The following is a 41,702-nucleotide window of genomic DNA, read 5'->3' as shown; positions in this document are numbered from 1 at the left end:
CGCCACTGAGCAGCGCCTCGATCACGCGCCGAGCATCGTCTTCAGACGGCGGCAAACCGTTCCGGCGGACGATTCGTCCGAAGATCGGTGTCTGTTTCAACCATGCGATGACATCGGCCAGGCGACGCTGCCGATGTTCAAGCATGTGAAACATCAACAGAGCCCGTTCCGCGTACGAAGCGTGCCGCCCCGGAAGCCGTCGGAACGCTTCGAGCCTCTGCCGGCTGTGTGCTACCGCGCCGGCGACGTTGGTGAATGCACGGCCATGGCCCGGAATGACGATGCGCGGGGCCAGTCGTTCGATCGACTCGAGCGCCGCCAACGCGTCGAGATAACCCGTGTCGTCCCCGTCGAGTGACGGAAACACGATCGCGACGCGCTCCTCCCACAGCGCGTCACCGCTGATCAGAACCGCGCTGTCGGGTTGAAACAGCATGAGCGTGTCGGGATCGTGCCCGCCAGCCGGGACCAGCGTCCAGCGGTAGGCTCCCAGCATGATCGAGTCGCCGGCTCGAAGGCCGATATCAGGCCGAAATCGCGGGCATGACTGCCCCGTGTCGAGGTAACTCAAGCGCCGTTCGTCCCAGCAAGCCGCGGCGTCGAAACTCGCCTCGTGGATGCAGACCTCGCTGCCCCAGCGTCGCTGCAGCAGCGCGTTGCCGCCGACATGGTCGGAATGCAGGTGGGTATTGACGATGCGTTCGACGGGGGCGCTCGCTAGAACTCGCTCGAGCAGTTCCAGCGTCTGCGCGGCGTGACTGACATACCCGCTGTCGATCAAGGTCGGTGGGGTGTGCCGGGTGGCACCGAAAAGCAGATTGTTCGAGGACAGCCAGCCGCGTTCGATGAGGCTGAGGCCAAGCTGCGCGAAGACCGGGGCGATGACCGATGCCGACTCCATCCGCGGGCATTGTCCCGGGCCGGCGCGATCCTGCCCTCGGTGGGGACGAGCAGTCGTGCGCTCAGGGCAGGGCCGACAGCTCGCGCGCCGCACGAGGCGAAGCGAGGTCGACGGCAAAGAGCAGCGCGGCGAGGTCGCGTTCACGTTCGGCGATGGTCTGCAGAAACGCGTCGGCGCCCTTCATCGCTCGAAACGTGTCGAAGCCGGCTTCCAGGAAACGCTGCAGCGCCGGAAGTCCCGCCGCCCTTGCTGGCGCCCGCATCAGCCGCAGGCTGTGACGCAGGATCGGATTGCGGGTGTAGCGGTCCAGCGCGCTGCCGACCTGCAGCATCAGCTCGATCTGCCGCGCCCTGACCTGCGGCCGTCCGACCGTCTGCCAGGCGCTGGCGTACTGCCGTGCGTCCAGCGAGTTGGAGCCGGTGGCCGCACCCATGGCCGAGTCCATCTCCTCGGACAACGCATGCAACTCGGACAAGGCCTTCACGGTTCCGACGAGCTCCTGGGGGAAGAGCCTCACGAGACCGGGCACGACGCGCGCGAACTGCGTGTCGCGGTCGCTGAAGTCCTGGGGCCCGTACAACTCGTCGAGGAAAAAACGCGCCGATTCGGCGTAGCGCGGCTGGCTCAGAAGGTCCGCGTAGGTTCGTGCAAACCGGGAGTGCTGATAGGCCTTGACCGCCAGCGTGCTGGCCTCGAGGCCGGCATCGGCTTCTCGGCGCTGACGCTCGGCGGCGACCTTCTCCAGGTTCTCCAGGATCGCAAGACCGTCGGGTGACACGGGGATCTTGTTTGCACTGCGCAAACCCGCAGCGCCCCGATGATGCAACATGGCGGGAGATGGACCTTCCTCGATACCTCAACACCTGTTGCGGCGCGGGTGCCGGCCGATAGAACCCGCCGCCAGATGCGTCTCGCGAGAATCCAACAAGCCACGACGATAGGTGGCGTTCTGCTGGCGTTCGGCTGGGCGGTGCATGCCCTGGCCGAGGGCCGCCCGTTCGCTGCGGCCGGGGGCGCGCTGCTGATCTCCCTGGCGTATGCCGCAGTGCTGGCGCTGGAGTTCGCCTGCCTGCGCCTGGCCCACGGCGACGATCCGGCGCCCAGGCCGAGCCATCGCCAACTGCTGCGAGCGTGGTGGGGCGAGGTTCGCTCCGCTCCGCGCGTGTTCTGCTGGCAGCAGCCGTTTTGCAGCCGCCGCTGGCCCGATCACCTGCCGGCCGACGCCACCGGCCGGCGCGGCGTGGTGTTCGTGCACGGCTTCGTGTGCAACCGGGGGGTCTGGAATGGCTGGTTGGCGCGTTTGCGTGCCGCGGGCGTGCCCTATGCCGCCGTCGACCTCGAGCCTGTCTTCGGCTCGATCGACGCCTACGTCGAGACGATCGAGCTCGCCGTCCAGGCCGTCGAACGAACGACGGGACGACCTCCTGTCATCGTCGCTCACAGCATGGGCGGCCTGGCGCTGCGCCGATGGTGGGCCGAGCGCGGCGATCTGCAGCGCGTGCACCGCGCGATCACCCTGGGCACGCCGCACCGCGGCACCTGGCTGGCGCGTTTCGCTTTCTCGCTCAACGGCCGCCAGATGCGCATCGGCTCGGGCTGGCTGCAAAGCCTGCAGCAACGCGAGCCGCCGGGTCTCGCCGGTGCGCTGACCTGCTTCTACAGCCATTGCGACAACATCGTGTTCCCGCCGTCGACGGCGACTTACCCAGGGGCCGACAACCGGCACCTCGAGGGCGTCGCCCACGTCGACATGGTCGACCGTGCCGAACCCTGGAACGAGTTGCAGCGCTGGCTCGCCGATCAGGCCTGAAGCGCCGGCCGGTCGCCGGTGGCGGCCTGTCCGGCCTCGATTTCGCCGCTTGCCTGGATCGACTGCTTCACGCGCTCGTAAAGCGGCGTGAAGTCCGGCTCGCAGGCCCGGAACAGGTCCTCGAAGCTGTCGATGACGAAGTAGGTCGGCTGGAAGCAGTCGATGCGGTAGCGGCTGCGCATCATGCGATGCACGTCGAACGCCAACCGCCTCGGGCCGGTCGCGCGCACCGCGTGAACGAGTTCGCTCCCCGAACTGAGCAGGCCCGCGCCATACGCGCGCCAGCCATCGGGCGACGCGATGAGGCCGAACTCCACCGTGTACCAGTACAGCCGAGCGAGCAGTTCGCAGGCCCCGAGGCCCGAGGCCTTGATGGCGCCGGCGCCGTAAGCCTGCATGAAGTCGGCGAAGACCGGCTCGAACAGCAGCGGAACGTGGCCGAAGAGGTCGTGGAACAGGTCCGGCTCGACGATGTAGTCGAACTCCTCCGGACGCCGCAGCCAGTCGGTCACCGGAAAGCGACGCCGCGCCAGCAGGCTGAAGAACGCCTCCTCCGGAATCAGGCCGGGAACGGCGACGAGCCGCCAGCCGGTGGCCGCTTCCAGCCGGTCGGAAACCCGCTCGAACCGCGGAATGCGCTCCGCCGGGCCGAGGTGAGCAAGCGCCCGCACGAAGGCGTCGCAGGCGTGGCCGTCGAGCAGCGCGCACTGGCGGGCGTGAAGACGCTGATAAAGCGCATGCTCGGCTTCGCTGTAGGACGCCCAGTCCTGCTCGCAGCAGTAGTCGGCGCCGGCGCGGGTGTAGTCGCCCCGCGGCGGACGCTCACCCTCGCCGTAGGTCGCCGGGGCGCATCCGGCCGGGTTTCGGGCGGCGTCGACTGGCCTCATGCGATGACCCCAGGGCTGCGGCGGGATGCCGCACCGTCACTCTAGACGGCCGCCGACGCAGGATGTCGCCGTTCTCGGGTCTTGATGGCTGTCAAGGCGCACGAAAACTGCAAGAATGCCCCGATGGATCCTTCCGACCCGCTCGACGCCGTGGACCGACGCATCCTGCAGGTGCTGCAGTCGCAGGGCAGGATCACCTACGACGAACTCGCCGCGCGTGTCTCGCTGTCACCCAGTGCGGCGCTGCGCCGTGTGAAGCGGCTCGAGGACGGCGGCGTGATCTCGGGCTACGTCGCGCTGCTGGCGCCGGAGCGTGTCGGGCTGGCACTCACCGCCTACCTGACGGTGCGGCTGGAGAAACACAGCGATCCGCTGGCACGCAGCCCGCTGGACCAGTTCGCGGCCGCGGTCGAGGTCTGGCCCGAAGTCGTGGAGTGTGTGGCGCTCAGCGGCGACATCGACTACCTGCTGCGAGTCGTCGTTCAGGACATGGCGCACTACTCGCGCTTCGTGATGGACACGCTGCTCAAGCACCCGTCGGTGCGGGACTGCAAGACCAGCTTCGTGCTGCAGCGTCTGAAGACGACGACCGCGCTGCCGCTGTAGCGGCTATTCGTCGATGTCGCGCAGCAGGGCCCAGGTGGGCTCGATGCGCATGTTCAGCAGCGAGGCGATCTCGACGATATCGTCCGGGATCGCCGGATTGTCCCAGCCGGACGAGGTGTGACGCGCCAGGCGGATCGCCAGCAGCACGTTGCGCACCTGCACCGACTCGGACTGGCGCGCATTGGTGATCTTCACCAGCAGCGGCGGCAGCCGCCATTGCGTCATCAAGGCCTGCTGCAGGTCGGGCAGGTGAATGTTGAGCACGCGCTCCTGGGCCACCACGCTGCGCAGGGCCGGGTCCTCGGCCTGCAGGCGGGCGATCTCCAGCGCCAGCGTCGGGGCGTGCAGCCACAGCAGCAGTTCGGTGAAGTCGTGCAGCAGCGCCGCCTCGCGGATCACGGCGACGTCGTGGTCCATGCGGTGCACGGCGAAGGCGGTGGCGAAGTTGGCGGCGCGGTGAGCCCGGATGAGCACCTTCCTGAAGCCTTCGAGCGCCTCGGGCTGATCGCCCAGCCAGTCCTCGACGACGGAGGAGTCGGCGAACAGGCGGAAGAAGGGTGCGATGCCGACCATCACCAGCGCGGCGGTCACCGTCTCGATGTCGCCGCGGGTGTCGAAATGGCTTCGCCGCTGCAGGCTGGCCACGTGCGACAGCAGCTTCAGCGTCAGCAGCGGGTCGGCCGCGACCGTCTCGGTCAGCAGGTGCGCGTCGACCTCGTCCTCGTTCTCGCGCAGGCTCTGCAGCGTGGCGGCCGTGTCGGCGAGGATCGGCATGGCCATCGGGTCGAACCGCCGCGCCCAGCCCGCCACGTCGTGCGCGGGTGTCGCGTACGTCAGGGGGCGGGCAGCGGGCGGGGTGGTCATGAGGACACTCTACGCGTTCTTATCGGTCGCGTCGTGCCGACACTTGAGCCCCGCCGGCACGATCACAGGCGCGTGACGCCCGGGATTCGGGCGACGAGCTCGCCGTCGAGGTAGAGCGCACCTTCGAGCGCGTCGGCCTCGGCATGGAACTCGAGCACGGCGTCGCCGTCCGGGCGGGCGGCCTCGGTCTGCAGCCAGCGTGCCAGCAGGGCGAGCCCGCGGCTGGCGGCCTCGAGCGTGCGTGCGCTGGCGCGTCGGATGGGCCCGGGGCCGGCGGGCAGCAGCAGCGGGGCGGTGGTTCTCATCGTCGTCTCCATCGGGCCGCCGTGCCAGAGGCGTGCGACCCGTTCTGTTCAGGGGCTGTGGCTGCAGGCCGCGGCCTGCAGTTCGCGGCGCAGTGCGTGGCGCTCGCGCTGGCGCCGGGCGCCGGCTTCGGCGCGGTGTGCGCCGGCGCGGCGCCGGCAGGCGGCCAGGGCGAACGGATGGCGCGGCTTCAAGGTCGGCAGGGACTTCATCTCGGATCTCCTCGTCAACGGGACGCAGGCCTCGGCATCGAGCGGCCGAGGTGGCGGGCAGGGCCCTGGACGGGCTCGGCAAAAGGCTGGGTTTGGCGAGCGCGAAGGGCGGGCTTCGACGCCCAGGACTCGCGGGGCACCGCAGCACGGGGAACGTGATGCAGTGGACTTGCGCCGATGATAAAGACAACGTTATCAAACGGGCAAGCGCCGGTCGTGCTTCAACGTGGGGGGAGCGTTTGCCCCAGGGCGGGTTCTCCGACGATCGGGACTTCGGGGCGACGAGCGTCGACCGGAACGCCGGCGCCATGCCGCCGCCGTGCGCATGGCGGCGGCGGGCGCGAGCAGCGCGGTCCGCGCTGGTGTGCGCCGGGCGCTTCCTGGCCTGTCGGCCGGGGCTACTTGCGGGGCTTCAGCGGCGCGACACCGGCCTGCGCGCGGCGCCAGAGTTCGCCGGGATCGTCCGCCGGGGTGGGTTGCGTGCTGCGCGCCGGCGGCCGCACGACGCCGGGGGCCAGCGGGCGTTCAGGCGCCTCGGGTGCGGGGGGGGCCGGCGGCGTCAGCACCTCGCCGAGCAGGTCGAGCAGTCGCGTGCGTGCACGCTGCGGATGCCGTCGGTAATAGGTCAGCACCAGGCCGACGATGAATCGCTCGTCGTCGTCGCGCGGCAGATTGTCGGCCGGCGGCGGCAGCACGCCGGCGGCGGGCATCGCGGCGTCGGCGCCGCGTTCGGCGCCGCTCTCGTGCGGCACGTCCATCCAGCCGCGCGGCTTCTGGCACAGCTGCTCGAACTGGCGCGCCAGGCGTTCGCCGATCTGCCGCGAGCGGCTCTTGATCTGGCTCCAGTAGCTCGGCTGGATCTGCACGCGCTCGGCGAAACGGCGTTCGAGCCCACGCAGCGTGGCGGCGTCGGCGTGGCGCGCGGTCTGGCGCACGAACTCCTCGAACAGTCGGAGCGCGTTGTCCAGGCGCACCTGCGCGAGATCGGGAGCGGCCGTTTGCATCACCCGAGATGATAAAGCCCGGTTCAGCAGGCGCCCGTGCCGTTCAGCCTTGCAGCTCGTAGACGATGGGCGCGTCGGATTCGCACTCGACGGGCCGGCCGTTGTCGGTGCACGGGACGAAACGTGCCTGGCGCATCGCGCCCAGGGCCTGCTCGTCCAGGCGCGGGAACCCGGAAGAGCGCCGCAGCGTCACGCTGCGTGGATGGCCGTGCACATCGACGACGACCCTCAGCACGACGGTGCCCGATTCACGCAGACGCCTCGAGGCCAGCGGCACCGCCACGGGTGGCTCGGCCAGATACCGCAGCGCGCTGGCCGGCACCTGGCGGATGCTCGGCGTGACCGGGGCCGGCGCCGCTGCGGGCGGCGGTGCCACCGGCTCGGCGGGCGCGGCGGCGACCCGGATCGTCTCGGCCGGCGCTTCGCGCTGGATCGCCACCTCGGGCACCGGCACGGTCGCCAGCGGGGGCGGCGTGTTCGCCGGCCGCGGTATCAGCGGCTCGGGTTGTGGTTCACGAGGCGCCACCGGGGCCACGATCTGCACCACCAGCGGTGCGGCGCTGGCCACGGCGCGCTCGAGCACGCCGAACTCCAGGGCCAGCCAGAACAGCCCGAGGTGGGCTGCGATGACGACAAGGCTGAACGCCGGCCGCCTGCGGCTCGGCGGCAGCTGCGGTGCCAGGGTCATCGTGTTCATGCGATGACTCTAACATGAATGCGAATGATTCGTATCCGGCGGCGATCCGCTCGGGACCGACCGGCCCCGCGCCGTGCGGGGCCGAGTTCAGCGCGGCATCACGCCGCGGGACGGTCGCGGTTGATCCTGGGAGCCGTCTTCAGGCTCCAGATCATCGTCACCGCGAGGATCGCCGCGACGACGCCCAGAGACACCAGCACCGGGATCTTGAAGACGTCGATCAGCACCATCTTCGTGCCGATGAAGGTCAGGATCACCGCCAGGCCGTAGCCGAGCAGGTGGAACTTCTCGGCCGCCGCGGCGAGCAGGAAGTACATCGCGCGCAGGCCCAGGATCGCGAAGATGTTCGACGTGAGCACGATGAACGGGTCGGTCGTGATCGCGAAGATCGCCGGGATCGAGTCGACCGCGAAGATCACGTCGGTGATGCCGACCAGCGCGACGACCAGCAGCAGCGGCGTCGCGATGCGCTTGCCGTTCTCGACGGTGAAGAAGTTCTCGCCGTCGAGCTTCGGGCTCACCGGCATCACGCGGCGCAGCAGCTTCAGCGCCGGGTTGGCTTCCATGTCCGGGGCCTCGCCGGCGTGGCGCCACATCTTGATGCCGGTGACGATCAGGAACGCGCCGAAGACGTACAGCAGCCAGTGGAACTCGGCGATCAGCCAGGCGCCGAGCAGGATCATCACCGTGCGCAGCACGATGGCGCCGACGATGCCGATCATCAGCACGCGCTTCTGGAACTCCGGCGGGATCGCGAAGTACGAGAAGATCATCAGGAAGACGAAGATGTTGTCGACCGCCAGGCTCTTCTCGATCAGGTAGCCGGTCAGGAACTCCAGCGCGCGCGTGTTCGCGACCTCGGTGCCGTGGGTGCCCTGCAGCGCCCACCAGAACAACGCGTTGAAGGCCAGGCTCAGTGCCACCCAGACGACCGACCAGCGCAGCGCCTCACGCACACCGACCGCATGCGCGCCCTGATGGCGCATGACGACGAAGTCGACGACCAGCGCGACGACGACCGAGACGAAGAAGACGACCCACAACCACAGCGGCGCAATGCTCTCCACGAGACCTCCAGGAATGGCAACGAACGGACGATTCGTGCCGAAAGGTCTTGCGCGGGAGATCCCGTGCGGGCCCGGGAGCAGGGCGGCGGTGAGCCGGTGCTCCGTATTGACGGGGATCCGCGGCGCCCGGTGGGCGCCGGCTACTCCCCTTTCGACGGGGCGGATTCTAGGAACTGCCGTGCAAACCCCGCAGCCGGCGGGGTGAAGCGGACGGGGCGCCTCCCGGCGGCCCGCCCGTGGAGGCTTAGTCGTCTTCCTTGACCTGGTGCTGGCTCTGCAACTGCTGCTGCACCGTCGGCGGCACCGGGTCGTAGTGCGACAGCTCGATCGTGTAGCGGCCCTGGCCGGCGGTCATCGCGTTCAGACGCGACTGGGAGCCCGAGAGCTCGGACATCGGCACCTGGCCGCGGATCACCACCGTGCCCGCGGCGGCATTGGCGGTGCCGGTCACCAGGCCGCGTTTGGCCGACAGGTCGCCGGTGATGTCGCCCATCGCCGAGTCGGGCGCGACGATCTCGATCGTCACGATCGGCTCCAGCACGATCGGCCGGGCCTCGCGGATCGCCGCCATGAAGGCCTTGCGGCCGGCCGTGGCGAAGGCGATCTCCTTGCTGTCGACGCTGTGGCTCTTGCCGTCGTAGACGATGACACGCACGTCGACCACCGGGTAGCCGGCGATCGCGCCGCCGGCCAGCACCTCGCGCACGCCCTTCTCGACGGCGGGGATGAACTGGTTCGGGATCACGCCGCCCTTGACCTGGTCGAGGAACTCGAAGCCGGCGCCGCGCGGCAGCGGCTCGACCTTCAGGAACACCTCGCCGAACTGGCCGGCGCCGCCGGTCTGCTTCTTGTGGCGGTGGTGGCCCTCGGCGTTGGCGGTGATCGTCTCGCGGTAGGCGATGCGCGGCGGCCGCGTCGTGACCTCGAACTTGTAGACCTCGCGCAGGCGCTCCAGCAGCGTGCGCAGGTGCAGCTCGCCCAGGCCGTAGATCACGGTCTCGTTGGTCGTGGCGATGTGCTCGACCTTCAGGCACGGGTCCTCGTCGATCAGCTTGCCCAGGATCTCCCACATGCGCTGCTCGTCGCCGTGGCGCTTGGGGCCGATCGCCAGGCCGTGCACCGGCACCGGGAAGTCCAGCGGCTTGAGGTGGATGTGGTCGTCCTCGGCGGCGTCGTGCAGCACGGCGTCGAAGTGCAACTCGTCGACCTTGGGCACGGCGACGATGTCGCCGGGCAGCGCGCGCGCCACCTCGACGTGCTCCTTGCCCTGCAGCAGGTACAGGTGCGTCACCTTGAACGGCTTGCGGCCGTCGCCGACGTAGAGCATCTGGTTCTGCTGCACCGTGCCCTGGTGGACGCGGAAGATGCCCATCTTGCCGACGTACGGGTCGACGGTGACCTTGAAGACGTGCGCCAGCACGTGCTTGCTCGGGTCCGGCTCGGCCTGCATCGGCACCGCGGCCGCACCTTCGCCGTTCAGGAACTCCGGCGGGTTGCTCTCGGTCGGGTTGGGCAGCAGCTTGACGATGACGTCCAGCAGCTCGGCGACACCGGCGCCGGTGCGCGCCGAGACGAAGCACACCGGGATCAGGTGGCCTTCGCGCAGCGCCTGCTCCAGCGGCTTGTGCAGTTCGGAGGCGTCGACGTCGCCGTCGTTCAGGTAGCGGTCGACGAAGTCGCCGTCGACCTCGACGACCTGCTCGACCAGCGCGCGGTGCGCGGCGTCGACCGAGCCGAAATCGCTGTGGCCTTCGCGGTTGTAGAAGCAGTCGACGACCTTCGTGCCGCCCGCGTCGGGCAGGTTCAGCGGCAGGCACTCCTTGCCGAAGGTGGCCTGGATCTGCGCCAGCAGGCCCGGCAGGTCGACGCCGGCGGCGTCGATCTTGTTGACGACGACGATCCGGTCGAGATGGCGCGACGCGGCGTAGTCCATCATGCGCTGGGCCATCGGCTCGATGCCGGTGCTGGCATTGATGACGATCGCGGCGGTCTCCACCGCCTCCAGCGCCGGCAGGCTCTGGCCGAGGAAGTCCGGGCCCCCGGGGGTGTCGATGAAGTGGATGCGCGTGTCGGCGTGCGTCAGGTGCATCACGCTGGCGTTCAGCGAGTGCTGCATGCGCTTCTCGAGCGGGTCGTGGTCGCTGACGGTGCTGCCGCGCTCGATGCTGCCGGCGGCGCCGATCGCGCCGCTGCGTTGCAGCAGGGCCTCGGCCAGGGTGGTCTTGCCTGCGGCCGAGGGGCCGACGAAAGCCAGCGTGCGGATCGACTCGATGCCTACGCTTGCGCCAGACAGGGTGCTGGGCATGCTCTTCTCCTTCGCGTTCGGCCGCTTGGCGGCCTGAGTTTTGTCAACGGATAGGCCGAGTTCAGGTTAAGGGATCGCCACAGGCGACACAAGCCGGTCACCTGCCGGCCGCTTGAGCCGGCGCAAGCCGTCAACCCCGGGTTCGCCCGCGCTGTGGCCGCCGCGCGGCAGGCACTAGCCTCCCTGCGACGATGACGCACGAGCCCGCCCGCGCCGCCGTGCACGCGCCGCGCCGCGTGCTGCCGGTCATCGTGCTGGCGCAGCTGGCCGGCACCTCGACCTGGTTCGCCGCCAACGCCGTGATGCCCGAGCTGCAATCGGCCTACGGCTGGCCGTCGACGGCCGTCGGCACGCTCACGTCAGCGGTGCAACTGGGCTTCATCGCCGGGGCGCTGCTGTTCGCGCTGCTGGCGGTCGCCGACCGTTTCCCGGCGCGGCTGGTGTTCCTGGTCTGCGCGCTGGCCGGCGCCGGCTGCGCGGCGATGGCGCAGCGGCATGCGGCCGACTTCGACACGCTGCTCGTCTGGCGCACGCTGGGCGGCTTCTGCCTGGCGGGCATCTACCCGGTGGGCATGAAGCTCGCGGCGCTGTGGTTCCCGCGCGGGCTGGGGCCGGCGCTGGGCCTCTTGATCGGCGCGCTGATCCTCGGCAGCGCCAGCCCGCACGCGCTGCGCGCGCTGTCCGCCGGCTGGCCTTGGAGCGTGGTCTTCGACGGAGTCGCGCTGGCGTCGGCCGCCGCCGGCCTGCTGGTCTTCCTGCTGGTGCCCGAACCGCCGCATCCACGCGCCTCGGGTTCTGGCCTGCCGCTGCGTGCGCTGTGGGCCGCGGCGACCGACCGGCGCGTGCGTGCGTCGATCCTCGGCTACTTCGGCCACATGTGGGAGCTCTACACGATGTGGGTGCTGGTGCCGGCGGTGCTGGCGACGCGGCTGGCCGGCGCTTCGCTGTCCTGGGCGGCCTTCGTCGTGCTCGGTGCCGGGGCGATCGGCTGCGCCGGCGGCGGCTGGGCGGCGTCGCGCTGGGGCAGCGCGCGTGTCGCCGGCACGCAGCTCGCGACCAGCGGCCTGTGCTGCCTGATTGCACCCTGGCTGCTGCACGCGCCGGCGCCGCTGTTCGGCGCCTGGCTCGTGCTCTGGGGCATCACGGTGGCCGGCGACTCGCCGCAGTTCTCGGCGCTGACGGCGACGAACGCGCCGCCGGCGCTGGTCGGCAGCGTGCTGACGCTGGCCAACAGCATCGGCTTCGCGATCTCGATCGCCAGCATCCAGCTCTTCGTCGCCGCGGCGGCGCGCTGGCCGTTGGACGCGGTGCTGCCGGCGCTGGCGATCGGCCCGGCGCTGGGGCTGATCGCGCTGCGCCCGCTGCTCACTCGTGGCGCAGGGCCTCGATAGGGTCCAGCCGTGCGGCACGCCGCGCCGGCACGAAGCCGAAGACGACGCCGATCGCCGCCGAGAAGCCGAAGGCCAGCAGGTTGATGCCGAGCTGGAACTCGTAAGGCACCGACAGCAGCGCCGAGATGCCGATCGACGCCCCGGTCGCCAGCACCAGACCGACCAGCCCGCCCAGCGCCGCCAGCACCACGGCTTCGATCAGGAACTGCGCCAGCACCTCGCGCTCCATCGCGCCGATCGCCAGCCGCAGGCCGATCTCGCGCGTGCGCTCGGTGACGCTGACCAGCATGATGTTCATGATGCCGATGCCGCCGACGAGCAGGCTGACCGCGGCCACCGCGCCGAGCAGCGAGGTCAGCAGCTTGGTCGTGCCCGACAGCGTGTCGGCCACCTGCTGGGTGTCGAGCACGTTGAAGTTGTCGTCGTCATTGGGGCCCAGCTTGCGGCGCTCGCGCAGCAGCTCGGTGATGCCGGCCTTCACGCGTTCGGCGTCGCTGCCGTCGCGGCGCGACACCAGCAGGGTCTGCACGCGTGTGCTGCCGGTCAGCCGGCGCTGCGCGGTGTAGGCCGGCACGATGATGATGTCGTCCTGGTCCATGCCCATCGCGCCCTGGCCCTTGGACGCCAGCAGGCCGATGACGCTGCAGCTGAACTGCTTGACGCGGATGCTGCGCCCCAGCGGGTCCGCGTTGGCGCCGAACAGCTCGCGCCGCACCGTCTGGCCGATGATGCAGACCGCTGCGCCGGCGTCCAGCTCCGCCTGCTCGAACATGCGGCCGGCGGCGATCTTCCAGTTGCCGGCCGGGAAGTAGTCGTTGTTGCTGCCGGTGACGGTGGTGGCCCAGTTGCGGTTGTCGGCAACGACGGTGACGCTGGAGCGCACCTCGGGCGCGACTGCGGCGACGCCGCCGATCTGGGTGGCGATCGCGGTCGCGTCGGCGAGCTTGAACGACGGCCCGCCGGAGAAGCCGCCCGGCCCCAGGCGCTGGCCCGGGCGCACCATCAGCAGGTTGCTGCCCAGGCTCTGGATCTGCGTCTGCACGGCCTTGGTCGCGCCGTTGCCGACGGTGACCATGGTGACGACGGCGGCCACGCCGATGACGATGCCCAGCGTCGTCAGCACCGAGCGCATCAGGTTGCGCCGGATCGCGCGCAGCGCCAGCAGCAGCGTGTTCAGCAGCATCGTTCGGCCTCCGCGACCCGCTCGTCGCCGGCGATCAGGCCGTCGCGGAAACGCACGATGCGCTGCGCGTAGGCGGCCATGTCGGGCTCGTGCGTGACCATCACGACGGTGATGCCGTGATCGCGGTTCAGCGCGACCAGCAGCGACATCACCTCGCGCCCGCGTTCGCTGTCGAGGTTGCCGGTCGGCTCGTCGGCGAGCAGCAGCGTCGGCTCGGTGACGATGGCGCGTGCGATCGCCACCCGCTGCTGCTGGCCGCCCGAGAGCTCGGCCGGCGTGTGGTGCTCCCAGCCCGCGAGGCCGACCTGTGCGAGCGCACGCCGCGCCGCGGCGTGGCGCTGCTTGGCGCCTTCGCCGCGGTACAGCAGCGGCAGCTCGACGTTCTCCTGCGCGCTGGTGCGCGCCAGCAGATGGAAGCCCTGGAAGACGAAGCCGATGTGGCGGCGGCGCAGCAGCGCGCGCTGGTCGCGGCTGAGGCCCGTGACCTCGACGCCGCGGAAGCGGTAGCTGCCGCCGGTGGGCGTGTCCAGGCAGCCGATCAGGTTCATCACCGTCGACTTGCCCGAGCCGCTGGGGCCCATCACCGCCGTGAACTCGCCGGCCGGGATCGACAGGTCGACGCCGCGCAGCGCGCGGAACGCGGCGCTGCCTTCGCCGTAGGTCTTGGTGATGCCCGCGAGTTCGAGCAATGCCGTCATTGCGCCGCGCTCGCCTGATCGGTGATGACCGCCAGCCCCTCGGCGACGCCGTCGCCCGAGACCTCGGTCATGCGGCCGTCGGACAGGCCCTTGCGGACTTCCAGCGCCAACGGCTGGCCGTCCTTGAGCACCCAGATCGTGCCCTTGCCGCTGTCGGAGCTGCGGCCGGGGCCGCCCAGCGAACGCCGCGGCCCGCTCATGCCCGGCGGGCGCGGCATCAGCTTGGACATGATGCCGTCGTTGCCGCCGCCGGCGCCCGGCGCGGCGGCCAGGTTGGGCTTGAAGCGCAGCGCGCTGTTGGGCACCAGCAGCACGTTCTCGCGTTCGGTCGCGGCGATCGTCGCCGTCGCCGTCATGCCCGGGCGCAGCGACAGGTCGGCGTTGTCGACCTCGAGGTCGGTGGTGTAGGTGACGACGTTGTCGGTCTTGGTCGAGCCGAAGGCCACGCGCGTGATGCGCGCCGGGTACTGGCGCCCGGGTTGCGCGGCGACGGTGAAGCGCGCCTTCTGGCCCTGGCGCACCTGGCCGACGTCGGCTTCGTCGACGTCGACCGAGAGCTTCATCTTCGTCAGGTCCTCGGCCAGCGTGAACAGCGTCACCGCCTGCAGCGACGCGGCGACCGCGTTGCCCGGCTCGACGCTGCGCGCCAGCACCGTGCCGTCGATCGGCGAGCGGATCGAGGCCTTGGCGAGGTTGGTCTCGTTGGTCGACAGCGCCGTCTGCACCTGGGCCACGCTGGCCTGCGCGGCGGCCAGGTCGGCTTCGGCGCGCAGCGCCGTGGCGCGCGCGCTGTCGAGCTCGGCCGCCGACGGCACCTTGCCGCCGGACAGGCGCGACACCTCCTCGTAGCGCGCGAGGTTGGCACGCGCCTCGGCCAGCGTCGCTTCGGCCTGGCGGCGCTGGGCCATCGCGGCCTGCAGGTTGGCGCGCGAGCCGTTGACCGAGTCGCGCAGCTTGGCGGTGTCCAGCTCGACCAGCACCTGGCCTTTCTTGACGCGGTCGTTGACGTCGACGAGCACGCGCGCCACGGTGCCCGACAGCTCGCTGCCGACGGCCACCGAACGTGTCGGCTGCAGCGTGCCGGTGGCGGTGACGGTGATGGCCAGCGTGCCGCGTGCCAGCGGAGTGGTGACGAAACGCGGCGCGGCGTTGCTCGCGGCGCGCTTCTGCGCCACGACGATGCCGGCGGCCACCAGCACCGCGGCGCCGGCGAGCAGCCAGACGGTGCGGCGGCGCCACCAGGGGCGGTGGGCCTCGGCGCCCAGCAGGGCCTGGACGTCGTTCGGATCGGTCTTCGGTTCGGTCATGGTCTCGTCGCCTCGGCGGTCCAGCCGCCGCCCAGGCCCTTGTACAGACGCACTCCGGCGAGTGCGAGATCGGTGCGGGCGCCGGCCAGCGAGCTGCGTGCCGACAGCAGGCTGCGCTCGGCGTCGAGCAGCGTGCCGAAGTCGATCAGCCCGCTGCGGTAGCGCGCGCGTGCCAGTTCGGCGGCGTTGGCGGCGGCTTCGGCGGCACGCTCCAGCGCGGCGACCCGTTCGCCGCCGCGGTCCAGCGCGACGAGGTTGTCCTCGACGTCGCCGAGCGCCGCGAGCACCGCCGCGCGGTAGCTCGCGCGGGCCGCGTCCAGCGTTGCCTGCTGGGCCTCGACGCGGGCGCGCGCGGCGCCGCCGTCGAAGACCGGCCAGCTGATGCCGGCCAGCACGCTGGCGGCGACGGCACCGGCACCGCCCAGGCCCGACCAGGTCGCGGCGCGCAGCGCCAGGCTGCCGCTGAGGCTGAGGTCGGGCAGGCGGTCGGCTCGCCGCGCGTCCAGCGTCGCCAGTGCCGAGGCGAGCGTCCATTCGGCGGCCAGCAGGTCGGGGCGGCGGCGCAGCAGATCGGCCGGCACGCCGGCCGGCAGCGCCTGCAGCGACGGTGCCGCCTCGGGCGCGGTGGCCAGGCGTTCGCCCAGCGTCGCCGGGGCGCGGCCGAGCAGGATCGCGAGCGCGTTCTCGGTCTGTTGCAGCGTGGTCTGCAGCGCCGGCAGCTGGGCACGCGTCTGCTCGAGGCTGGCGCGCGCCTGTTCGGCGTCGACGGCGCTCGCCAGCCCGGCCTGCACGCGCCACTGCACCAGCTGCAGCGTCTGCGCCTGGCTGGCGGCGGACTCGCGCGCGATGGCGTACTGCTCGCGTGTGCCGCGCCACTGCAGGTAGGCGATGGCGGTTTCGGCGGCAACGGCCAGGCGCGTGGCCTGCAGCGTCGCGCCGGCGGCGGCGAGATCGGCCGCGGCGGCGGTGGCGGTGCTGGCGTTGGCGCCGAAGAAGTCGGGCTCCCAGCTCGCGTCCAGGCCCGCCGAGAGCTGGCGGGAGTAGTTCTCGCCGGAGCGCACGCGCCCGCCGCTGGCCGAGCTGCCCAGCTGCGGCAGGCGGCCGGCGTCGGCCAGGTCGCGCTGCGCCCGGGCGCGCTCGACGTTGGCGCGCGCCGAGGCCAGGTCCAGGTTGGTGGCCAGCGCCTCGTCGACCAGCGCCAGCAGCAGCGGGTCGCCGAAGCCGGCCCACCAGTCGCCGTCGTGGACGGCGCCGGCCGGTGCACGGCTCCAGCCGGCCGGCAGCGTCGGCGCGATCTGCGCCCGGTCGGCGGGCGTGGGGGGCAGGGTGCTGGCGCAGGCGCCCAGCAGGGCGGCCAGCGCCAGCGGCGCCAGCCGGTATCGGTGTCGGCTCGTCACGGGGAGGTTGTAAGACACGGTTGCCGACAGTCTGCGGCTCCCGTGTAAAGAAACGCTTACTGGAACGCGACCTCGGCGAAACTGCGCAGTTTTCTGCTGTGCAGCCGGCCCGGTTTTTCCTCGCGCAGCAGCTCCACCGCGTGCATGCCGATGCGCAGGTGCTGGTCGACACGCTCGCGGTAGAAGGTGTTGGCCATGCCGGGCAGCTTGATCTCGCCGTGCAGCGGCTTGTCGCTGACGCACAGCAAGGTGCCGTAGGGCACGCGGAAGCGGAAGCCGTTGGCGGCGATCGTCGCGCTCTCCATGTCCAGCGCCACGGCGCGGCTCTGGCTGAAGCGGCGCTCGGGTGTCGTCGCCGCGTTGCGCCCGGGCAGCAGCTCCCAGTTGCGGTTGTCGGTGCTGGCCACGGTGCCGGTGCGCATCACGCGCTTCAGCTCGTAGCCCGACAGCCGGGTGACCTCGGCCACCGCCTGCTCCAGCGCGAGCTGCACCTCGGCCAGCGGCGGGATCGGCACCCACAGCGGCAGTTCCTCGTCGAGCACGTGGTCCTCGCGCACGTAGCCGTGGGCGAGCACGTAGTCGCCGAGCTGCTGCGTGTTGCGCAGCCCGGCGCAGTGGCCGAGCATCAGCCAGGCGTGCGGGCGCAGCACCGCGACGTGGTCGGTGATGGTCTTCGCGTTCGACGGCCCGACGCCGATGTTGACCATCGTGATGCCGGCGTTGCCGGCGCCGACGAGGTGGTAGGCCGGCATCTGCGGCAGCCGCGGCGGCGCGACGCCGGCGTCGTCACCCGGCTCGGCCGGCAGGCCGGCGCGGCGCGTCAGCACGTTGCCCGGTTCGACGAAGGCGACATAGGGCGAGGCCGGATCGGCCATCGCCTCGCGGCCGAGCTTGATGAACTCGTCGATGTAGAACTGGTAGTTCGTGAACAGCACGAAGTTCTGGAAGTGCCCCGGCGCCGTGCCGGTGTAGTGGCGCAGGCGCTGCAGCGAGTAGTCCACACGCGGCGCGGTGAACAGCGCCAGCGGCTGCGGCTCGCCGCGCGCCGGCTCGTGGGTGCCGTTGGCGATGCCGTCGTCCATCGCGCCGAGGTCGGGCAGGTCGAACAGGTCGCGCAGCAGCAGCCGGCGCGCCGGCTCCAGCGTGCCTTCGAGGTGGTCGCCCTCGCCGACGGCGAAGTGCAGCGGGATCGGCTGGGTGCTGGTGCCGACCTCCAGGTCGACGCCGTGGTTCGCCATCAGCAGCGTCAGCTGCTCGAGGTAGTAGCGCTCGAACAGGTCGGGCCGCGTCAACGTCGTCTCGTAGACGCCCGGGCCGGCGACGAAACCGTAGGACAGGCGCGAGTCGGCACGCGCGACGGTGCTGGTGCGCACGCGCACGAAGGGGTAGCAGGCGCGCACGTGGCCGTCGAGCGTGGCGCCGCCGACGTAGGCGCGCAGCTGCTCGCGCAGATAGGCGGTGCCGGCGTCGTAGATCTCGCGCACCCGGGCGAGGGCCGCGGCCGGGTCGTCGAAGCGGGCGGGGGCGATGAACGGGGCGTTCGGCATGGATCCCTGCAAGCCGGCGGTCGGGATGCCGCCGCCGGGCGAGTATCGCCTGGGCCCGTGACCGGCGTCAGGCGGCGGCCTGGACCTCGGCCGCGCCGCCGGCGGCCAGCACGCGGTTGCGGCCCTGGCGCTTGGCGGCCAGCAGCTCGTCGTCGGCGGCCTTCAGCAGCGCTGTCTCGTGGCCCGGGCAGCGCAGCGAGTCGGCGACACCGGCCGAGAACGACAGCGAATGCAATTGTGCGCCGCCGAGTTCGAAACACGTGCTGCGCCAGCGCCGCAGCAAGGCCTGGACCTTGCGCCGCGCCGCGGCGGCGTCGGTGCGCGGCATCAGCAGGCAGAACTCCTCGCCGCCGTAGCGGCAGGCGACGTCGCTGCGCCGGCAGCCGGTGGCCAGCAGCCGGCCGAAGGCGGCGAGCAATCGGTCGCCGCAGGGGTGGCCGTGGCGGTCGTTGACGGTCTTGAAATGGTCCAGGTCGATGATCGCCACGGCCAGCGGCTGGCCCTCGCGGTGCGCCAGCGCCAGCATCTGCGGCAGCGTCTCGTTGAGGTGGCGGCGGTTGAACAGGCCGGTGAGCTCGTCGCGTGTCGCCTGCTGGCGCAGCTGCTCCTGCAGCGCCTGGACCTCGGCGACGCGGCGCGAGAGCTGTTCGTTGACGGCCTCGATCTCGCGCCGGCGGGCGTCGTGTTCGTCGACCTGCTGCTGCAGCCGCAGCAGCTCGGTCTGCAGCGCCGCGGCCTGGTAGCGGGCGCGCGAGGCCAGCGCCGCGCGCTGCAGGTGCACGTGCTGCCACTCGCGCATCGTCGCCAGCGCACCGGCGGCGTCGCCCTGGGCTTCCAGCAGGTCTGCGCGGGTCAGCAGGTACAGGCCGCGCACGCGCAGGCTGAGCCCTTGCGCCGGTGGCTCGCCGGCCAGCCCGCGCACGCCGTCCAGGGCCGCCAGCGCCACCTGCGGCCGGCCCTTGGCGCGTGCCAGCAGCGCGCTGGCGACGGCGAGTTCGACCTGCTCGTCGGGGATGCCGGCACGGTAGGCGCTCTCGGCACGGGCGACGAGTTCGGCCCCGAGCGCCGTCTCGCCGGCACGCAGCGCGGCGATCGCCAGCGTCTCGTAATGCGTCGCCAGCCGGCCGCGGCCCGAGGCGTCGGCGGGCAGCGCGCAGATGCGGTGGATGTCGGCGACGGCCTCGTGCGTGCGGTCGAGCTCGGTCAGGCCGATGACGCGGTTGATCCACAAGACGCTGGCCAGGCGCGGGTTGTGCAGCCGCGCGCAGCGCTGGATGCCGGTGTCGACATGGCGCAGCGCCTCGTGGCAGTCGCCGATCTGCAGCAGTTCGTGCGCGAGGTTGCAGTGCAGCACCGCGTCCAGGCCGTGGCAGCGTGTGCTGCCGGCGTCGCGCAGCGCCTCGTACATGTAGGCGAAGGCGAGGTCGCTGCGGCCCTGCGCCGAGTAGCAGCCGGCGATGGCGTTGAGCAGCACGCCGCGCTGTTCGCCGCGCAGCACGCGCAGGCCTTCGCCGCGCAGCGACAGCGCCAGCCCCAGCGCGTCGTCGTAGCGCCCGGCGCGCCAGGCCGCGCGCGCCAGCCCGGTGCCGGCGAGGATGCGGCCGGCGGCGTCGCCGGCCTCGGCGAACGCGGCCTGCGCCGCTTCAAGCACCGGCCGGGCCTCGGCCGGCGTGGCGAAGAAGAGTTCGTGGAAACCGCGGGTCAGCAGCGCCCAGCCGCGGGCCACGGGGTCGTCGCCGGCGCCGGCCAAGGCCTGCGTGGCCAACTGGGCCGCCCGCTGCGAGTCTTCGTGCAGCAGCGCCCAGGCGCGACGGCCCAGGTGCCGGGCCTGGGTGCGTGCCTTCGGACGGACGGCGGCCGTGGTCATGCTCGATTATTGGCACCGTCCATCGCTTTGGGGGCCTCCGGCCACTGGACCGGGCGGGGGGCGGCATGCCCGGCGCCGAGGCTTCTGTTGTTGCCTAAAATGGCTAGTCTGCGAGGAGAAACCACGATGCGTGTCACCGCAACCGAGGCCAAGAACCGGTTCGGCAGCATCTGCGCCCAGGCCAAACGCGAACCGGTGTTCGTGGAGAAGGCGGGCCAGATCGACACCGTCATCGTGTCGGTCGAGCACTATCAGGCGCTGCGGGCGAACCAGGCGCATGCCGGGCTCGGCACGCGCCGACAGGCCTTCGAAGCCGAGTTCGGCGACTGGATCGCGGCGCAGAACGCCTGGGTGGAGGCCCACGGCATTCCCGGCGACGATCTGCGGCCCTGGTGAAGCCGTGGCGCAGTACGACGTCTTCGCCAACCCCAGCGCGAGTTCGGCCGCCGGCATTCCGTATGTCGTGGTGATCCAGAGCGAGCTGCTGGACGCGCTGGCGACCCGGCTCACGCTGCCGCTGGCGCGGCTGGACTTCGCCGGCAAGGTGCCGGCCAAGCTGTGCCCGGTCGTCACGGTCAAGGGCCAGCGCCTGAACGCGCTGGCGCATTACGCCTCGCCGCTGCCTGCCCGCTTGCTCCGCCAGCCGGTGGACAACGTCGCCGAGCAGGCCGGCGTGCTGGTCGCGGCCCTGGACGTCGTGCTGTCGGGCGTCTGATGCCCGAGCGGCACCGCACCGGCACCCGGCCCGGGTCCGCGCGCCGCGCCTACATCGAGCGACGGTACTGGCCGCCGACCTCGAACAGCGCGCCGGTGATCTGCCCCAGCGAGCAGACACGCACCGCGTCCATCAGCACCTCGAAGACGTTGGCGTCGGCGATCACCGCCTGCTGCAGCCGGCGCAGCATCGCCGGCGCCTCGGCGGCGTGGCGGGCGTGGAAGTCGGCCAGCCGCGCGAGCTGGCTCTGCTTCTCGTCCTCGGTCGAGCGCGCGAGCTCGATCGTCTCGGGCACCGGGTCGCCGTGCGGGTTGCGGAAGGTGTTGACGCCGATGATCGGGTGCCGGCCGTCGTGCTTCAGCGTCTCGTAGTGCAGGCTCTCTTCCTGGATGCGGCCGCGCTGGTAGCCGGTCTCCATCGCGCCGAGCACGCCGCCGCGTTCGCTGATGCGCTCGAACTCGGCCAGCACCGCCTCCTCGACGAGTTCGGTCAGCTCGTCGATGACGAAGGCGCCCTGGTTCGGGTTCTCGTTCTTCGCCAGGCCCCACTCGCGGTTGATGATCAGCTGGATCGCCATCGCCCGGCGCACGCTCTCCTCGGTCGGCGTGGTGATCGCCTCGTCGTAGGCGTTGGTGTGCAGCGAGTTGCAGTTGTCGTAGACGGCGATCAGCGCCTGCAGCGTCGTGCGGATGTCGTTGAACGCGATCTCCTGGGCGTGCAGGCTGCGGCCGCTGGTCTGGATGTGGTACTTCAGCTTCTGGCTGCGGTCGTTGGCGCCGTAACGCTCCTTCATCGCCAGCGCCCAGATGCGGCGCGCGACGCGGCCCATCACCGTGTACTCCGGGTCCATGCCGTTGCTGAAGAAGAAGCTCAGGTTGGGCGCGAAGTCGTCGATGTGCATGCCGCGCGCCAGGTACGCCTCCACGTAGGTGAAGCCGTTGGCGAGCGTGAACGCGAGCTGGCTGATCGGGTTGGCCCCGGCCTCGGCGATGTGATAGCCCGAGATCGACACCGAATAGAAGTTGCGCACGCCGTGGTGCACGAACCACTGGGCGATGTCGCCCATCACCTTGAGGCTGAACTCGGTCGAGAAGATGCAGGTGTTCTGGCCCTGGTCCTCCTTGAGGATGTCGGCCTGCACCGTGCCGCGCACGTTCTCGAACACCCAGGCGCGGATCTTGGCCGCCTCGTCGTCGGTCGGCTCGCGGCCGTTGTCGGCGCGGAACTTCTCCAGCTGCTGATCGACGGCGGTGTTCATGAACATCGCCAGGATCGTCGGCGCCGGGCCGTTGATCGTCATGCTGACCGAGGTGCTGGCGCTGCACAGGTCGAAGCCCGAGTACAGCACCTTCAGGTCGTCCAGCGTGGCGATCGACACGCCCGAGTTGCCGACCTTGCCGTAGACGTCGGGCCGGCGCTCGGGGTCGTGGCCGTACAGCGTCACCGAGTCGAAGGCGGTGGACAGGCGCTTGGCCGGCATGCCCTCGGACAGCAGCTTGAAACGCCGGTTGGTGCGGAAGGCGTCGCCTTCGCCGGCGAACATGCGTGTCGGGTCCTCGTTCTCGCGCTTGAAGGCGAAGACGCCGGCGGTGTACGGGAACGAGCCCGGCACGTTCTCCAGCAGCAGCCACTTCAGGCGCTCGCCGTGGTCCTCCCAGGTCGGCAGCGCGACCTTGCGGATCGTGTTGCCCGACAGCGTGGTGTGCGTGAGCGCGCTGCGGATCTCGCGGTCGCGGATCTTCACGACGTACTCGGCGCCGGAATAGGCGCGCTGCATCTCGTCCCACTGCGCCAGCAGCTTGCGCGCGTGCGGGTCCAGACGCGCCTCGCGCTGCTCGGCGAGGTCGGCCGTGGCCTCCGCGGCGCGCTGGCGCTCGGGTTTGTCCAGCCGCAGCATCGCCGAGGCGGCACGCAGCTGCTGGATCTCGCGTGCCAGTGCCGCCTGCTCGCGCGCGCGGCGCTTGTAGCCGCGCACCGCGTCGGCGATGTCGGCGAGGTAACGCGTGCGCCCGGCCGGCACGATGGCGTGCTGGCCGGTCGAGACGCGGGTGGCCACCGCCGCCAGCCGGCCTTCGGCCAGCGGCAGGCCCAGCGCCGCCAGGCGCGGTTTCATCGCCTGGGCCAGCGCGGTGACGCCGTCGTCGTTGAAGCGGCTGGCCATCGTGCCGAAGACCGGCATCGTCTCGGGCTTGTCGCCGAAGGCGCCGCGGTTGCGCTGCACCTGCTTGCAGACGTCGCGCCAGGCGTCGGCCGCACCCTTGCGGTCGAACTTGTTGATCGCGACGAACTCGGCGAAGTCCAGCATGTCGATCTTCTCGAGCTGGCTGGCGGCGCCGAACTCGGGCGTCATCACGTACACCGGCACGTCGACGTGCGGGACGATGGCCGCGTCGCCCTGGCCGATGCCCGAGGTCTCGACGACGACGAGGTCGAAGCCGGCGGCCTGCACCGCCAGCAGCACGTCGGGCAGGGCCTGGCTGATCTCGCTGCCGTAGTCGCGCGTGGCGAGGCTGCGCATGAAGACCCGGGCCCCGGAATCACGAGCGCCGTCCTGGCCGGCCGGCTTGGGCCACGGCGCGATCGCGTTCATGCGGATGCGGTCGCCGAGCAGCGCGCCGCCGGTGCGCCGCCGGCTGGGGTCGATCGAGATCACGGCGATGCGCAAGGCGTCGTCCTGGTCCAGGCGCAGGCGGCGGATCAGCTCGTCGGTCAGGCTGGACTTGCCGGCGCCGCCGGTGCCGGTGATGCCGACGACCGGCGCCTTGCGCCCGGCGGCGGCCAGCGCGGCCTTGAAGCCGGGGTCGGCGCGGCCGTTCTCCAGCGCGGTGATGGCCTGCGCCAGCGCACGCCAGGCGGCGTCGCCGTGGCCCTGCAGCGCGGCGACGTCGGTGGGCGCCTGCGGCGACAGGTCGCGGTCGCAGCGCATCACCATCTCGCCGATCATGCCGGCCAGGCCCATGCGCTGGCCGTCCTCGGGGCTGTACAGGCGCGTGACGCCGTAGGCCTGCAGCTCGCGGATCTCGGCCGGCACGATGACGCCGCCGCCGCCGCCGAAGACCTGCACCTGCTCGCCGCCGCGGGCGCGCAGCTGGTCGACCATGTACTTGAAGTACTCGACGTGGCCGCCCTGGTAGCTGCTGATCGCGATGCCCTGCGCGTCCTCCTGCAGCGCCGCGGTGACGACCTCGTCGACCGAGCGGTTGTGGCCGAGGTGGATCACCTCGCAGCCCATGCTCTGCAGGATGCGCCGCATGATGTTGATCGATGCGTCGTGGCCGTCGAACAGGCTGGCGGCGGTGACGAAACGCACCTTGTGCGTCGGGCGGTAGGCGGCGAGGGCCTGGTAGTCGGCGGACAGCTCGGTCATGGCGGTCGTCGGTGGAGGCGGTGGCACGCGGTTGACGTTTACGTCAACGTCAATGGTGAATCATGCCGCGCGGCCGGCGCCGCGGCGCAGCGATGCCGTCGGGGTTATCCCGCTCGACAGAATCGGGGGCGCGACTTTCCCGGCGCTGTTACGCTCGCGCCCTCGTGCCGCCCGGCCCCTTGTTCACCATGACTTTTCTCGCCATCGACATCGGCAACACGCGCCTGAAGTGGGGCCTGTACGACGCCCCGCGGCCCGGTGCGACGCTGCTGGCGCATGGGGCCGCGTTCCTCGAAACCATCGACACGCTGGCCGACACCGACTGGAAGGCGCTGCCGGCGCCGACCACGATGCTGGGTTGCGCGGTGGCCGGCGACGTCGTGCGCCGCCGCGCCGAGGAGCAGCTCGAGATCTGGGACCTGGAGCCGCGTTGGGTGGTGCCGACGGTGCAGGACTGCGGCGTGATCAACGGCTACGAGCACCCGAGCCGGCTGGGCGCCGACCGCTGGGCGGCGCTGGTCGGCGCGCGCCAGCGGGCGCTGGCCGACGGCGGCCGCCGTCCGGCGCTGGTGGTGATGGTCGGCACCGCGGTGACCGTCGACGCGCTCGACGCCGACGGCCGTTTCCTCGGCGGTCTGATCCTGCCCGGCTTCGGCCTGATGCTGCGTGCGCTGGAGATGGGCACGGCCGGGCTGAAGGTGCCGACCGGCGAGGTCGTCGACTTCCCCCGCAACACCAGCGACGCGCTGATGAGCGGCGGCGCGGCGGCGCTGGCCGGCGCCATCGAGCGCCAGCACCGGCGCCTGGTGCAGGTCACCGGCGCGTCGGCGCTGCTGCTGATGACCGGCGGCGCGGCCGTCAAGCTCGCGCCGCTGGTGCAACCGCCGTTCGAGATCGTCGATTCGCTGATCTTCGAAGGCCTGCTGGCGCTGCAGTCCCGGCGCTGATTGCGCCCCCAAGCTCGCATTCGCTCGCGACCCCGCTGCTGTCGGGGTCAGGTCTCGCGGCTGTTGGGGTCACGCGGCTGTTGGGGTCAGGTCTCGTGAGACCTGACCCCAAGGCCCCAGCGGCAGTCGGGGTCAGGTCTTGCGAGACCTGACCCCAGGCTTGTCGAGGCCTCAGCGGCAGTCGGGGTCAGGTCTTGTGAGACCTGACCCCAGGCTTGTCGCGAGACCTGACCCCAGTCTCGATCAGAGGATGTAGCGCGACAGATCCTCGTCGCGCGACAGCTCGCCCAGGCGGCGGTCGACCTCGGCGGCATCGACCGTCACCGTCTGGCCGCCGCGGTTCGGGGCGTCGAAGCTGATGTCGTCGAGCAGGCGCTCCATCACCGTCGCCAGGCGGCGCGCGCCGATGTTCTCGGTGCGCTCGTTCACGTCGTAGGCGATCTGGGCGATGCGGCGCACGGCCTCGGGTGCCAGCTCCAGCGTCACGCCTTCGGTGGCCAGCAGCGCCTGGTACTGCTTGACCAGGCTGGCGTGGGTGCTGGTCAGGATGGCCTCGAAGTCGTCGACCGACAGCGAGCCCAGCTCGACGCGGATCGGGAAACGCCCCTGCAACTCCGGGATCAGGTCGCTGGGCTTGGCCAGGTGGAAGGCGCCGCTGGCGATGAACAGGATGTGGTCGGTCTTGACGATGCCGTACTTGGTGCTGACGGCCGTGCCCTCGACCAGCGGCAGCAGGTCGCGCTGCACGCCCTGGCGCGAGACGTCGGCGCCGCCGTGCTCGGCGCGTGCCGCCACCTTGTCGATCTCGTCGATGAAGACGATGCCGTTGCCCTCGGCGTTGGCCAGCGCGGCGGCGCGGATCTCCTCCTCGTTGACCAGCTTGCCGGCTTCCTCCTCGGTCAGCTTCTCCAGCGCCTCGGCGATCTTCAGCTTGCGCACGTTGCGCTTGCCCTGGCCCATCTGCGAGAACAGGCCCTTGAGCTGCTCGGCCATCTCCTCCATGCCCTGGGGCCCGAGGATCTCGAGCGAGGGCTTCGGGTCGGCGACCTCGATCTCGATCTCCTTGTCGGCCAGCGTGCCTTCGCGCAGGCGCTTCCTCATCACCTGGCGGGCGGTGTTGTCGCTGCTCTCGCGCAGGTCGCGCGGCGGCGGCACCAGGGCGTCGAGCACCCGCTCCTCGGCGGCGTCCTCGGCCTTGGCGCGCTGGCGGCGGATGGCGCGTTCGCGCTCCTGCTTGACCGCCACCTCGACGAGGTCGCGCACGATGGTGTCGACGTCCTTGCCGACGTAGCCGACCTCGGTGAACTTGGTCGCCTCGACCTTGACGAAGGGCGCGTCGGCCAGCTTGGCCAGGCGGCGCGCGATCTCGGTCTTGCCGACGCCGGTCGGGCCGATCATCAGGATGTTCTTCGGCGTGATCTCGCCGCGCAGCTTCTCGTCGACCTGCTGGCGGCGCCAGCGGTTGCGCCGCGCGATCGCGACGGCGCGTTTGGCGGCGTTCTGGCCGACGATGTGGCGGTCGAGCTCGGAGACGATCTCCTGCGGGGTCATCGAGTGGGTCATCGCGGGGGCGCCGGCCGCGTGGGCCGGGCGGAGGTGGTGCGGTGGGACGGGGTGCGGGCCGGCTCTCAGGCGCCCAGCACCTCGATGGTGTGCGACTGGTTGGTGTAGATGCACAGGTCGCCGGCGATCTCGAGCGAGCGCTTGACGATGTCCTGCGGTGCCAGCTCGGTGTGCTGCAGCAGCGCACGCGCCGCGGCCTGGGCGTAGGCGCCGCCGGAGCCGATCGCGACGATGCCGTGTTCGGGTTCCAGCACGTCGCCGTTGCCGGTGATGATCAGCGAGCTGGTGGTGTCGGCCACGGCCAGCATCGCCTCCAGGCGGCGCAGCACGCGGTCGGTGCGCCAGTCCTTGGTCAGCTCGATGGCCGCACGCTGCAGATGGCCCTGGTGCTTCTCGAGCTTGGCCTCGAAGCGCTCGAACAGCGTGAAGGCGTCGGCGGTGGCACCGGCGAAGCCGGCGAGCACCTGGTCGCGGTACAGCTTGCGCACCTTGCGCGCGCTGGACTTGACGACGATGGTGCCGAGCGTCACCTGGCCGTCGCCGCCGAGGGCGACGAGCGGGCCGCGACGCACGCTGAGGATGGTCGTGCCGTGAAAGGATTCCATGGTCCGTTGCAAGTGAGGCCGGCCGAGGCCGCTTCAAGTCCGGGCGTTGCCCGCCTAGACCTTGCGCACCTGGACCTTGGCGTGGGCGTTGATGCCCATCGCGCCGAAGAACAGCGCGACGAGGCGGTGGGCGTCGACGAACATCACCGAGCGCTTCTCGGTCTCGCCCTTGGTGATGACCCAGTTCAGCAGGTCGCCGGCGGCGATGAAGTCGACGCGGATCAGGCGTGCGCAGGAGACGCTGACCAGCGGCGCCGCGCCGAGCTGGCCGTCGAGCAGGGCCAGCGTCTTGCCGATGTCGCCGACGAGCTGGCCGGAGAGCTCGACGTGGGCCTGCTCGACCTGCAGAACCGTGTCGTCGGGCATCGCCGACTCGAGGAAGCTGGTCGAGACCTCGCCGATCATCGACATCGGCGGCGTGCGCGTGGACGCGCCGGTGCCGCTGATGCGCACGCGGCAGCGTGCCGCTTCCCAGGACGGCGGCGAGACCTCGTAGGTGACGCAGTAGTCGATCGCCGCCTCGTCGAACTGGTCGGCGCGATTGGCCAGGCGCAGCGCGTCCAGACGTGTCAGCCAGTAGGCCGGGTCGGCGTCGCGCACGCCGGTCGGCGCGGCTTCGGCGAGCACGGCAAACAGCTGGTCGCCGGCGATCCAGCGCATCTCCAGCGCCTGCCCGGCCCACAGCCGGAACAGCGTCGACAGCTGCATCGCCGCCTCGGGGTCGATCGAGCGCAGCCGGCTCCAGTCGAAGACCCAGGGCAGCGGCATCTGCAGCGTCAGCGAACGCAGCCGCGCCAGCGCGTCCAGGTCGAGCGACTCGGGGCAGGCCCAGCCGACCTCGCCCGAGGCGCGTGTGGTGGGCTCGCCCGGGCGCGGGCGCTCGTCGGCCACCGCCTCGGCCACCAGCTTGGGCAGCGAGTACCACTGCGGCGCCGACCAGCCGAACTGCTGCGCGTAGTCGATCGCCAGGCTCTCGAACCGGGCCTGCTGGCCGGTGGCCCGGTACAGGTCGAACAGCACCAGCCAGGTCTCGGCGTGCTGGGCGCGCGAGCCCTCGGCCGCGGTCAGCTGCTGCAGCGCCTGCTCGCAGGTGTTGAAGTCGGCATTCGCGAAGGCGATCACCGCCTCGTCGAGCTCGGGGTCGTGCACGACCTCGCTGACCTCGACGGCGAACGGGCTGCCGAACTCGCTGGGCGTGGCCGCCAGATGGCTCGACACGGTGAGCGGCAGCGTCAGTGTCGGGATGGCCGCCGGCAGCGTGGGCGGCGGCAGTTCGCCGAGCGTCTGGCCCGGCGTGGGCTGGGTCAGCGGCGCGAACTCCAGGCCTCGGCTGGCCACACGCGTCGGCTCGGAACGGGCCGGGGCGGGCGCCGCAGGCGGCGGCGACGGCGTGCGTGCACCGGGGCGGCCGCCGTCGTAGTGGTCGCCGACCATCTGCTGTTCGATGGCGTCGATCTTCTCCTTGACGCCGGAGTCGACGCGGGCGCCAGAGGATTCGGGCAGCCGGGCTTCGGAGTCGTCCAGGCGGGAGGAGCCGCCCAGCGCCGCGAGCTGCTCGGGCGACAGGCCCTCGCGGCGCACGCGGCGCAGCATGTCGAACTCGCGCTTGCGGACGAAGTCGTTGCGCCGCTTGCGCTCGATCATCGCCTTGAGCTCGGTCTTCTCGATCTCGAGCTCGCGGTGGTCGTCCTGGCGCGAGTTCAGCTCGGTCCAGTCGGTCGTCGGGTTGGCGACGAAGCGCACGACCTTCTTGAAGAAGCTGTCGCCGTCCTTGGTGTCCGCCATGGTCGTAATGTAGCCGGCGACGGTGGCGCTCCGGCGGCGCTTGCTGGCGGCGACCTCAGTCGCCGAACATCTTCTGCTTGAGCTCGCGGCGCTGCTGCGCTTCCAGCGACAGCGTGGCGGTGGGCCGCGCGAGCAGGCGCGCCAGGCCGATCGGTTCGCCGGTCTCGTCGCAGTAGCCGTACTCGCCGCTGTCCAGGCGCGCGATCGACTGGGCGATCTTCTTCAGCAGCTTGCGCTCGCGGTCGCGGGTGCGCAACTCCAGCGCGTGCTCTTCCTCGATCGTCGCCCGGTCGGCCGGGTCCGGCACGATCGAGGTGTCCTCGCGCAGGTGCTCGGTGGTCTCGCCGGCGTTGGACAGCAGGTCGTCCTTCTGCGCCTGCAGCCGCGCGCGGAAGAAGTCGATCTGCTTGTCGTTCATGTACTCGCTGTCGGGCATCGCCAGCAGCTCGGCTTCGGTCAGATCGCGACCGGCCTTGTTCTTCCAGGCCTCGGCCAGCTTCGGGTCGGCCTTGGTGGCCGGCTTGATCACATCCATCGGTTCGGGCGAATTCTTGGGCGCCGGGCGGGCCGGCGCGAAACGGGCGGTGAAACGGTTCTCCGGCTGGGCCGGAACGGGCGAGGGGGCGGGCGATGCCGGGGTCTTGCCGGCCTTGGAGGCCGTCTTGGCGGCGGCGACCGCGGGCTTGGCTGTGGACTTGCTCACGGGAGTCTCTCCTCGCCCTGTGTCCAGGGACGCGCTGAATGTCCGGTTATACCCGCTGCCCTGGGTCGGGTCCTCGGGGCTGGGCAGCCGCAAGGCGCGCGGATTGTAGCCACGTCCCCGACGGCTGCGCGCAAGGCGCAGCGGGCCCGGCGGGCACCCTCAGACGAGGCACTGCTCCAGCCCCTGCTCGAGGATGTCGCGCGGCAGGTCGATGCCGATGAAGACCAGCTTGCTGAGCTTCTCCTCGCCCGGCGCCCACTTCGGTCCCAGGTCGCTGCCCATCAGCTGGTGCACGCCCTGGAACACGACCTTGCGCTCGCTGCCCTTCATGTACAGCACGCCCTTGTAGCGCAGCATCTTCGGGCCGTAGACCTGGACCACCGAACCGAGGAAGTCCTCCAGCTTGGCCGGGCTGAACGGCCGCTTGGCGCGGAAGACGAAGGACTTCACGTCGTCGTCGTGCGCGTGGTGGCTGGGGTGGTCGCAGGCCTCGCCGTCGTGGTGGTGATGGTGATGATGGTCGTGCGCGTGTGCCTGGTCGGCCAGGAAGTCCGGGTCGATGTCGAGCTTGGCGCTGAGGTTGAAGCCCTTGAGGTCGAAGACCTCGGCGATCGCGACCTCGCCGAAATGCACCGAGCGCTGCGGCGCACGCGGGTTCATCTGGCGCAGGCGGTACTGCAGCGCGTCGAGCGCGGCGGCCGGCGCCAGGTCGGCCTTGCTGATGAACAGCCGGTCGGCGAAGCCGACCTGGCGGCGCGCTTCCTGGCGCGTGTTCAGCTGCTCGTCGGCGTGCACCGCGTCGACCAGCGTGACCACCGAGTCGAGCAGGTAGCTCTCGGCGATCTCGTCGTCCATGAAGAAGGTCTGCGCCACCGGGCCGGGGTCGGCCAGGCCGGTGGTCTCGATGACGACGCGGTCGAACGCGATCAGGCCCTTGCGGCGGCGTTCGGCCAGGTCCGACAGCGTCGAGCGCAGATCCTCGCGGATCGTGCAGCAGACGCAGCCGTTGCTCATCTGGATGATCTGTTCCTCGGTGTCGGCGACGAGGATGTCGTTGTCGATGTTCTCCTCGCCGAACTCGTTCTCGATGACGGCGATCTTCTGGCCGTGTGCTTCGGTCAGCACGCGCTTGAGCAGCGTCGTCTTGCCGCTGCCCAGGAAGCCCGTGAGGATGGTGGCCGGGATCAGTCCGTTGCTCATGGTGTCGGGGGGAGTGGGGATGCCGGGAGAGGCCTTCCCAGTTGAGGGCGGCAGACTGTCTTGCAAGCCCCAGACCGTGTCAAGCGCGTGGGGTATTCTTCGCTACCCCCACTGCCGACACCCTCGTGTCCGAACCTCCTTCTCCCAAGTCCGCGCGCGGCGCGACGACGTCGCCCGCGGACAAGCGCTCGTTCTTCGAGCGCCTCGTCGAGTTCGTCTCGCCCGGCCCCGACAGCAAGGACGAGCTGATGAAGACCCTGGCCGACGCCGAGCAGCGCGAGCTGATCGAGCCCGAGTCCAGGCTGATGCTCGAAGGCGTGCTGCGCATGGCCGACCTGAGCGCCGGCGACGTGATGGTCGCCGCGCCGCGCATGGACCTGCTCGACATCGACGCCGGCTACGACAGCCTGCTGTCGGCGGTCATCGCCGCCGGGCATTCGCGTTTCCCGGTCTACGAGGACAAGCGCGAGAACGTCATCGGCATCCTGCTGGCCAAGGACCTGCTGAAGCTGCAGCGTGCGCCCGAGCTGAACCTGCGCACGCTGCTGCGCCCGGCGGTCTTCGTGCCCGAGAGCAAGCGCCTGAACGAGCTGCTGCGCGACTTCCGCTCCAACCGAAACCATCTGGCGATCGTCATCGACGAGTTCGGCAACACCGCCGGGCTGATCACGATCGAGGACGTGCTCGAGGAGATCGTCGGCGAGATCGAGGACGAGTTCGACGAGCGCGACGACGGCCGCGGCGACGCCGGCATCTACACGCTGGCCGACGGCTCGCAGCGTGTCGCCGGCGACGTCGAGATCGAGGCCGTCAACCGCGCCTTCGCCGTCGAGCTGTCGACCGAGGACTTCGACACCATCGGCGGCCTCGTCGCGCACGAGTTCGGCCGCGTGCCGCGGCGCGGCGAGTCGCTGGAGATCGGCGGCCTGCGCTTCACGGTGATGCTGACACGCGGCGGCGCCGTGCGCTGGTTCCGCGTCTGGCGCATCGGCGAGTCCGGCGAAGCTCGCGCATGACGCGGGCCGCGGCCGTGAACGCCGCCCGCGAGGGGCGGCGGTGACCCGGATCATGTTCACGACGGCGCGCCCGGCCGCGCGTGGGCGCTGGTCGCTGCCGGCGGTGATGGCCGCGCTCGGTGCGCTGCAGACGCTGGCTTTCGTGCAGACCACGGCCTGGCCGCTGGCCGTGGTGTCGACGGCGCTGCTGGCGCTGGCCTGCGGCCGTGCCTCGCCGGGGCGGGCGGCGCTGCTGGGCTGGGCCTACGGCTTCGGCTGGCTGGTGGCGGGCACCTGGTGGCTGTACGTCAGCATGCACCGCTACGGCGGCCTGCCGGCGCCGCTGGCCGGTGCCGGCGTCGCCGCGCTGGCGGCGGCGCTGTCTCTGTATCTCGCGGCGGCGATGGCCGCCTTCGCGCGCTGGCGGCGCGGCCTTGCCGCGCCCGACGCGGCGCTGTTCGCGGCGCTGTGGCTGCTGGCCGAGCTGGCGCGCGGCGTGCTGTTCACCGGCTTCCCCTGGGTCGCCTCGGGCTACGCGCTGGTCGACGCGCCGCTGGCGGCGCTGGCGCCCTGGGTCGGCGTCTACGGCCTGGGTGCGCTGCTGGCTCTCGCCGCCGGGCTGCTGGCGCATGCCGCGGCCGCGCGGCGCGGGCGGGTCGCGCCGGTGCTCGCGGCGCTGGCGCTGCTCGGCCTGCCCGGGCTGGCGGCGCTGCAGCGTTTCGACGCCCCGGCCGGCGCGCTGGCGGTGACGCTGGTGCAGACCAACGTCGCCCAGGACGAGAAGTTCGCCGTCGAGCGCATGCCCGAGGCGATGGCCTGGCTGGAGCAGGCGCTGGACGGCGCACGCGGCCAGCTCGTCGTCGCGCCCGAGACCGCGGTGCCGCTGCTGCCGTTCCAGCTCGCCGACTTCGCGCCCGGCTACTGGGACCGTCTGGTCGCGCGCTTCGCCGCGCCGGGGCGTGCGGCGCTGGTCGGCGTGCCGCTGGGCGACTTCGAGCGCGGCTACACGAACTCGGTCGCCGGGCTCTCCGACGGCGAGCGCTACCGCTACGACAAGCACCACCTCGTGCCTTTCGGCGAGTTCGTGCCGACGGGTTTCCGCTGGTTCACCGAGGCGATGAACATCCCGCTCGGCGACTTCGACCGCGGCGTCGTCGACCCGCCGTCGTTCGCCGTGCTCGGCCAGCGCATCGGCCCGAACATCTGTTACGAGGATCTGTTCGGCGAGGAGCTGGCGCGGCGTTTCGCCGACCCGGCGGCCGCGCCGACGATCTTCGCCAACGTCTCGAACATCGCCTGGTTCGGCGACACGGTGGCGCTGCCGCAGCACCTGAACATCTCGCGCCTGCGTGCGCTGGAGTTCCAGCGGCCGATGATCCGCGCGACGAACACCGGCATGACGGTGGTCATCGACGCCCGCGGCGTGGTGACGGCGCAGCTCGCGCCCGGCACGCGCGGCGTGCTCGAAGCCGAGGTCGAGGGCCGCAGCGGCGTCACGCCGTTTGCCTGGTGGGCGGCACGTTTCGGGCTGTGGCCGCTGGCGGGGCTGGCGGCGCTGGTCGTGATCCTGTCGGCGGGGTGGAGGCGGCGGGCTGCGTAAACTTCCGGGTTTTCCGTTTGCGCGCGCCGTCATGCTCACCTTCCAGCAGATCATCCTCAAGCTGCAGTCCTACTGGGACGCCCAGGGCTGTGCCCTGCTGCAGCCTTACGACATGGAAGTCGGCGCCGGCACCAGCCACACCGCGACCTTCCTGCGTTCGATCGGCCCGGAACCCTGGAAGGCGGCCTACGTGCAGCCCAGCCGCCGCCCCAAGGACGGCCGCTACGGCGAGAACCCGAACCGCCTGCAGCACTACTACCAATATCAGGTGGTGCTGAAGCCCGCGCCGGCCAACATCCTCGACCTCTACCTCGGCTCGCTCGAGGCGCTGGGCTTCGACCTGAAGTCCAACGACGTGCGTTTCGTCGAGGACGACTGGGAGAACCCGACGCTGGGCTGCTGGGGCCTGGGCTGGGAAGTCTGGCTCAACGGCATGGAGGTGACGCAGTTCACCTACTTCCAGCAGGTCGGCGGCATCGACTGCAAGCCGATCACCGGCGAGATCACCTACGGCCTGGAGCGTCTGGCGATGTACCTGCAGGGCGTCGACAACGTCTACGACCTGCAGTGGACCGACACGCTGAAGTACGGCGACGTCTACCACCAGAACGAAGTCGAGCAGAGTACCTACAACTTCGAGCACAGCGACGTCGACTTCCTGCTCTCCGCCTTCTCGGCGCACGAGAAGCAGAGCAAGTACCTGATGGAGCAGCAGCTCGCGCTGCCGGCCTACGAGCAGCTGCTGAAGGCCGCGCACACCTTCAACCTGCTCGACGCACGCGGCGCGATCAGCGTCACCGAACGTGCCGCCTACATCGGCCGCATCCGCAACCTGGCGCGCGCCGTCGCCCAGAGCTATCTCGACAGCCGCGCCCGCCTGGGCTTCCCGCTCGCGCCGCGCGAGTGGGCCGACGAAGTCGCCGCGCAACTCGCGAAGAAGGCGGCCTGAACCATGAACGACAAGAAGAACCTGCTCGTCGAACTCTTCGTCGAGGAACTGCCGCCCAAGGCGCTGAAGAAGCTGGGCGAGGCGTTTGCCGCCGTGCTGGCCGACGGCCTGCGCGCCCAGCAGCTCGCCGCGGCCGACGCCGCCGTCACCGCCTACGCCTCGCCGCGCCGCCTGGCGGTGCAGGTCGCCGCCGTCGCCGCCAAGGCGCCCGACCAGGCCGTCAGCACCAAGCTGATGCCGGTGGCCGTGGCGCTGTCCTCCGACGGCAGCGCCTCGCCGGCGCTGCTGAAGAAGCTCGCCGCGCTGGGCCACGGCGCCGAGGTCGTGGCGCAGCTCAAGCGCCAGGGCGAAGGCAAGAACGAGGCGCTGTACCTGGACAGCGTTCAGCCCGGTGCGACGCTGGCCGAGGGCCTGCAGAAGGCGCTGGCCGACGCCGTCGCCAAGCTGCCGATCCCCAAGGTCATGAAGTACCAGCTCGCCGACGGCTGGACCAGCGTCGACTTCGTGCGCCCGGCGCACGGCCTGATCGCGCTGCACGGCTCGCAAGTCGTGCCGGTCGGCGTGCTCGGCCTGCAGGCCGGCCGCACGACGCGCGGCCACCGCTTCGAGGCGGCGGCGCCGACCGTCGAGATCCGCGACGCCGACAGCTACGCCGCGCAGCTGCGTGACGAAGGTGCCGTCATCGCCAGCTTCGCCGAGCGCCGCGCCGAGATCGTGCGCCAGCTGAACGAGGCCGCCGCGAACGAAGGCCTGAAGCCGATCGACGACGACGCGCTGCTCGACGAGGTGACGGCGCTGGTCGAGCGCCCGAACGTGCTGCTGGCGCGTTTCGAGCCCGAGTTCCTGGCCGTGCCGCAGGAGTGCCTCATCCTGACGATGAAGGCCAACCAGAAGTACTTCCCGCTGCTCGACGCCCAGGGCCGACTGACCGAACGGTTCCTCGTCGTCAGCAACATCCGCCCGGCCGACGCCAGCCGCGTCGTCGGCGGCAACGAGCGTGTCGTGCGCCCGCGCCTGGCCGACGCCAAGTTCTTCTTCGACCAGGACCGCAAGAAGACGCTGGAGTCGCGCATCCCGGCGCTGGCCAAGGTGGTCTACCACGGCAAGCTGGGCAGCCAGGGCGAACGGGTCGAGCGTGTGCGCACGATCGCGCGCCACATCGGCGAGCAGCTCGGCGGCTCGGCACTGGCCGCGCAGGCCGACCGCGCCGCGCTGCTGGCCAAGGCCGACCTGCTGACCGACATGGTCGGCGAGTTCCCCGAGCTGCAAGGCGTGATGGGCGGCTACTACGCGCGCCACGACGGCGAGACCGAAGCCGTCGCGCTGGCCGTCGAGGACCACTACCGCCCGCGTTTCGCCGGCGACGCGCTGCCGCGCACCGACGCCGGCCTGGCCGGCATCACGGTCGCGCTGGCCGACAAGCTGGAGACGCTGGCCGGCCTGTTCGGCATCGGCCAGCTGCCCACCGGCGACAAGGACCCGTTCGCGCTGCGCCGCCACGCGCTGGGCGTGATCCGCATGCTGGTCGAGAAGGCGCTGCCGCTGTCGGTGCCCGAGCTGGTGTCGGCTGCCTTCCGTGCCTTCCCCGAGGGCCACGGCCAGGCCCAGGCCGAGGTGCTGCGTTTCCTCGACGAGCGCCTGGTCGGCTGGCTGCGCGAGCAGGGCTACAGCGCGCACGAGGTCGACGCCGTCGTCGCCTTGCGCACCGAACGCTGGGCCGAGCTGCCGCAGCGTCTGGCGGCGGTGCGGGCGTTTGCCGCGCTGCCCGAGGCGCCGGCGCTGGCCGCCGCCAACAAGCGTGTCGGCAACATCCTGAAGAAGAGCGACGAGGCCGCCGGCGGCGCTGTCGAGCCGGCGCGCCTGGTCGAGCCGGCCGAAGCGGCGCTGTTCGACGCGCTGGGCCGCGTCGCGCCGCAGGCCGACGAAGCCTTCGCCCGTGCCGACTACACCGCCTCGCTGCAGGCGCTGGCGGCGCTGAAGGCGCCGGTCGACGCCTTCTTCGACGCCGTGATGGTCAACGCCGACGACCCGGCGCTGCGCCGCAACCGCCTGGCGCTGCTGGGCACGCTCCATGCTGCGATGAACCGCGTCGCCGACCTGTCGCGTTTGGCGGCCTGACGAGGAGAAGCCGATGCCCGCGCCGTCGATCAAGCTCGTGATCCTGGGCCGCGACGGCATCCTCAACGAGTACCGCGAGGATCACGTCAAGGGGCCCGAGGAATGGGTCACGATCAAGGGCTCGCTGGAGGCCGTCGCGCGGCTGAACCACGCCGGCTGGCACGTCGTGCTGGCCACCAACCAGGCCGGCATCGGCCGCGGCATGATCGACATGGTCTCGGTCAACGCCGTGCACGCACACATGCAGCGCCAGCTGGCCGCGCTGGGCGGGCGTTTCGACGCCGTGTTCTTCTGCCCGCACACGCCCGAGGAGCAGTGCGACTGCCGCAAGCCGCTGCCGGGTCTGCTGCTGGAGGTCGGCCGGCGCTACGGCGTCGACCTGAAGAGCGTGCCGATGGCCGGCGACACGGTGCGTGACCTGGTCGCCGCACGCGCCGCCGGCTGCGAGCCGCACCTGATCCTCTCCGGCCGCGCCGCGGCGCTCGACGACGAGCAGCTGCACCACACGCTGCACCAGGTGCCGGGCGCGCGCGCCCATGCCAGCCTGGCGGCTTTCGTCGACTACATCCTGCAGCGCGACCGCAGCCAGCCGCAGGAGGCGGCCGCGGAGGACCGCAGCTGATGCGCGCCGGTGGGCTGCTGCGCTCGGCGCTGTACTGGGCCTGGCTGACGCTGACCGTCGTGCCCTGGGCGACGGTGCTGGTGCTGGCCTCCGTCGTCGCGCCCAAACGTGTCTGCTACCGCATCTGCGTCGGCTGGGTGACGCTGGCGATCCACAGCGCGCGGGTCATCTGCGGCGTCGACTGGCGCGTGCACGGCATCGAGAACGTGCCGACACGTGCCGACCGCCGTTCGGCCGTCGTGCTCGCCGCCAAGCACCAGTCGACCTGGGAGACCTTCGCGCTGCCGATGCTGATGCCGCACCCGATCGCCTACGTCTTCAAGCGCGAACTGCTGTGGGTGCCGTTCTTCGGCTGGGCGCTGGCGCGGCTGGACATGATCCACATCGACCGCTCGCGCCGCGCCGAGGCCTGGAACAAGGTCGCCAAGCAGGGCCGGCGCCTGTTCGACCTGGGCAACTGGGTGATCATGTTCCCCGAGGGCACGCGTGTGCCGCGCGGCAGCCAGGGCGCCTACAAGACCGGCGCCGCGCGCCTGGCCATCACCGCCGGCGTGCCCATCGTGCCGATCGCGGTGGCCGCCGGCCGCTGCTGGCCGGCCAAAAGCATGGTCTTGCGGCCGGGCTGCGTCGAGGTCTCGATCGGCGCGCCGATCGACGCCACCGGCCGCCAGCCCGATGAGCTGATGCACGAGGTCGAAGCCTGGATCGAGACCGAGATGCGCCGCCTGGACCCCGAGGCCTATGCGGCCAGGCCCGCCGCGTCGTCGGCCCAGGGCCTGGAGCGCGGCGAGGTGTAGGCGCCGGCTGTCGGCGAGCTCGGCCTCGGCGCCGCCGTGTTGGCACGCTCGTTGCGTCCGGCGGCGCCGATGAGCCCGCGCACCGACCTGGAACTTGCCTCGCCGGCCCGGCGCCGCATCGCCTCCACGCCGGCGACGGCGACGCAGCGCGTCTACGACACGATCCACGCCGCGATCGTCGAGCACCGTCTGGCGCCGGGCACGCGGCTGCGCGAGGTCGAGCTGGCCGAAGGTTTCGGTGTCTCGCGCACCGTCGTGCGCCAGGCGCTGCACCGGCTGGGCCAGGACCAGATCGTCGAGCTGGAGCACAACCGCGGCGCGCGCGTGCCGCAGCCGACACGCGAGCAGGCGGCCCAGGTCTTCGACGCGCGCCGCGTCGTCGAGTGCGAGCTGGCGCGGCGCCTGGCCGGCAAGCTGCGCGCCGAGCAGCGGGCCGAGCTCGAGGCCCTGGTGCGCCAGGAAGCCGAGGCCGAGGCGCGCGGCGACGCACCGGCGGCGATCCGGCTGTCGGGCGAGTTCCACCGCGCGCTGGCGCGTTTCGCCGGCAACCCGGTCTTCGTGCGCCTGCTCGACGAACTGCTGCCGACGACCTCGCTGCTGATCGCGCTGTACCAGGGCGGCAGCGCGCGCACCTGCGCCGCGCACACCCACACCGGGCTGCTGACGGCGCTGGCCGGCGCCGGCGGCGGCGCGGCCGGCGAGATGCGCCGCCACCTGTCGGAGATCGAACGTTCGCTGAGCGTCGGCGACACCGTCGCGCCGACACCGCTGCGCGACCTGTTCGCGCCCTACCGCGAAACCTGAGCCGGCTTTCCTAGAATCGGGCATGCCGTCCGTGCCCGACGCCGCGTCCACGCACCAGCTCTCGTTGTTCGACGCGCCGCCCGCGCCCGCCGCGCCGCCTGCTGCCGCGCGTGCGGCAGCGCCGTCGCCGGGTGGTTTCCTGCACCCCCGCGCCCAGCGCGAGATCCGCCTCGGCGAGCACCTCGTCGGCTACGAGCTGCGGCGGGCACGCCGGCGCAGCATCGGCTTCGTCATCGGTGCCGAAGGCCTGAGCGTCAGCGCGCCGCGCTGGGTGGCCGCGGCCGACATCGACACGGCGCTGCGCGCCAAGGCCGGCTGGATCCTGCGCAAGCTGCACGAGCAGCGTGAACGCGGCCGGCGCCTGGCCGCCGCGCGCGTGGACTGGCGCGACGGCGCGACGATCCCCTTCCTCGGCCGCGACCTCGTGCTGCGGCTGGACCCGGCGGCCACCGGCGCGATGCTCGACGCCGAGAGTGGCACGCTGCGCCTGGGCCTGCCGCAGGGCGCGAGCCGCGAGCAGTGGCGCGACGCGGTGCAGAGCTGGCTGCAGCGCCAGGCCCGGCGGGTCTTCGAGGAGCGCATCACGATGTTCGCGCCGCAACTGGGCGTGAAGGTCCGCCGGCTGACGCTGAGCTCGGCGGCCACACGCTGGGGCAGCGCCAGCGCCGACGGCTCGATCCGGCTGAACTGGCGCCTGGTGCACTTCGCGCTGCCGGTCGTCGACTACGTCGTCACGCACGAACTGGCGCACCTGCGCGAGATGAACCACAGCGCGGCGTTCTGGGGTGTCGTGCGCTCGGTGCTGCCCGATTACGAGCAGGCACGCGGCGCGCTGCGCCACGAGGTGCTGCCGGTCTTCGACTGACGCGCTGCCGCGCTCACGACAACGCCGCGAAGCCCGCACCCTGCAAACGTTTGGGGGCGCAATCCGTCCCTCGGCGTATGGGCGTCGGCGGGGTCTTGCGTCACACTTGGCTACACGCTGTCATCACCGTCGGCGCAGGGAATCGGTTCCAAGAAACCGGCGAGAGGCGGTGGTCCTTCCGGGGGCCGCCGCCCGCTCGATGCCCACCGGGCCTGATCCCGTCGGCCCGCTCCTCCCCCATCCCCCGTTTTCGCTGCCGGCGCTCGCGTCCCGCCTGGCGCCGCGCTCCGGGCCGGCCCTGAGCCGCGGGCCGTCGCCGCGGCTTACAGTTCGGCGTCCCGCTTTACGTTGACGTCAACGTCACTCGCCATGGATCCGACGCGCCCGGGCGCCCGCACCTACACCATCACCGAACTCGCGCAGGAGTTCGGCATCACGCCGCGCGCGATCCGCTTCTACGAGGACGTCGGCCTGCTGACACCCGCGCGCGAGGGCCGCAACCGCGTCTATGCGCCGCGTGACCGCACGCGGCTGAAGCTGACGCTGCGCGGCAAGCGCCTGGGTTTCTCGCTGCAGGAGATCAAGCAGCTCGTCGACATGTACGAGTCGCCGTCGGACACCGCGCAGCAGCTGCAGGCCTTTCTCGCCACGCTGGCCGCGCACCGGCGCCAGCTCGAGCAGCAGCGCGAGGACCTCGAGCTCGCGCTGGCCGAGATCGCGCAGCACGAGGATCGCTGCCGCACGCTGCTGGCCGCTGCGGCGCCGCCGCCACGACGTCGGGTCAGCCCTCGTTGAGCCGCGCCGCCGGGCCGGGTAGATTGACGTTTACGTAAACGTCAACAAACGGCCGGCATCGCCCCGGCCGCCTCACCCTGGAGACGAGGATGAGCCTGCCCGGCCTGGACTTCATGCTCGGCGACGACATCGAGGCGCTGCGCGACGCGGTGCGCGCCTTTGCTGTCGCCGAGATCGCCCCGCGCGCCGCCGAGATCGACCGCAGCGACTGTTTCCCGATGGACCTGTGGCGCAAGCTCGGCGAGCTGGGCGTGCTCGGCATCACCGCGCCCGAGGAATACGGCGGCGCCGGCCTCGGCTATCTCGCGCACATGGTGGCGATGGAGGAGATCTCGCGTGCCAGCGCCTCGGTGGGCTTGAGCTACGGCGCGCACAGCAACCTGTGCGTCAACCAGATCCGCCGCAACGGCAGCGAAGCCCAGCGGCAGCGTTACCTGCCCAGGCTGATCAGCGGCGAGCACGTCGGCGCGCTGGCGATGAGCGAGCCCGGCGCCGGCAGCGACGTGCTGTCGATGAAGCTGCGTGCCGTGCCGCGTGGTGACGCCTACGTGCTCAACGGCAGCAAGATGTGGATCACCAACGGCCCCGACGCCGACACGCTGGTCGTCTACGCCAAGACCGAGCCCGAGCTCGGCGGCCGCGGCGTCACCGCCTTCATCGTCGAGAAGGGCATGAAGGGCTTCTCGGTGGCGCAGAAGCTCGACAAGCTGGGCATGCGCGGCAGCCACACCGGCGAGCTCGTCTTCCAGGACGTCGAGGTGCCGGCCGAAAACGTGCTCGGCGAGCTCAACGGCGGCGCCAAGGTGCTGATGAGCGGCCTGGACTACGAGCGTGCGGTGCTTGCCGCCGGGCCGATCGGCATCATGCAGGCGGTGATGGACGAGGTCGTGCCCTATGTGCACGAGCGCAAGCAGTTCGGCCAGAGCATCGGCGAGTTCCAGCTCATCCAGGCCAAGCTGGCCGACATGTACACCGTGCTGCAGGCCGGGCGCTCGTTCTGCTACACGATCGGCAAGAACCTCGACGCGCTAGGTACGGGCCACGTGCGCCGGGTGCGCAAGGACTGCGCCAGCGTCATCCTGTGGTGCGCCGAGAAGGCCACCTGGATGGCCGGCGAGGGCATCCAGATCTTCGGCGGCAACGGCTACATCAACGACTACCCGCTGGGCCGGCTGTGGCGCGACGCCAAGCTCTACGAGATCGGCGCCGGCACCTCGGAGATCCGC

Annotated in this window: 38 protein-coding genes (1 of these 38 only partly in view); 16 read left to right on the top strand and 22 right to left on the bottom strand. The window is 71.3% G+C overall.

The features are described from left to right. Positions 1-901, bottom strand: a 901-nt coding sequence (locus tag LOC65_RS03005; RefSeq protein ID WP_230246580.1) for an MBL fold metallo-hydrolase, incomplete at its 3' end; no start/stop codon positions are given. A 61-nt stretch (positions 902-962) separates the two neighbouring features. Beyond that, complete coding sequence (locus LOC65_RS03000) at positions 963-1,679, bottom strand: FFLEELY motif protein (RefSeq protein ID WP_009855566.1); 717 nt, start codon at positions 1,677-1,679, stop codon at positions 963-965. Positions 1,680-1,805: 126 nt separating this feature from the next. On the opposite strand from LOC65_RS03000, the gene LOC65_RS02995 reads away from it, so the two are divergent. Further along, positions 1,806-2,711 (top strand): triacylglycerol lipase, encoded by a 906-nt coding sequence (locus LOC65_RS02995; protein ID WP_029718564.1) that lies wholly within the window; start codon positions 1,806-1,808, stop codon positions 2,709-2,711. On the opposite strand, the gene phhA is transcribed toward LOC65_RS02995, so the two are convergent. Further along, entirely contained in the window at positions 2,702-3,598 is an 897-nt protein-coding gene (gene phhA, locus LOC65_RS02990; RefSeq protein ID WP_230246579.1) for a phenylalanine 4-monooxygenase, read from the bottom strand. The two genes, LOC65_RS02995 and phhA, sit on opposite strands and share 10 nt — an antisense overlap. A 123-nt stretch (positions 3,599-3,721) precedes the next feature. On the opposite strand from phhA, the gene LOC65_RS02985 reads away from it, so the two are divergent. Further along, a complete protein-coding gene (locus LOC65_RS02985; RefSeq protein ID WP_009855569.1) occupies positions 3,722-4,204 on the top strand; it encodes an Lrp/AsnC family transcriptional regulator in 483 nt (160 codons plus the stop codon). Positions 4,205-4,207: 3 nt separating this feature from the next. On the opposite strand, the gene LOC65_RS02980 is transcribed toward LOC65_RS02985, so the two are convergent. The 7 genes from LOC65_RS02980 to fusA all read right to left on the bottom strand — a co-directional run bounded on the left by LOC65_RS02980 (position 4,208) and on the right by fusA (position 10,656). Next, a complete protein-coding gene (locus tag LOC65_RS02980) occupies positions 4,208-5,068 on the bottom strand; it encodes an HDOD domain-containing protein (RefSeq protein ID WP_029718563.1) in 861 nt (286 codons plus the stop codon). Between the two features lie 62 nt (positions 5,069-5,130). Next, the gene (locus LOC65_RS02975) at positions 5,131-5,373 is read right to left on the bottom strand and encodes a hypothetical protein (RefSeq protein ID WP_009855572.1); all 243 of its coding nucleotides are present in this window, start codon (positions 5,371-5,373) and stop codon (positions 5,131-5,133) included. A 48-nt stretch (positions 5,374-5,421) separates the two neighbouring features. After that, positions 5,422-5,583: a hypothetical protein gene (locus LOC65_RS02970; protein WP_009855573.1), complete on the bottom strand. Its 162-nt coding sequence runs from the start codon at positions 5,581-5,583 to the stop codon at positions 5,422-5,424. Between the two features lie 398 nt (positions 5,584-5,981). Next, the gene (locus LOC65_RS02965; protein ID WP_206026586.1) at positions 5,982-6,587 is read right to left on the bottom strand and encodes a hypothetical protein; all 606 of its coding nucleotides are present in this window, start codon (positions 6,585-6,587) and stop codon (positions 5,982-5,984) included. Positions 6,588-6,630: 43 nt separating this feature from the next. Continuing rightward, positions 6,631-7,284: an energy transducer TonB gene (locus LOC65_RS02960; RefSeq protein ID WP_164963886.1), complete on the bottom strand. Its 654-nt coding sequence runs from the start codon at positions 7,282-7,284 to the stop codon at positions 6,631-6,633. Positions 7,285-7,382: 98 nt separating this feature from the next. After that, positions 7,383-8,351, bottom strand: coding sequence for a TerC family protein (locus tag LOC65_RS02955; protein WP_029718561.1), 969 nt, complete (start codon positions 8,349-8,351; stop codon positions 7,383-7,385). Positions 8,352-8,595: 244 nt separating this feature from the next. After that, positions 8,596-10,656, bottom strand: coding sequence for an elongation factor G (fusA, locus tag LOC65_RS02950; RefSeq protein ID WP_230246578.1), 2,061 nt, complete (start codon positions 10,654-10,656; stop codon positions 8,596-8,598). Positions 10,657-10,847: 191 nt separating this feature from the next. Here fusA and LOC65_RS02945 point away from each other — a divergent pair, with 191 nt between their 5' ends. Next, on the top strand, positions 10,848-12,047 hold the full coding sequence (locus LOC65_RS02945; protein ID WP_230246577.1) for an MFS transporter: 1,200 nt from the start codon (positions 10,848-10,850) through the stop codon (positions 12,045-12,047). Here the strand turns inward: LOC65_RS02945 and LOC65_RS02940 are convergent. The 6 genes from LOC65_RS02940 to LOC65_RS02915 form a co-directional block, all read right to left on the bottom strand. After that, positions 12,022-13,230, bottom strand: a complete 1,209-nt coding sequence (locus LOC65_RS02940; protein ID WP_164963890.1) for an ABC transporter permease — start codon at positions 13,228-13,230, stop codon at positions 12,022-12,024. The two genes, LOC65_RS02945 and LOC65_RS02940, sit on opposite strands and share 26 nt — an antisense overlap. Then, positions 13,221-13,928, bottom strand: a complete 708-nt coding sequence (locus tag LOC65_RS02935) for an ABC transporter ATP-binding protein (RefSeq protein WP_029718560.1) — start codon at positions 13,926-13,928, stop codon at positions 13,221-13,223. The genes LOC65_RS02940 and LOC65_RS02935 overlap by 10 nt, the downstream gene beginning before the upstream one ends. Beyond that, positions 13,925-15,235 (bottom strand): efflux RND transporter periplasmic adaptor subunit, encoded by a 1,311-nt coding sequence (locus tag LOC65_RS02930; RefSeq protein ID WP_230246576.1) that lies wholly within the window; start codon positions 15,233-15,235, stop codon positions 13,925-13,927. The genes LOC65_RS02935 and LOC65_RS02930 overlap by 4 nt, the downstream gene beginning before the upstream one ends. After that, positions 15,232-16,632 carry an efflux transporter outer membrane subunit gene (locus LOC65_RS02925; RefSeq protein ID WP_230246575.1) on the bottom strand — a complete coding sequence of 467 codons (1,401 nt, stop codon included), beginning with the start codon at positions 16,630-16,632 and terminating at the stop codon, positions 15,232-15,234. Before LOC65_RS02925 ends, LOC65_RS02930 begins: the two co-directional genes overlap by 4 nt. Before the next feature lie 56 nt (positions 16,633-16,688). Continuing rightward, the gene (locus tag LOC65_RS02920; protein WP_230246573.1) at positions 16,689-18,179 is read right to left on the bottom strand and encodes an AMP nucleosidase; all 1,491 of its coding nucleotides are present in this window, start codon (positions 18,177-18,179) and stop codon (positions 16,689-16,691) included. A 67-nt stretch (positions 18,180-18,246) separates the two neighbouring features. Further along, positions 18,247-20,046, bottom strand: a complete 1,800-nt coding sequence (locus tag LOC65_RS02915; RefSeq protein WP_230246571.1) for a GGDEF domain-containing protein — start codon at positions 20,044-20,046, stop codon at positions 18,247-18,249. Between the two features lie 126 nt (positions 20,047-20,172). On the opposite strand from LOC65_RS02915, the gene LOC65_RS02910 reads away from it, so the two are divergent. Beyond that, on the top strand, positions 20,173-20,442 hold the full coding sequence (locus LOC65_RS02910) for a prevent-host-death protein (RefSeq protein ID WP_230246570.1): 270 nt from the start codon (positions 20,173-20,175) through the stop codon (positions 20,440-20,442). A gap of 4 nt (positions 20,443-20,446) precedes the next feature. Beyond that, positions 20,447-20,761, top strand: a complete 315-nt coding sequence (locus tag LOC65_RS02905) for a CcdB family protein (RefSeq protein WP_230246569.1) — start codon at positions 20,447-20,449, stop codon at positions 20,759-20,761. Between the two features lie 49 nt (positions 20,762-20,810). Here LOC65_RS02905 and icmF read toward each other — a convergent pair whose 3' ends face one another. Continuing rightward, entirely contained in the window at positions 20,811-24,128 is a 3,318-nt protein-coding gene (gene icmF, locus LOC65_RS02900; RefSeq protein ID WP_230246568.1) for a fused isobutyryl-CoA mutase/GTPase IcmF, read from the bottom strand. A gap of 188 nt (positions 24,129-24,316) precedes the next feature. Here icmF and LOC65_RS02895 point away from each other — a divergent pair, with 188 nt between their 5' ends. After that, positions 24,317-25,075, top strand: a complete 759-nt coding sequence (locus LOC65_RS02895; protein WP_029718559.1) for a type III pantothenate kinase — start codon at positions 24,317-24,319, stop codon at positions 25,073-25,075. A 243-nt stretch (positions 25,076-25,318) separates the two neighbouring features. Here LOC65_RS02895 and hslU read toward each other — a convergent pair whose 3' ends face one another. The 5 genes from hslU to LOC65_RS02870 all read right to left on the bottom strand — a co-directional run bounded on the left by hslU (position 25,319) and on the right by LOC65_RS02870 (position 30,931). Then, positions 25,319-26,638 carry an ATP-dependent protease ATPase subunit HslU gene (hslU, locus tag LOC65_RS02890; RefSeq protein WP_230246567.1) on the bottom strand — a complete coding sequence of 440 codons (1,320 nt, stop codon included), beginning with the start codon at positions 26,636-26,638 and terminating at the stop codon, positions 25,319-25,321. A gap of 65 nt (positions 26,639-26,703) precedes the next feature. Beyond that, a complete protein-coding gene (hslV, locus tag LOC65_RS02885; RefSeq protein WP_230246566.1) occupies positions 26,704-27,243 on the bottom strand; it encodes an ATP-dependent protease subunit HslV in 540 nt (179 codons plus the stop codon). 54 nt (positions 27,244-27,297) lie between these two features. Further along, the gene (locus tag LOC65_RS02880) at positions 27,298-29,028 is read right to left on the bottom strand and encodes a hypothetical protein (protein WP_230246565.1); all 1,731 of its coding nucleotides are present in this window, start codon (positions 29,026-29,028) and stop codon (positions 27,298-27,300) included. A gap of 55 nt (positions 29,029-29,083) precedes the next feature. Continuing rightward, complete coding sequence (gene dksA / locus LOC65_RS02875; protein ID WP_009855815.1) at positions 29,084-29,731, bottom strand: RNA polymerase-binding protein DksA; 648 nt, start codon at positions 29,729-29,731, stop codon at positions 29,084-29,086. Between the two features lie 159 nt (positions 29,732-29,890). Continuing rightward, on the bottom strand, positions 29,891-30,931 hold the full coding sequence (locus LOC65_RS02870; RefSeq protein WP_009855816.1) for a GTP-binding protein: 1,041 nt from the start codon (positions 30,929-30,931) through the stop codon (positions 29,891-29,893). 125 nt (positions 30,932-31,056) lie between these two features. Here LOC65_RS02870 and LOC65_RS02865 point away from each other — a divergent pair, with 125 nt between their 5' ends. The 10 genes from LOC65_RS02865 to LOC65_RS02820 all read left to right on the top strand — a co-directional run. Then, on the top strand, positions 31,057-31,947 hold the full coding sequence (locus tag LOC65_RS02865; protein ID WP_230246564.1) for a transporter associated domain-containing protein: 891 nt from the start codon (positions 31,057-31,059) through the stop codon (positions 31,945-31,947). Positions 31,948-31,999: 52 nt separating this feature from the next. Next, a complete protein-coding gene (lnt, locus tag LOC65_RS02860) occupies positions 32,000-33,526 on the top strand; it encodes an apolipoprotein N-acyltransferase (protein WP_230246594.1) in 1,527 nt (508 codons plus the stop codon). Between the two features lie 31 nt (positions 33,527-33,557). Continuing rightward, positions 33,558-34,475: a glycine--tRNA ligase subunit alpha gene (gene glyQ, locus LOC65_RS02855; RefSeq protein ID WP_009855819.1), complete on the top strand. Its 918-nt coding sequence runs from the start codon at positions 33,558-33,560 to the stop codon at positions 34,473-34,475. Between the two features lie 3 nt (positions 34,476-34,478). Beyond that, entirely contained in the window at positions 34,479-36,593 is a 2,115-nt protein-coding gene (gene glyS / locus LOC65_RS02850) for a glycine--tRNA ligase subunit beta (RefSeq protein ID WP_009855820.1), read from the top strand. Positions 36,594-36,606: 13 nt separating this feature from the next. Continuing rightward, on the top strand, positions 36,607-37,215 hold the full coding sequence (gmhB, locus tag LOC65_RS02845) for a D-glycero-beta-D-manno-heptose 1,7-bisphosphate 7-phosphatase (protein ID WP_009855821.1): 609 nt from the start codon (positions 36,607-36,609) through the stop codon (positions 37,213-37,215). Continuing rightward, complete coding sequence (locus tag LOC65_RS02840) at positions 37,215-38,012, top strand: 1-acyl-sn-glycerol-3-phosphate acyltransferase (protein ID WP_230246563.1); 798 nt, start codon at positions 37,215-37,217, stop codon at positions 38,010-38,012. Before gmhB ends, LOC65_RS02840 begins: the two co-directional genes overlap by 1 nt. Positions 38,013-38,081: 69 nt before the next feature. After that, positions 38,082-38,816: a GntR family transcriptional regulator gene (locus LOC65_RS02835; RefSeq protein WP_009855823.1), complete on the top strand. Its 735-nt coding sequence runs from the start codon at positions 38,082-38,084 to the stop codon at positions 38,814-38,816. A gap of 22 nt (positions 38,817-38,838) precedes the next feature. Next, positions 38,839-39,681, top strand: coding sequence for a M48 family metallopeptidase (locus LOC65_RS02830; protein ID WP_009855824.1), 843 nt, complete (start codon positions 38,839-38,841; stop codon positions 39,679-39,681). Positions 39,682-40,050: 369 nt separating this feature from the next. Beyond that, on the top strand, positions 40,051-40,476 hold the full coding sequence (locus tag LOC65_RS02825; protein ID WP_009855825.1) for a MerR family DNA-binding transcriptional regulator: 426 nt from the start codon (positions 40,051-40,053) through the stop codon (positions 40,474-40,476). A gap of 89 nt (positions 40,477-40,565) precedes the next feature. After that, positions 40,566-41,702, top strand: the 5' portion of a protein-coding gene (locus LOC65_RS02820) for an isovaleryl-CoA dehydrogenase (RefSeq protein ID WP_230246562.1). It continues 42 nt past the right edge of the window; only the first 1,137 of its 1,179 coding nucleotides appear in the window; the start codon lies at positions 40,566-40,568; its stop codon lies beyond the right edge, outside the window.

Origin of the sequence: Rubrivivax sp. JA1055 (assembly GCF_020966565.1) — a bacterium.
GTDB lineage: Bacteria > Pseudomonadota > Gammaproteobacteria > Burkholderiales > Burkholderiaceae_C > Rubrivivax > Rubrivivax benzoatilyticus.
Note: the sequence above shows the minus strand (reverse complement) of the source record. Positions and strands in the feature narration are given on the sequence as shown.

Bases quoted from the DNA above. Each gene is read 5' to 3' on its own strand.
- LOC65_RS02965 (WP_206026586.1), bottom strand. From the start codon at position 6,587: ATGCAAACGGCCGCTCCCGATCTCGCGCAGGTGCGCCTGGACAACGCG.
- phhA (WP_230246579.1), bottom strand. From the start codon at position 3,598: ATGAGGCCAGTCGACGCCGCCCGAAACCCGGCCGGATGCGCCCCGGCG.
- LOC65_RS02830 (WP_009855824.1), top strand. From the start codon at position 38,839: ATGCCGTCCGTGCCCGACGCCGCGTCCACGCACCAGCTCTCGTTGTTC.
- lnt (WP_230246594.1), top strand. From the start codon at position 32,000: ATGTTCACGACGGCGCGCCCGGCCGCGCGTGGGCGCTGGTCGCTGCCG.
- LOC65_RS02985 (WP_009855569.1), top strand. From the start codon at position 3,722: ATGGATCCTTCCGACCCGCTCGACGCCGTGGACCGACGCATCCTGCAG.
- LOC65_RS02930 (WP_230246576.1), bottom strand. From the start codon at position 15,235: ATGACCGAACCGAAGACCGATCCGAACGACGTCCAGGCCCTGCTGGGC.
- LOC65_RS02995 (WP_029718564.1), top strand. From the start codon at position 1,806: ATGCGTCTCGCGAGAATCCAACAAGCCACGACGATAGGTGGCGTTCTG.
- LOC65_RS02980 (WP_029718563.1), bottom strand. From the start codon at position 5,068: ATGACCACCCCGCCCGCTGCCCGCCCCCTGACGTACGCGACACCCGCG.
- hslU (WP_230246567.1), bottom strand. From the start codon at position 26,638: ATGACCCACTCGATGACCCCGCAGGAGATCGTCTCCGAGCTCGACCGC.
- LOC65_RS02895 (WP_029718559.1), top strand. From the start codon at position 24,317: ATGACTTTTCTCGCCATCGACATCGGCAACACGCGCCTGAAGTGGGGC.
- LOC65_RS02970 (WP_009855573.1), bottom strand. From the start codon at position 5,583: ATGAAGTCCCTGCCGACCTTGAAGCCGCGCCATCCGTTCGCCCTGGCC.
- LOC65_RS02920 (WP_230246573.1), bottom strand. From the start codon at position 18,179: ATGCCGAACGCCCCGTTCATCGCCCCCGCCCGCTTCGACGACCCGGCC.
- LOC65_RS02915 (WP_230246571.1), bottom strand. From the start codon at position 20,046: ATGACCACGGCCGCCGTCCGTCCGAAGGCACGCACCCAGGCCCGGCAC.
- LOC65_RS02935 (WP_029718560.1), bottom strand. From the start codon at position 13,928: ATGACGGCATTGCTCGAACTCGCGGGCATCACCAAGACCTACGGCGAA.
- LOC65_RS02945 (WP_230246577.1), top strand. From the start codon at position 10,848: ATGACGCACGAGCCCGCCCGCGCCGCCGTGCACGCGCCGCGCCGCGTG.
- LOC65_RS02880 (WP_230246565.1), bottom strand. From the start codon at position 29,028: ATGGCGGACACCAAGGACGGCGACAGCTTCTTCAAGAAGGTCGTGCGC.
- LOC65_RS02975 (WP_009855572.1), bottom strand. From the start codon at position 5,373: ATGAGAACCACCGCCCCGCTGCTGCTGCCCGCCGGCCCCGGGCCCATC.
- icmF (WP_230246568.1), bottom strand. From the start codon at position 24,128: ATGACCGAGCTGTCCGCCGACTACCAGGCCCTCGCCGCCTACCGCCCG.
- LOC65_RS02910 (WP_230246570.1), top strand. From the start codon at position 20,173: ATGCGTGTCACCGCAACCGAGGCCAAGAACCGGTTCGGCAGCATCTGC.
- LOC65_RS02960 (WP_164963886.1), bottom strand. From the start codon at position 7,284: ATGAACACGATGACCCTGGCACCGCAGCTGCCGCCGAGCCGCAGGCGG.
- LOC65_RS02840 (WP_230246563.1), top strand. From the start codon at position 37,215: ATGCGCGCCGGTGGGCTGCTGCGCTCGGCGCTGTACTGGGCCTGGCTG.
- hslV (WP_230246566.1), bottom strand. From the start codon at position 27,243: ATGGAATCCTTTCACGGCACGACCATCCTCAGCGTGCGTCGCGGCCCG.
- glyS (WP_009855820.1), top strand. From the start codon at position 34,479: ATGAACGACAAGAAGAACCTGCTCGTCGAACTCTTCGTCGAGGAACTG.
- LOC65_RS02825 (WP_009855825.1), top strand. From the start codon at position 40,051: ATGGATCCGACGCGCCCGGGCGCCCGCACCTACACCATCACCGAACTC.
- LOC65_RS02835 (WP_009855823.1), top strand. From the start codon at position 38,082: ATGAGCCCGCGCACCGACCTGGAACTTGCCTCGCCGGCCCGGCGCCGC.
- fusA (WP_230246578.1), bottom strand. From the start codon at position 10,656: ATGCCCAGCACCCTGTCTGGCGCAAGCGTAGGCATCGAGTCGATCCGC.
- LOC65_RS02870 (WP_009855816.1), bottom strand. From the start codon at position 30,931: ATGAGCAACGGACTGATCCCGGCCACCATCCTCACGGGCTTCCTGGGC.
- glyQ (WP_009855819.1), top strand. From the start codon at position 33,558: ATGCTCACCTTCCAGCAGATCATCCTCAAGCTGCAGTCCTACTGGGAC.
- gmhB (WP_009855821.1), top strand. From the start codon at position 36,607: ATGCCCGCGCCGTCGATCAAGCTCGTGATCCTGGGCCGCGACGGCATC.
- LOC65_RS02940 (WP_164963890.1), bottom strand. From the start codon at position 13,230: ATGCTGCTGAACACGCTGCTGCTGGCGCTGCGCGCGATCCGGCGCAAC.